Source organism: Muricoccus harenae, assembly GCF_009848505.1.
GTDB classification, from domain to species: Bacteria; Pseudomonadota; Alphaproteobacteria; order Acetobacterales; family Acetobacteraceae; genus Roseomonas; species Roseomonas harenae.
Genome location: NZ_WWDL01000018.1, coordinates 1 through 55390, shown reverse-complemented (window position 1 = coordinate 55390; position 55390 = coordinate 1). Strand labels below are relative to the sequence as shown.

Here is a 55390-nt window from a genome sequence, read left to right as displayed (position 1 = left end):
CGGTGGAGGGTGAGCGCGACGATATCTGCGCCATCGGCCAGACCATGGCGGCGCTGGACCTCTGCCCCAACATCCCGCTTGCCAACCGCCACCACCATCTGCAGACGGGCGTCGGCCATTACGGCGTCTTCAGCGGCCGCCGCTGGGCCAGCGAGGTCTATCCGAAAGTTCGCGCGATGATTGAGGCGAACAGCTAGGCGGGTTCGCCATTCACCAGGACGGGTGTGCCGACCACATCCTGACTTCCTTCTGACACGCCCTCGGCGGGAAGGGCGGCCGCTGGGGCATCCTTCCCATGCCGGCCATCCACGGCGGCGATGCAGCGCGCGAGGAGCTCGAGCGTCTCCTCCCGGTATTTACCCTTCGCGCCTACTGCGGCACCGAAGATCACCGGCTTTCGCTCAGCCATCATGATCTTCGCCAGCAGCTTCAAGGCGACTTCTTCGCGCGTTTCGGGATAACGGATGCGGCCTGCCATGCTGTCGTCCCCTTTCATGAGCCTTGAATGGACGCCGCCCGGACCAGCCGGCGGCGTCAGGTCAGCCGGTTGTGCAACCTGTTGTGGCGGTTGCCGCTGACCGCGTCGATGCAGAGCGCGTAGAGATCCAGCACTTCGTCGCGCGTGATCGTCGTCGCACCGGACTCGGTCGGGCTGGGAAGGAAGCTCTTTCGCTCAGCCGTCATGATCTTCTCCATGAGCCTGAAGGCAACGGCTTCTGGCGTCACGGCATTCTTTACGGTTTCCGACATCAGTCTGCTGCGTTCCTCAAGCCTGCAATGGGGACGGGACCTCAGCGACGCATTCCCTGTGCATAGGAGCACGGAGAAGGTGCAGCGGAATTCCGTCAGCGTTGACACTGATCCGGAGATTACATTCTTCCTCCCGTGAGCGTCGACTACCCCGAGCGTCGGATACGGTGCCTGCCGACTGAACTCTCGTAAAGCCACGCAGCTGTGAACGACAGAATTTCGGTTTCGAAATGATGCGTTAATCGTGGCGGAATTCGGGCATTTACACCCTTTCGGCGAGTGCCCCTCCAGCACTTTCGCGTTGGCTGACCCGGCTCTTGTCGCCCATTTCCGAATCCACCTCGAAACTTGGCCCGCTTCCTGCAAACTCCGCGGTCCGAACAAGCCACCAGGCCCTACATGCCCTTCGCCCATCGTGACGAATGCGACCTCTACTACGAAGTTCACGGCTCTGGCCCGCCACTCGTGCTCGCCTCCGGCCTCGGCGGCACGAGCAGCTGGTGGGCGCCGCAGGTCGCGCGCTACGCGCAGGAATTTACCACCCTCATCTTTGACCAGCGCGGCACCGGCCAATCCTCCCGCGTGCCGGTCGCCTCCGTCGAACAGATGTCGGCAGACCTGGTCGCAATCCTCGATGCCGCCGGCCTCGACCGTGTGCATCTACTCGGGCACTCCACGGGCGGCGCCATCGGCACGGCCACCGCACTGGACCACCCCTCCCGCATCGCCTCGCTGATGATTTATGCCAGCACCACCTGCGGCGACGCCTATCGCCACCGCGTGCTCGGCCTGCGTCGCATGCTCATGGAGCGCGTGGGGATGGACGCCTATGCGCGCTACACCACCCTGCTGCTCTACCCGCCCTACTGGATCAACGCGAACGACGCCCGCATTGCCGCGGAGGAGGCAGCGGCCGCCGCCTCGCTCGGCAGCGCCGCGGTGCAGGGCAGCCGGCTCGACGCCATCCTCGCCTTCGACCGCCGTGCCGAATACGGCCGCCTGGACATCCCCGTCCGCATCCTCTGCACGGAGGACGACATCCTCACCCCCCGCTACTTCTCCGAGGAAATGGCCCAGCTGATTCCTGGCGCGACGGCCATCTACCCGCCGCGCGGCGGCCACGCCTTCTCCCGCACCGAACCGGCCCTCTTCGACGAGATCGCCCTCCCCTTCTTCCGCGAGGTCAGCCGCGCATGACCGCCTCCATCCGACGCAGCCTCCTCCTCGGCGGCGCCCTGGTGTCCCTCGGCTTTCCGCGCCTTGCCCGTGCCCAGCCGAGCACCCGACCCGGCGCCGGCGAAGCCGGCTGGGCCCCAAGCCGCCCGGTCCGCATCGTGGTCCCCTTCCCGCCCGGCGGCAGCGCCGATGTCCAGGCGCGGATGATCGCCCAACACCTCTCCCCCGCCCTCGGCCAGCCCGTGGTGATCGAGAACCGCCCTGGCGCTGGCGGCAGCATCGGCGCGGTCGAGGTCGCCCGCTCCGCACCCGACGGCCACACCCTCTTCATGGCCACGACCGGAACCCAGTCGGCTAACCAGTTCCTCTATTCGAACCTAGCCTATGACCCGGAGAAGGACCTCGCCCCCATCTCCCTGGTCACCTACTACCCGCAGGCGGTGGTTGCCGGCGCCTGGCTGCAGGACCGCAGCCTGCCCGGCCTCGTCGCCGCCCTGAAGGCCATGCCGCAGCCCGCCACTTACGGCTCCTCCGGCAGCGGCTCCCCCACCCATCTGGCCGGCGCGCTCTTCGCCCGCAGCACGGGCGTGACGCTCACCCATGTTCCCTATCGTGGCCAGGGCCCGGCGCTGAACGACCTGACGGCAGGGCTGATCCAGCTCATGTTCCCCTCGGTCGCCGATGTCCTCGGCCAGCTCCGCGGCGGTCCCCTCTCCGCCGTCGCCGTGATGAATCCCACCCGCATGTCCGTGGTGCCCGAGGTCCCCACCACCGCCGAGGGCGGCTATCCGGGCCTCGATAGTGCCATCTGGACCGGCCTCTACACCCGGGCAGGCACGCCCCGCCCCGCCGTGGCCCGCCTCAACACGGAGGTCGTCCGCATCCTCGCCATGCCGGAGGTGCGCGACCGCCTCGTCGCGGCGGGCTTCGAGGTTCGGCCCGGCACGCCCGAGGCGCTGGGCAACTTCCAGGCGGAGGAAAGCCGGCGCTGGGGCGCGCTGATCCGCGAGACGGGCGCAAGGGCGGACTGAATCCGCCGCCGCTCCCTTCAGCCGGGCTGAAGCCAAGCCTTCGGGACGTGGCGGAAGGGAAGCGCGGCGAGGTCCAGTGAGGCGGGACCGGGGCAGTCGCATTCCAAGATCATCGAGCACCGCTCGGCGAAGGCGGCGCGGAAATGGTTTTTCCCCTTATTCGCCATCAGCCGCGTGGCGCCCAAGTCGATCCCATGCAGCGAGAAGAAGGCCGGATCCACCGCCGCCTCCTTCTTCGTCGTCACGATTACCCGCAGCGCGTCCGACCGCAGCACCGCCGTCGGCCCGAGATCGACCGGCGCCCCCCGCTCCATCGGCCCCTCATTCACGAAGCGCCCATCCGTCAGCCGCTCCACCACCCCCGAGAAGGGCACCGGCGGACCGAAGGCCTCCGTCACCTGCGCGGCCAGGGCCCGCTCGAGGCGCCCGCCCACCCCGGCAGAAGCCGCGGCCTGCACGGCCGCCGGATCGTTCAGGAAGGCGAACACCGTCGGCACCGGCGGCGGGTTCTGCACAAGAACCCGCAGCAGCCCGGGCGTATCCGCGATCCCGCCGGAGAACGGATTATCCGCCGGGTCCAGCAGCGCCACGAGGCCGGGCGGCCCTTTCAGGGCCAGCGCCAGGCCTTCCTCCGGCGAGGGCGAGAAAACGGCGAACCGCCCCCGCCGCGCCTCGATCGCCGCCGCGATCCGCTCCGCCGCAGCCCGCACAGCCCCGGCATCCGAGGCCCAGGCCATGCCCGAGGGCCCTGCATGCGGGCTGTCCCCCCAGGCGAAGCCGCCGAAGGGAAAGGCTTCGCAAACCGCCCCTTCCTCCAGCTCCGCCGCCAGCGCCCAGACCTCGGCCATCGGCCCCTCGGCCGAACGCATGTTCAGCGACTGCAGGACAAAGGGCCGCTTCGCCACCGCCCCATGCAGCACGGCACCACCGCCGATCCGCCGCTCCAGCATGTCCAGCGCCCGGGCTCCGGCCACGTCCATGTCCACATGTGGATAGGTGCGATAGGCGCTCGCGCCATCGAGCAGCGTGGCCGCCTCCTCCGCCATGTTCGCATGGAAATCGAAGGAGGCCGTCACCGGCACGTCCCGCCCCACCGCTGACCGCACCGCCCGCAGGATGGTCAAATCTGCCTCAGGATCGGATTCCGTGACGCAGGCCCCGTGCAGCGACAGATACACCCCGTCGAAGCCGCCCGCCCGCAGCGCCGGCATCACCTCCCCCATCCAGGCCTCGAACACCTCATCCGTCATCGGCCCGCCGGGCTGGGCGCTCGCGCAGCGCAACACCGTCGCGGACCAGCCCGGATGCTTTGCCAGGAAGGACGCGACCGCCCCCATCTCCATGGCGGTCCCGGCATAGCGACCGAGAACCTCCTCACCCGCGATCCACTCACGGGAGAGGAAGGCATCCATCCCGGTTGGGATGGGCGTGAAGGAATTCCCCTCGAACCAGAGACGGGCGACGGCGATCTTCGGCATGCCGCCAGTAGACCCTGCCTAACCGACGCCTGACCAGACCCCGCTCGGCCATGCCTGACTCAGCAAGGCTATCCCTCGAAAGTGTCGCACTGGCGAATGTCGCCGCTCTCCAGCCCGCGCCGGAACCAGCGCGTGCGCTGCTGCGCGCTGCCATGGGTGAAGCTTTCTGGCCGAATGCGCCCGCCGGTCACCCGGTCGTCGCCCACCGCGGCGGCGGCGTTCAGCCCCTCCTCGATATCGCCCTGCTCCAGGATGTTCCGCGCCCGCTGCGCCTGGTTCGCCCACATCCCGGCCAGGCAATCCGCCTGCAACTCCACCCGCACCTGCAACTGGTTGCGCTCCGCCGCCGAGGCCCGCGCCTGTAGTTGCTGCACCCGCGGCAGCACGCCAAGCAGGTTCTGCACGTGATGCCCGACCTCATGCGCGACGATATAGGCCGCGGCGAAATCCCCCGTGGCCCCCAGCTGCTGCTGCAGCCGCGCCATGAATTCTAGGTCGATGTAAACACGTTGGTCGTTCGGGCAGTAGAAGGGCCCCGTCTGCGCCTGGGCCGCGCCGCAGCCCGATTGCGTGGCGCCTGAGAACAGCACCAGCACCGGTTCTTCATACTGCCGTCCCAGCTGGCGGAACTGCTGGTTCCAAACCTGCTCCGTCTCGCCCAGCACCTGTGCGATGAAGCGCCGCCCGGCATCCTCGCTGCGATCCGCCTGCTGCGGCGCCCGCGCCTGGCCTTGGCCCTGATCGAATCGCCGCTCCTGCGGCGCCGGCCGGGGCTCCATCTCGCCTCCGCCCAGCAGCACCGAAGGATCGACCCCGAAGAGCAGCGCCACCACCAGCAGCACCACCCCGCCTATCCCACCTACGGCGATCCCGCCGCCGCGCCGGCCGCCGCCACCGAAACCGCCGAAGCCACCTCCGCCACGGCGATCCTCGACATTCTGGCTTTCCGGACCGTCGAGGCGCATGGCGTGGTTCTTCCTGACAGAGGCGGACGGCCAACGCCGGCCCGGCACCGGGGGTTTCTGCCCGGCCGGGCGGCAGGGTGAGTGCGGCTCAGCCGCCCTCCGCCAGGATTGCGGCCAGCCCGTCGCGCCAGCTTGGATAGCGCCAGGCGATTCCAAGCGCGGCCTTGGTCCGGGCATTGGCGATCCGCCGGTCCTCCGCCCAGAAGGAAAGCGCCATTGGGGACATCCCCGCCCGCGCCTCCTCGAAGGGGATCGCGGGCGGCGGCTCCATCCCCAGCATCCGCGCCGCCCCTTCCGTCACCACGGCGCTTTCCGCCGGCTCGTCATCGGCCAGATGCAGCACCCGCACCCCCGATGCCGGCGCCTCAGCCGCTGTCAGAACGGCCCGGGCGATATCGTCCCGATGGATCCGCCCGAACACATGCCCCGGCCGGATCACCCGCCGCGCCCGCCCGGCCCGCAGCTCGTCCAGCACGCTGCGCCCTGGTCCGTAGATCCCCGCGCAACGGAACAGGTCCACGGAAACACCGCCGGCCAGCTCCTCCCATTGCCGCTCCGCCGCCCTCCGCCGGATGGAGCGCGGCTGGGCCGGCGCCGGCTCCGTCGCCTCATCCACCCAGCCGCCGCCGTGATCGCCGTAAACCCCGGTCGTCGAAAGATAGCCGGCCCAGCGCAGCGCTCCGTCGCGCAGCGCCGCACCATGCGCCGCGAAGACCGGATCCCCCGCCTCGCCCGGCGGCGCCGTGGCGACAAGATGCGTCGCCTCCCGCACGGACTGCCCTGCCTCCGCGAAAGGCAGCACCCGCACCCCCATGGGCGCCGCCACCCGCCTCGGTTCGCGCGCCGTGGCCGTAACGCGCCACCCCCGCGCCAGCGCCTCCCGCGCGATGGCGACGCCGCTGAAGCCAAGCCCGATGAGGAGGAGATGCCGGTCCATCCCGCATCCATGGCGGCTCTGCCCTTGCGTCGCTAGATTGCCTCCGATGCGAATCGCTCCCCGCACAGTCCTGCCCGGCGTCATCGTCGTCGTGCTGGCCATTACGCTGGGCGGCGCCTGGTGGTGGACGCAGCCCGAAACCGCCGCCCCCATCCCGGTGCCCGAGGCGGCCGAGGAGGTCCTCCCCCTTCCGCCCGAACCCCCTCGCGTGGCGGACAGCCCCGAATACGAGGAATGCCTCGGCAAGCTGCGCGACGACGCGCAGGGCGCGCTGAGCTATGCCGAGGCCTGGGAGGCGCGGGATGGCGGCGACGGCGCCCGCCATTGCTCCGCCCTGGCGCTGCTGGCCCTGGGCGAGCCGGAACGCGCCGCCTCGCGGCTGGAGAGCCTGGCCGCCCGTGCCGCCGCCAGCCCCGGCGCCCGCGCCGCCGTCTTCGGCCAAGCGGGCCAAGCCTGGATGGTCGCGGGGCGGGCCATCAACGCCCATGGCGCCTTCACCCTCGCTTTGGCGCTGACACCGAACGACCCGGAGCTGCTGGTGGACCGTGCCATCGCCGCCGGCATGCTCGGCCGCTTCGCCGATGCCCTGGCCGACACCGACCTCGCGCTGGCCCAGGACGCGCAGCGCGCCGAGGCCTGGGTCTTCCGCGCCGCCGCCCTCCGCCATCTGGAACGCCCGCAGGAAGCCCTGCGCGACATCGAGCACGCCCTTGGGATCGAGCCCGGCAGCCCTGAGGCGCTGCTGGAACGCGGCATCCTCCGCCAGCTCCAAGGCGATGCGGCCGGGGCGCGCGCGGATTGGGAAAGCGTAATCGCCAGCAGCCCCGACAGCCCGGCCGCCGACCTGGCCGAGCAGAACCTGGCCTTGAACGCAGCCGGCCCCGCGCGGCGCTGAAGCCCGCTCCTAAAAATCCAGGTCGGCGTAATGTGCCGGCGGCGTTTGCCCGCTGACCCGGTCCGCCAGAATCGAGCGAAAGGCCGGGCGCGACTTCACCCGCGCATACCAGTCCTTCACCGCATCATTCAGCGACCAATCGACATCGCCGATATAATCCAGGCAGGAGAGATGCGCCGCCGCGGCAAGGTCGGCCAGCGAGATCTGCCCGCCCGCCAGCCAGGCCCGCGTCTCGGCCAGCCAGCCGATATATTCCAGATGCGGCTTGATATTGGCATAGCCGGCGCGCAGTGCCCCCGCATCTGGGTTGCCGCGGCCAAGAACGCGCTTCAGCTGCTTCTCGTAATACAGGTTGCGCGTCACCTCGCGCTCGAACTTGTCATCGAACCAGGCGACCAGCCGCCGCACCTCGGCCCGCTCCGCATGGGTGCGGCCGAGCAGCGGCATATCGGGATAGGCCTCGTCGAGATACTCGCAGATCGCGTAGCTGTCCGCGACGACCAGCCCGTTCTCCTCCTCCAGCACCGGCACGGTGCAGGCGGGATTCATCGCCAGGAACTCTTCCCGGCGCTCCCAGATCCGCTCCGCATGCAGCTCGAAGGGGATACGCTTCTCATGAAGCGCCAGGCGCACCTTTCGGCAGGCGGGGGAGAGCGGGAGGTGATGGAGGATACGCACGGCGGCGGCTTATGCCAGCCCTGTCGGCCCGCGCAAGCGTTGGCGCCCGCATTGCGCAAGGCTAATATGGTCTGAAGGAGAAACGATCATGACCCTCAAAGTCTCCATCGCCGAAGCCGCCGTCTTCGCGAGGTTGCGCGATGCCGGCCGTGCCGGGGTGGGCGACGATGACCTGCGCTTCGCCAAGCGGAGCGACCTGGCTCCCGAGGACGTGGCAGCCTTCCGTCTGGTGACCCGGAGGCAGGGGCTGCTAGTGGTGATGCGCTGCCCCAAGCGCGGCGCCGTCGCCTTCCAGGGCGAATTGCCGCCCAAGCGCTGGGCCGATGGCCATGACAGCGCCGGCCGCACCGTCAAGTCCGGCGAAAGCGGCATCGGCGTCCATCCGGAGACCGGCCGCATGTTCGTCTCCGACTATGACCTGATGAGCCTGTGGCGGAAGGGCCCGGGCGGCTATGAAAAACTCTTCGCCTCGGCCCTCACCCCCGGCGCCGAACGCGGCGCCTGGAGCAAGGCCGCGCGGGATGCCGTGCGCCTGCTCAACACCGTGCTGCGCAGCAAGCTGCAGCACGGCGCGCAGGACGACTTCACGCCGCCCATCGGCAAGAAGCACCCCGGCGTGACAGCCGAAACCCGCTTCGCCGCCTTCCGCGAAGGTGAGGCCACCTATCTCGACGGCATGGCGGCCTGCCAGGCCTATTACGGCCGCTACGTCCTGCACTGGCCCTATGACGGCAGCGGCAACTTCACCTATGCCGCCAAGCCCGGAGGCAATCCGGCCGCCGCGTAACCAGGGCGGCGGCCAGGAAGCCCTATTCGGCCGCCATCAACCGGTCCGTCATCGGCTGCGGCAGCAACTTGGCATAGTCCTTCGGCACAATATGCCAGAAGGCATCCCTCTCCACACGCCAGTCGTTCAGGATGCGCGCCGCGAGCCGCGAGCCCGTCTCCCGCGCATGGCGGGCGATCAGGTCGCGCAGCACGCCTTCCCAATGCGCCGAGCCCAGTCGCGACCAGAGCAGGGTGTCCGGATTGATCCGGCGCTCGAAAGTGCCGTCCGCATCCCAGACGAAGGCATGGCCGCCGGTGAAGCCGGCGCCGAAATTGTCGCCCACCGCACCCAGGATCACGACGGTGCCGCCGGTCATGTATTCGCAGCCATTGGCACCGATGCCCTCCACCACCGTGGTGGCGCCGGAATTGCGCACCGCGAAGCGCTCGCCGCCCTGCCCCGCCGCGAAAAGCTCACCCGCCGTCGCGCCGTAGAGCACGGTGTTACCGACGATGGTGTTCTCCTCCCAGACCAGGCTGGCGCTCGGCCCCGGCCGCACGACGATGGTCGCGCCCGACAGCCCCTTGCCGACATAGTCATTGGCATCACCCAGCACTTCGAGCTTCAGCCCGCGCACGCCGAAGGCGCCCAGGGACTGGCCCGCCGAGCCGCGTAGCCGCACCGTCAGATGCCCCGGCTGAAGCCCGGACATCCCGAACTGCCGCACGATCATCGAGCTAGTCTTGGTGCCGATGGCCCGATGCGTGTTCTGGATGTTGTACTGAAGCTGCATCTTCTCGCCGCGGGAGAAGAGTGCCGCCGCATCGCGGATCATGTCCGCATCCAGCGTTTCGGGCACCTCGTTGCGCCCCTCGAGCGTGCAGTAGGCTGGATGCCCGCCCGCATCCGCCTGCACCAGCAACGGGTTGAGGTCGAGGTCGTCCAGGTCCTCCGCGCCGCGCGACACCTGCTTCAGCAGATCCGTGCGCCCGATCACGTCTTCCAACTTGCGGAAGCCGAGCGAGGCCAGGATCTCACGCACCTCCTCCGCCACGAAGGAAAACAGGGAGATCACCTTCTCCGGGCTGCCCTCGAACTTCTCGCGCAGCTTCTCATCCTGCGTGCAGACGCCGACGGGGCAGGTGTTGGAGTGGCACTGCCGCACCATGATGCAGCCCATGGCGACGAGGCTGGCCGTGCCGATGCCGAATTCCTCGGCGCCCAGCATGGCCGCGACCACCACGTCGCGTCCGGTTTTGATGCCGCCATCCGTGCGCAGCTTCACCCGGTGCCGCAGCCGGTTCAGCAGCAGCACCTGATGCGTCTCAGACAGCCCCATCTCCCAGGGCAGCCCCGCATACTTGATCGACGTCACCGGGGACGCCCCCGTGCCGCCGGAATGACCGGAGACCAGGATCGCATCCGCCTTCGCCTTGGCGACGCCCGCCGCGATCGTCCCGATGCCCGAGCGCGAGACCAGCTTCACGCAGACCGTCGCATCCGGGTTGATCTGCTTCAGGTCATAGATGAGCTGCGCCAGATCCTCGATCGAGTAGATGTCGTGATGCGGCGGCGGCGAGATCAGCGTCACCCCCGGGGTCGAGTGCCGGAGCTTGGCGATCAGCCCCGTCACCTTGAAGCCCGGAAGCTGCCCGCCCTCGCCGGGCTTGGCGCCCTGCGCGACCTTGATCTCGATTTCGCGGCAGTTGTTCAGATACTCCGCCGTCACGCCGAAGCGCCCCGACGCGATCTGCTTGATCGCCGAGTTCGCGTTGTCACCATTGGCGCGCGGCTTCGCCCGCGCCGGATCCTCGCCGCCCTCGCCGCTGTCGCTGCGCGCGCCGATGCGGTTCATGGCGATGGAGAGCGTTTCATGCGCCTCGGGGCTCAGCGCGCCGAGCGAGATGCCGGGCGCCAGAAGGCGCTTGCGGATCTCGGTGATGCTCTCGACCTCCTCCAGTGCGATCGGCTTGGCCGCTCCGCCGCGGAAGTCCAGCAGGTCGCGCAGCGCGACCGCCGGCTGCTGCCGCACCACGGCGCTGTAGCGCTTGAAGGTCTCGTAGCTATCCGTATCCACCGCCTTCTGCAGCAAATGGACCAGCCCGCCATCGAAGGCGTGGGATTCACCCCGGCGGCGCAACTTGTACAGCCCACCCACCGGCAGCACGACCGTGCTCGGCTCCCAGGCCGCCTTGTGCATGCTCAGCACGCGCTGCGCGATACCCGAAAGCCCAATGCCGGAGATGCGAGACTGCGTGCCGGGGAAGAACTCCGCCACGAGCGCGCGGGACAGCCCGATCGCCTCGAAATTCATGCCGCCGCGATAGGAGGAGAGCACGCCGATGCCGATTTTGGACATCGTCTTGAGCAGCCCCTTGTCGATCGCCTTGCGGTACTTGGCGACGCAATCCTCGAGGGACATGCCCGGGAACAGCCCGCGCCGGTGCCGGTCCGCGATGCTCTCCTGCGCCAGATAGGCGTTCACGGTGGTCGCGCCCGCCCCGATCAGCACGGCGAAATAATGCACGTCCATGCACTCGGCCGAGCGGATGTTCAGGCTGGTGAATGTGCGCAGCGAATGCCGCACGAGATGCGTATGCACCGCGCCCACCGCCAGGATCATCGGGATGGAGGCACGCGTCGCGTCCTGCGCCTCGTCGGAGAGGATCACATGCGCGCAGCCCGAGCGTACGCCCTCCTCCGCTTCGCGCCGGATGCGCTCCAGCGCGCGCCGCAGCCCTGGCTCGCCTTCATCGACCGGGAAGGTCGCATCCACCTCGCAGGCGGTGCTGCCCATATACTCGCGCATCGCCGCGAACTCGGCGTTGGAGAGCACAGGGCTGTCCAGCATCAGCATGTCGCACTGGGTCGGGTCCTCGTCGAGGATGTTCCCGAGATTCCCCAGCCGCGTCTTGATCGTCATCACCCGCGTCTCGCGAAGTGAGTCGATCGGCGGGTTCGTCACCTGCGCGAAGGCCTGACGGAAATAATGGTGCAGGCCGCGATACTGCTTCGACAACACGGCAATGGGTGTGTCGTCACCCATGGAGCCGATCGCCTCGGCGCCCTCCTCCACCATCGGGTGCAGGATCGCCTCCAGATCCTCCAGCGTGAAGCCCATGGAAAGCTGCCGCCGCCGCAGCGCCTCGCCCTGCAGCGCGACGGGCTCATGCGCATCGGCCTTGACGATTTCATCGATCCGCGTCGTGCGCTCGGTCCACTGGCCGAAGGGCTTGCGGGCCGCCAGTGCGTCCTTCAGCGCGGCGTCGTCGTAGAAGCGCGCCTCCTCCAGGTCCACGCCGATGCACTGGCCGGGCCCGAGGCGCCCGCGGGCGATGATTGCATCCTCCGGGAACTTCACCATGCCGGTTTCGCTGCCCACCACCAGCATGCGATCGGCGGTGATGGTGTAGCGCATCGGGCGCAGCCCATTGCGGTCCAGCCCCGCCACGACCCAGCGCCCATCGGTCGCCGCAATGGCGGCCGGCCCGTCCCAGGGCTCCATCACCGCGTTGCAGTACAGGAACAGCTCCTGATGCGCCTTCGGCATGGTGGCGTTGCTGCCGATGCTCTCGGGGATCAGCATCGCCTTCGCCATCGGCGCGTCGCGCCCGGCGCGCACCAGCAGCTCGAACACGTTGTCGAGCGAGGCGGTGTCGGAATTCCCCGCCTGGATGACCGGCTTGATGTCCTCCATGAAGGGATCGAGCAGGGCGTGGGAGAGCCGCGTCTCATGGCTCTTCATCCAGTTCACGTTGCCATGAACCGTGTTGATCTCGCCATTATGCGCAAGCACGCGGAAGGGCTGCGCCAGCCGCCAGGTCGGGAAGGTGTTGGTCGAGTAGCGCTGGTGATAGATCGCGAAGCGGCTGATGAAGCGCGGGTCCACCAGGTCCGGGTAGAAGACCGAAAGGCTCTCCGCCAGGAACATGCCCTTGTAGATGATCGAGCGGCAGGAAAGCGTGCACAGGTACAGGTCCGGGATCTGCGCCGCGATGGCCTGCTTCTCGATCCGCCGGCGGATCACATACAGGTCGCGCTCGAACAGGTCCTCGTTCCGCTGCTCGGGATCGTAGATCAGGATCTGCTCGATCTCGGGGCGCGTCGCATTGGCCTTCTCGCCGATGCAGGCCACGTCGATCGGCACCTGGCGCCAGCCATAGATGCCGTAGCCCGCGTTCAGAATTTCGGTCTCGACGATGGAGCGGCAGCGCTCCTGCGCGCCCAGGTCCGTCTTGGGCATGAACACCATGCCGACGCCGATGCGCCCCGGCCGCAGCCGGTCGCCGCCATGCTCCACCACCTCGGCGAAGAAATCCTGCGGAATCTCCACATGGATGCCGGCGCCGTCGCCGGTCTTGCCATCGGCATCCACCGCGCCGCGGTGCCACACGGCCTTCAGCGCATCGATGCCTGCCTGCACCACCTCGCGCCGCGCCTTGCCGTCCAACGCCGCCACCAGCCCGACGCCACAGGCGTCATGCTCGGTCAGGTCGATCTGCCCCGCATCGCGCAGCAGCGCGGTGTTGCGGAGGTGCCCGGAAACGTAGTCGTTCATGCTGCTTCCTCCGCTCACTCAGCCGCCTGCGGCACGGAATCCCGCGCCTGGACATATTCCGCGATGCGGTCCGCGACATCGCGCCCGTCCCGGATCGCCCACACCACCAGAGAGGCGCCGCGCACGATGTCGCCCGCGGCGAAGACGCCCGGCAGGCTCGTCATCATGCTGCGCCGGTCCACACCCAGAGTGCCCCAGCGGGAAACCTTCAGCCCCGGCTCGCCGAACATGGTCGGCAGGTCCTCGGGGTCGAAGCCCAGCGCCTTGATCACCAGATCCGCCGGCTCCACGAAGGAGCTGCCCGGGAGCGGATCCACCTGCTGTCGCCCCGTCGCATCCGGCAGGCCGAGATGCATCTTCGTCACGCGCACGCCCGTGACGGAACCCTCGCCCTCGAAGCCTTCCGGTGCGGAAAGCCAGGCGAAGCGCACGCCCTCCTCTTCCGCATTGGAAACCTCGCGCATCGAGCCCGGCATGTTCGCCTTGTCGCGGCGATAGAGGCAGGTGACGGAGGCCGCGCCCTGGCGAATCGAGGTGCGCAGGCAGTCCATCGCCGTGTCGCCGCCTCCGATCACCACCACGCGCTTTCCGGCCGCGTTCAGTGCCCCGCTCTCGAACTCCGGCACCGCGTCGCCCAGCCCCTTGCGGTTGGAGGCGGTGAGGAAGGACATCGCCGGAACCACACCGTCGAGATGCGAGCCCGGTACCTCGATATCGCGCGCCTTGTACACGCCGGTCGCGATCAGCACCGCATCATGCTTCTCGCGCAGCTCCGCGACGGTCACGTCGCGCCCGATCTCGCAGTTCATGTGGAAATGGATGCCGCCCTCCGCGAACTGCGCGGTGCGGCGCGTGATGACATCCTTCTCCAGCTTGAAGTTGGGGATGCCATAGATCATCAGCCCGCCGGCGCGGTCGTAGCGGTCATAGACATGCACCTGCCAGCCGATGCTGCGCAGCCGCTCCGCCGCCGCCAGCCCCGCGGGGCCCGCGCCGATGATGCCCACCGAATGCTCCAGCTCACGCGGCGGCTTCGGCGGCTTCACCCAGCCCTTATCCCAGGCGGTGTCGTTGATATAGCGCTCCACCGCGCCGATCGTGACGGCCTCGAAGCCCTTCTCGATGACGCAGTTGCCCTCGCAAAGCCGGTCCTGCGGGCAGACGCGGCCGCAGATCTCGGGGAAGGTGTTGGTGGCGGAATTGACCTCATAGGCCTCCTCCAGCCGCCCTTCGGCCGTCAGCTTCAGCCAGTCAGGGATGTTCTGCTGCAACGGGCAATGCACGGAGCAGAAGGGAATGCCGCATTGGCTGCAGCGGCTAGCCTGCTCGGATGCACGCGCCGGATCGAAGCGGGCGTAGATCTCGTCGAAATCCTCGCGACGGATGGTCGCCTCACGCTTCTCCGGCGTCTGCTGGGAAAGACGGACGAATTGCAGCATGCGCTCGGCCATGGCGCGGCGGTCCTTGCAAGTCTGGAACGGTCCCGCAGGGCATCAAAACCCGGCGGGGAGCGCCTTGTGCCATAGCGGACCAGCCCGTGCGAGTTCAAAACGGCCATTAAGTCAGTATAGCTGCCGTAAAAACCAACCCTGACCGAAAACTCTGCCTGCAATCCGCTATCAACACCAAAACATGTGGCCGTTCCGGACCTTTCATGCCGCAGCCATTGTCCGGCGCCCTCCGACCCGGAAGCGGGAGAGATAGGTCGGGACCACCAGCTCCATCGGCGTCGGCTCTGTTCCCAGCTCCCGCAGTCCCGGCGCATCCCCCGCCGGCACATTGTCGGTCTTCAGCAGGATCAGCTGGTCGCGCGTCAGCGGGGGATTTGGCATCCAGGAGGTCAGCCCAGCCTGGAAACGTGCCAGCCCCTCCGGAAGCTCCAAGATCCGCCGGCGGCGGCCGATCACCTCCAGCATGTATTCCATCAGAGAGCGGAAGCTGGCTGCCCGCGGCCCCGCCAGCTCATAGGTCCGTCCCGCCGCCTCCGGCCGGTCCAGCACCGCCACCACCGCATCGGCGACATCACCCACATAGACCGGCTGGAACCGCGTTCCGCCGCCCACCAGCGGCAGCACCGGCAACACACGCGCCATGCCGGCGAAGCGGTTGAAGAAGGAATCCTCCGGCCCGAAGACGATGGAGGGGCGCAGGATGGTCGCCGCCGGAAAGGCTGCACGCACCGCCTCCTCCCCCTGCGCCTTGCTCCGCGCATAAAGGCTCTCGGAACCAGCCCCCGCCCCGAGCGCCGAGACATGCACCAGGTGCCGCACCCCGGCCGCTGCGCTGGCCCGCGCGATCCGCCCAGGAAGCTCACCATGGATTCGCGCGAAATCCCCTGAGCGCCGCTCCGCCAGGATGCCGATCAGGTTCACCACCAGCTCGGCCCCCTCCACGGATCGGGCCAGGGTGGCATCGTCGAGCTTGCCGGCGCCGAGCGGCACGATCTGCCCGACCATCCCCTGGGTCATCAGCAGCCGGGCCGATTCCGTGCCGCGCGACACCACGCGCACCACGAAGTCGCGCTTGGCCAGGCGCTGCACGACATGGCGCCCGATGAACCCGGTTCCGCCGAACACCACCGCCACACGCCGCGCCATCGCCTGTCTCCCGGATTTTCAAGCCTCGCATGCAATCTAGGCCCCGCCCCGCCCAGCGCAAACGACGGGCGCAAATGACGGTGGTCGGCCCGCCTTCGCACCACCCGCCGAATTCTGCCGAAAGGCGCCTTGACGGCTGCCCCGCCCCCCCATAGAAGCCCGCTCCACGCCGCCACGAAGACGGAGGCGGCCGGCCCCCTTGCCCAGGTGGCGGAATTGGTAGACGCGCAGGTTTCAGGTACCTGTGACCGCAAGGTTGTGAAGGTTCGAGTCCTTTCCTGGGCACCATCACCCGGTCCGATGGCCGGCTTCTGAACCCCCTACTTCCACGGGGGCCCTGACAAGGTGGAGCACCCCATTGGGAACCACCGTCTTCATGCCCAGCGCCACCATCCATCTCCACCGGGACGACCTTCCGGCCGGAATCTCGCTCGGTCCGGTCATCGCCGTCGACACCGAGACGATGGGGCTGAACCCGCAGCGGGACCGCCTTTGCCTCGTGCAGCTCTCGGCTGGCGACGGCGCGGCGCATTGCGTCCAGATCCGCCCCCCGCATCTCGGCGGTCCGCCGCGCGTGAACGGACATGTGGACTGTCCGAATCTCAAGGCGCTGCTGGCGGACTCCGCCACGCTGAAGCTGTTCCACTTCGCCCGGTTCGACCTCGCCATTCTGCGCCGTGAGCTCGGCATCGATGCCGCCCCGGTCCGCTGCACCAAGGTCGCGGCCAAGCTCGTCCGCACCTTCACGGAGCGCCACGGATTGAAGGACCTCTGCCGCGATCTGCTCGGTGTCGAGATTTCCAAGCAGCAGCAAACCAGCGACTGGGGCGCGCCGGAGCTGACGCCCGAGCAGCTGGCCTATGCCGCCTCCGACGTCCTCCACCTGCACGCCCTCTGGGCACGGCTTGAGGGCCTGCTGCGCCGCGAGGGCCGATTGGACCTCGCCGAGGAGTGCTTCCGCTTCCTCCCTACCCGCGCCGCGCTGGACCTGCTGGGCTACGAGGACCCGGACGTCTTCGCCCACTGACCAGCGCCCCGGTTTCTGGCACGATTCTTGATAGATAGCATTGCTGCACTGCGTTGACCGCTTCGTCGGCCGGCCCCATACAAAGGGGGTGACCGCCCGAGCCCCATCGCCTGCCGAAGCCGCATCCAGCGGCGGCCCAGAGGGTCGCGGCCGCGGCGCCGTGCAGCAAGCCTCCCCCGGCGCACCCCCGGACCTCGCCACCAGCGTCGTGACGGATTGGGCCGAGCGCCCGGTTCCCTCCCGTGCCCGGCGCAACTACACCCGTGGCTCCATCCTCCGCCGCCGCGTCGCGGTGCAGTTGCTGAAGGTGCTGCTCCCTCTCGGTGCGCTGGGGCTGCTCGCCACCATCGTGCTTTGGCCCGAATTCGAGCAGGCCGGCGAGAACGCCCGCCTCTCCTTCCGCCGCCTCAGCCGTGTGACGCCCGAGGCGATTCGCGTGGTGGAGCCTCGCTATCAGGGCGTGGACGAGACGGGCCGCCCCTTCAACGTGACGGCGTTCATCGCCTCGCAACAAGGCGAGACCAATGTCGTGGACCTCGATGCGCCGCGCGGCGACATGACCCAGAACAATGGCGGCTGGGTTCTGGTGGAAAGCCGCGAGGGCCGCTTCGACCGCGACGCCAACATCCTCGACCTCAAGGATGACGTGACGATCTGGCAGGATGACGGAACCTTGATCGAGACCCAGGAGGCACGCGTGGACGTGAAGGGCGGCAATGCGGAGGGCGACCGTCCCATCGCAGCCCAGGGCACCTTCGGCACCATCACCGGGGAAGGCTTCCGGCTGCGGGACCGCGGTGCGGTGGTCGTCTTCACCGGCCGCGCCCGCGCGGTGCTGGAGGGCGGCAAGTGACCCCGCCCCGGCTGCTTCGCGCCCTCGCCCTCGCGGCCCTCGCCCTCGGCACCCCCGCCCGGGCGCAGCCGATCGACATGTCCGGCGGCGGGCCCGTCGAGGTAACCGCCACCGACGGCATCGAATGGCGCCAGAACGAGCAGGTGGTGGTCGCGCGCGGCAATGCCCGCGCGGTCCGCGACAACGTGACGATCGATGCCGCCCGCCTCATCGCCCGCTACCGCCCCCGCGCCCAGGCGGCTGCGACGGCGGGCAACACGGACGCCCAGCCCGGCCAGAACGGCCCCATGTCCGGCGGCGAAATCTGGCGGCTTGAGGCCGAGGGCGATGTCCGGATCGCCACCCAGACCGACCGCGCGCAGGGCGACCGGGCCGTCTACGACATGGATCAGGCCGTCATGGTCCTGACCGGCGGCAACCTGAAGCTCACTACCCCGACCGACGTCATCACGGCGCGCGACAGTCTGGAATACTGGTCCCAGCGCCGCATGGCCGTGGCGCGCGGCGCCGCGCATGTGACCACCAGCGAGAACCGGGAGCTCCGCGCCGACACGCTGGTCGGCTATTTCCTGGAGAACGCGCCCCCGGTGCAGGCCGCTGCCGCCCGCCCCCCCACGCCAGCTGGTCCGGCTATCCGCACCGCCCCCACCGCACCGGCCGCGGCACCCGGCAGGGGCGGCCGCCAGCCCGTGCCTGGCGAGGGCTCGAAGCTCGACCGCGTCGAGGTCTTCGGCAATGTCGAGATCCGCACCGAGACCGAGGTCGTGCGTGGCGACCGCGCCGTCTACAGCCCTGTCAGCGGCATGGCCCGCGTGCTGGGCAATGTCCGCATTACCCGGGGCCAGAACCAGCTGCAGGGGCAGGAAGCCATCGTGAATCTCCGCAGCGGCATCTCCCGCCTCGTCTCCGCCCCCGGACAGCGCGTGCAGGGTCTCATCCTGCCCAACTCCGGCCAGGAGAACGCCCCGGCCGGTTCGGACCGTTCCAACCAGGGCAGCACTGGGCAAGGCAGCGCCAACAGCGCGGCCCCGGCCCAGGGACGCGCACGATGAGCGAAGCGCTGCGCGTGGTTTCCGGTGATTCCGGCCTCGTCGCCCGCTCCCTCGGCAAGCGCTACAAGAAGCGCTCCGTGGTGCGCGGCGTCTCCCTCAGCCTCCGGCGAGGCGAGGCGGTCGGGCTGCTCGGCCCCAACGGCGCCGGCAAGACCACCACCTTCTACATGATGACCGGCCTGGTCCGTCCCGATGAGGGTCAGGTCTTCCTCGACGGCAACGACGTGACGATGCTGCCCATGTACCGCCGCGCGCGGCTGGGGTTGGGCTACCTGCCGCAGGAGGCCTCGATCTTCCGGGGCCTTTCCGTCGAGGACAATATCCGCGCGGCCCTCGAGGTGGTGGAGCCGGACCGCGAGCGCCGCGACCAGATGCTCGATTCACTGCTTGCGGAATTCGGCATCGCCCATCTCCGCCGCGCCCCCGCCCTTGCCCTTTCGGGCGGCGAGCGCCGCCGCTGCGAGATCGCCCGCGCCCTGGCGACCCATCCCGCCTATATCCTGCTGGACGAGCCGCTGGCGGGCATCGACCCCATCGCGGTGGGCGAGATCCGCGACCTCGTGAAGCATCTGAAGAACCGTGGCATCGGCGTGCTCATCACCGAGCATAATGTCCGCGAAACCCTCGCCATCATCGACCGCGCCTACATCCTGCATGACGGGCAGGTGCTGATGGAGGGCGCCCCGGAGGAGATCGTGGCGCATGAGGGCGTGCGCCGCGTCTATCTCGGCGAGCGCTTCAGCCTGTGATCCGGACCGGGCCTTTCAGGAACGAAGGGCCGCGCCCGCACCTGGCGCGTGCGCATTAAAATGGTCTCGCTCGGCCCAAGGCTGGATTTCCGGCAGACGCAGCAGCTGGTGATGACGCCGCAACTGCGGCAAGCCATCAAGCTGCTCCAGTCCAGCAACCTCGAAGTATCCGCCTTCGTCGAGGAGGAGCTGGAGCGCAACCCGATGCTGGAGCGCGAGGAGAGCACCGCCCCCGCCGCCCCCGTGGCGGTGGAATGCGACTCCTTCGAGGCCGCCTCCTCCCCCTTGATGGGCGAGGACGCCGCCAGCCCTATCGAAGCCGACTGGTCCTCCAGCTACGAAAGCGGCGACGCCCTTTACCCCTCCTCCCGCGGCGCCCGCGCCGATTCCTGGGAGGATGAGGGCCGCAGCCTGGAGGAGATCGCTGGCGAACGCCCGCGCTCGCTGCGCGAACTCCTGGCCGAGCAGGCCCGCCTCGCCTTCGGGCACCCGCGCGACCGGCTGATCGCGAGCCATCTGATCGCCCTGCTCGACCCCGCCGGCCGGCTTCCCATTTCCGATGCCACCATCGCCCAGGCGCTCGGCTGCGAAACCGAAACCGTTTCCGCCATCCGCGCCCGCATGCAGCGCTTCGATCCGCCGGGCCTTTTCTGCGCCGACCTGCGCGAATGCCTGGCCGTGCAGCTCGCCGAGCTGAACCGGCTGGACCCCGCGATGCAGGCCCTGCTGGACAATCTGGAGCTCCTCGCCCGCCGCGACACCCATGCCCTGCTCCACGCCTGCGGCGTGGATGCCGAGGACCTCTCGGGCATGGTGGCCGAGATCCGCCGCCTGAACCCCAAGCCAGGCGCCTCCGCCGAGGGCGAGGTCGCGCAGCTGGTGGTGCCGGATGTGCTCATGCGCCGCCTGCCCGACGGCACCTGGCTGCTGGAGCTGAACCCCGAGACCCTGCCCCGCGTCCTGGTCAACCGCGGCTTCCATGCCACCGCCCAGACCGGCGCCCGCAGCAAGGAGGACCGCGCCTTCCTGGCCGAGAAGCTTCAGGCCGCCAATTGGCTGGTCCGCAGCCTGGAACAGCGCGCCAACACCATCCTGCGCGTGGCCGCCGAGATCGTGCGGCGGCAGGAGGCCTTCTTCCGGCACGGCGTCGGGCACCTCCGCCCGCTGATCCTGCGCGACGTGGCGGATGAGCTGGGCATGCACGAGAGCACCGTCTCCCGCGTCACTGCCAACAAGTACATCGCGACGCCGCGCGGCACGCTGGAGCTGAAATACTTCTTCACCACCGCCATCGCCGGCACGCGCGGTGGCGAAAGCTTCAGCGCCGAGGCCATCCGCCACCGCATCCGCGACTTGGTGGATGCCGAAACGCCGGCGGATGTCCTGTCGGACGACGCCATCGTGGAACGGCTTCGCGCCGAAGGCGTGGATATCGCCCGGCGCACCGTCGCAAAGTACCGGGACGCGCTGCGCATCCCCTCTTCCGTGCAGCGCAAGAGGGAGAAATTGGCGCCTGCTCTCTGAAACGCCCCTTTAAAGCGCCAAGCCTGCCCCACAGGTCACATTTGTTACAATGAGATCAGAGGGAGCCTATCCATGCACATCACGGTCGCCGGCAAGGGCGTTGAGACCGGGGAGGCACTGAAAACGCATGTGACGGATGGGCTGGCCGCAGTCGCGCGAAAATACTTCGACCATGCGCTGGATGCACATGTGACCTTTCGAAGGGATCGCACATTCTTCGCCTGCGACATCAATCTCCGAGCTGGCCGCGGCCTCAGCATGCGGGCCGAGGGGGAGGGAATCGACGCCCACCGCGCCTTCGCCGACGCCGCCGCCCATATCGGCAAGCGCCTGCGCCGCTACCGGCGCCGCGTGAACGAGCATGCGCGGAACATGGCCGAGGAACGCAATCCCCTCGCCGAAATGGCCCGCGACGTGCTGCTGCGGGACGAAGAAGAGGCCGAGGAGGGCGCGGCGTTCGCGACCGAGGTCGCTGACGGCCAGCACAATGGCGCGATCGTTGCCGAAACCCCGACCGAAATCAGCCATCTCACCGTGCCCGAGGCGGTGATGCGTCTCGACTTATCCCAGGCGCCGGTCCTGATGTTCCGCAACCGGGGCTCCGGAATCCTGAATGTCGTCTATCGCCGCACCGACGGCCATGTGGGCTGGATCGACCCCCATCCGGACGGTTTGGCGCGCCCAGCCTGACACGCCGGACCAAGGGACCGGCGGGGAGGCGCGGCGCCTCCCCTCGGTCGCCTTCAGCCGCGCGCCCGCGCGAAGGATGCCCTCGCGTGCCCCGCTCGCGCTCGACCTCGCCTTAGTGGACGAGGACGGGCGCCATTTCGTGTTGCAGGATGGCCGCAATCGCCAGCGCCTCGGTCGGCGCCGCACCGATCGGCGTGCCATCCGCCGCATGGATCGCCACCGCCGAAGCGCCGTTCACGGTCACCGGGCGGATATAGGCCAACTCCTGCGCCCCAAATCGCGCCCAGTCGAGGGCGGACAGGTTGCGGAGGGTGAAGGCAGGGGTCGGGTTCATCATCTTCTCCTCGCCCGCAGCCGGAATGGCCTGCGGACTAATAACGCCCATTCGGCCCCCCGGTTCGGCGGGGCATCACGGGCGGGGATTGTTCAGGCCTCGCCGTCCACCATCGGGCGGGTCTTGCCATTGATCTGGATGGTCCGGACGCGGACCTCTGGCTGGGGACGGCGCAGCTCCACATGGAGCAGGCCGTTGTCGAGCCAGGCGCCCTCGATATCGATGCCTTCGGCGATCACGAAGGCCCGCTGGAACTGCCGCGCGGCAATGCCGCGATGCAGGAAGATGCGTCCTTCGGAATCGTCCCTCTGGCGGCCCCGGATCACCAGCTGGTTGTCTTCCTGCGTGATCTGCAGGTCGTCCATGGCAAAGCCCGCCACGGCAAGGGTGATCCGCAACCTGTCGGCCGCCGTCTGCTCGATATTGTAGGGGGGATAGCCGTCAGCAGACTTCTGCACCCGGTCGAGCATCTGCTCGAGGTGGTCAAAGCCCAGGAAGAGCGGCGATCCGAAGACCGGCGAACGCGACATGAAGCGGCATCCTTGAGGAAGCGAGGCCACGAAGGACCGGCCCATCAAGGCACCGGCCCCGGCAAAGGATATCGGTAATCCCGCCCTCTGTTGCAAGATCACCCCGGCCGCGCTCCCCGGCCATACCCGCTTGGTACAGTGGCAGGCAGAGCAGCCCTGACATGCATTCCGCCGCGTACCTTTCTGCCCTACATGCGGGCGGAGCAAGCCATGACCGACATCCTCCTCCTCCCTGTCCTGCTCCACCCTGCCCCCATCCTGCGCGCCAAGGCGCGCCCGGTGGCCGAAGGCGATGCGGACCGCGTGCGGGAGCTCGCGCCCCGCATGCTGGCCACCATGTACAAGGCGCCGGGCATCGGCCTTGCCGCCCCCCAAGTGGGCGAGGGCCTGCGCCTCATCGTCCTCGACGTCCAGCATGAGGGCAGTCCCCCCAGCCCGATGGTGCTGGTGAACCCCGAGATCGTCGCCGCCAGCGAGGAGCGCGCGATCCGCGAAGAAGGCTGCCTCTCCATCCCCGGCCAATATGCCGATGTCGAGCGCCCCGCCCGGGTGAAGGTCCGCTGGCGCGAGTTGGACGGCACCCGCCGGGAGATGGAGGCCGACGACCTCCTCGCCACCTGCCTCCAGCACGAGATCGACCACCTGGACGGCGTGATGTTCACCGACCGCATCAGCCCGCTGAAGCGCAACATGCTGCTGAAGAGGTTCCTGAAGGAGCAGAAGCTGAAGTCGCGGGAGGCGATGTGACCACCGCCGCGGCGCAGGAGCGCACCACCCGTCCCCTGCGCCTGGCCTTCATGGGCAGCCCCGCCTTCTCCGTCCCCGCCCTGCACGCCCTGCACGCCGCCGGCCACGAGATCGCCGCCGTCTATGCCCAGCCCCCCCGCCCCGCCGGGCGCGGCCAGCACGAGACCCCCTGCCCCGTCCACCAGGCCGCCCTCGACCTCGGCCTGCCCGTCCGCACGCCCGCGAAGGTCCGCCGCGACACCGCCGAGCACGAGGCCTTCGCCGCCCTGGACCTCGATGCCGCGGTGGTCGTCGCCTACGGCCTGATCCTGCCCAAGCCCATGCTGGACGCCCCGCGCCGCGGCTGCCTGAACATTCATGCCAGCCTCCTTCCCCGCTGGCGCGGCGCCGCCCCCATCCACGCTGCCGTCCTGGCCGGGGACGCCGAGACCGGCATCACCATCATGCGGATGGACGAAGGCCTGGACACCGGCCCCATGCTCCTGCGCGAAGCCACTCCCATCGAACCCCGGGACACCACGCCGGATGTCCATGACCGCCTCTCCGCCATGGGCGCCCGCCTGATCCTGCGCGCCTTGGAGGAAGATCCCCCCGCCATCCCGCAGCCCGAGCAAGGCGCCACCTACGCCCCCAAGCTCGGTAAGGAGGATGGCCGGCTGGACTGGACCCAGCCAGCCGAGGCGCTGGACCGCCGCATCCGCGCCATGTCCCCCTGGCCCGGCGCCTTCACCGCACTGAACGGCGAGCCCCTGCGCGTGCTTTCCGCTGAACCCGCCTCAGGCCGGCAGGCGCCCCCGGGCACCGTGCTGGACGATACCCTGCTGGTTGCCTGCGGCGAGGGCACCGCCCTCCAGCTCATCCGTATCCAGAAGCCCGGCCGCGCCGCCATGGACAGCGCCGCCTTCCTGCGCGGCACCCGCGTGGCTCCCGGCACGATCCTCGGCTGAAATGCCCCGCTACGCCCTGCTGATCGAATATGACGGCACGCCCTTCCTGGGCTGGCAGCGCCAGAAGGACGGCCTCACGGTGCAGCAGGTGCTGGAGGAAGCCGCCGCTCCGCTGAATGGCGGCGTGGAGCCGGTAATCGGTGGTGCCGGCCGCACCGACACGGGCGTCCATGCCGAAGGCCAGGTCGCCCAGGTGGACCTCGCCGCCGACCTTCCGGTGGAGCGCATCCGCGAGGCGCTGAACACCCGCACCCGTCCCCATCCCGTCGCGGTGCTCTCCGTCGTCCGCCCCCCGGAGGAATGGAGCGCCCGCTTCTCGGCGGTCCACCGCGCCTATCGCTACTGCATCCTCAACCGCCGCGCTCGGCCGGGGCTGGACCTCGGCCGCGTCTGGCATGTCCCGCAGCGACTGGATGCCGGCGCCATGCACGAAGCCGCGCAGATGCTGCTCGGCCACCACGACTTCTCCGCCTTCCGTGCCGCCGCCTGCCAAGCCAAGGACGCCCTCCGCACGCTGGACCGCCTCGACGTCTCCCGCCATGGCGACGAGATCGTGGTCACGGTGGAGGCCCGCTCCTTCCTGCACCACCAGGTCCGAAACATGGTCGGCACCCTGGCCCAGGTCGGCCGCGGTGCGCGCCCGGTCACCTGGCCCCGCGCCGTGCTCGACGGTCGCGACCGCACCCGCGCCGGTCAGACCGCCCCGCCCGACGGGTTGTGCTTCACCGCCGTCCGCTACGACCCGCCGCTGGACTGGCCGATCTAATACTGCCCCGCATGGGAGCAGACCTACTCCCTATGTCCGAGGCGGTGCAGGCAGGAGGTTCAGCCTCCGAAGACAGGTCAGCTTCCAGGCGAACCGGGATAAATGCTCCCGAAGCTTGCTCGCGCCCGCAGGTATTTCCGGCGGCAGTCATGCGCCCCGAGCCCCATGCTCCGATGGAAGCCGCGCCTGAGGTCCATGACCTCAGGCACCAGCCCCGCGGTGCCGCGCATCAAACCATCCCCGCAGAAAGCCATCGCGGGTCCGGGGTGGCCGCTGCCACCCCGGCGGAGATCCGGAGGCAGAGCCTCCGGCTTTCCTACAGCCCCGCCTGCGTGACGAACTTCGTCACCAGATAGGGCTCGATCGCCTCGGACCCGCCCTCGGAGCCGTAGCCGCTGTCCTTCACGCCGCCGAAGGGCACTTCCGGCAGGGCCAGGCCAAGATGGTTGATCGTCATCATCCCCGTCTCGACCTTCGCCGCGATGGCCTGCGCCGTCGTCGCGGATCCGGTGAAGGCATAGGCCGCCAGCCCGAAGGGGAGACGGTTGGATTCCGCCACCACCTCGTCGAAGTCGGAGAAGCGGTTCACCAGCGCCAGCGGTCCGAAGGGCTCCTCGTTCATCGCGCGGGAGTCGCGCGGCAGGTCGGAGATCACCGTCGGCTCGTAGAAGTAGCCCTTGTTGCCGATTCGCTTGCCACCCGTCTGCAGCTTCGCGCCACGGCCCACCGCGTCCTGCACCAGCGCTTCGATGGAGGGGATGCGGCGCTCATTCGCCAGCGGCCCCATCGCCACGCCCTCTTCCGTCCCGGCACCGACCTTGATGGCCTTGGCCGCGTTGGTGAAGGTCTCGAGGAACTCGTCGAAGCTCCGCTCCTGCACCAGGAAGCGAGTCGGCGAAACGCATACCTGGCCGGCGTTGCGGAATTTGGAAGCGGCCAGCGTCTTCGCTGCCTTCTGGATGTCGGCGTCGTCGAACACGATGGCCGGGGCATGGCCGCCCAGCTCCATCGTCGCACGCTTCATGTGCTGCCCAGCCATGGCCGCCAGCATCTTCCCGACCGGGGTGGAACCCGTGAAGGTGATCTTACGGATGACCGGATGCGGGATGAGGTAGGAGGAAATCTCCGACGGCACGCCATAGACGAGCCCGATCACGCCCTTCGGCACGCCCGCATCCACGAAGCAGCGGATCAGCTCGGCCGGCGAGGCAGGCGTCTCCTCCGGCGCCTTCACGATGATCGAGCAGCCCGTCGCCAGCGCCGCGGAAAGCTTCCGCACCACCTGATTGATCGGGAAGTTCCACGGCGTGAAGGCCGCGACCGGACCCACCGGCTCACGCACCACCAGCTGATAGATCCCCTCGGCCCGCGCCGGGATCACGCGGCCATAGGCGCGCCGCCCTTCCTCCGCGAACCAGTCGATCACATCCGCGCCGGCCAGCACCTCGCCCTTCGCCTCGACGAGGGGCTTGCCCTGTTCGGCCGTCATCATCGCGGCGATGGAATCGGCGCGGGAGCGCAGCAGGTCCGCGGCCTTGCGCATCAGCTTGCTGCGCTCGAACACCGAAACCTTGCGCCACACCGCGAAGCCGCGCTCGGTCGCGGCGAGCGCCTCGTCGAGATCCACCTTCTCGGCATGGGCGACGGTGCCGATCGCCTCTTCCGTCGCCGGGTTGATGATCTCCAGCACCTTGCCGGAGCGCGCATCGCGCCACTCGCCGTCAATGTGCAGCTGCACCTTAGGATAGCTGGCCATGGTCATGGTCTCCGTCAGATGACGAGTTCGATGAGGAAGGGGCCGTTCCGGCTCACGCTCTGGGAGAGCAAGTCGCCGCAGGCCTCGAGGGTGGTCGCCTGCGCGGCCTCCACGCCCATGCCGTTCGCGATCTTCACCCAGTCGAGGTCGGGATTGCCGAGGTCGAGCATGTTCATCGCCGTCGGCCCCGGATTGGCGCCCACGCCGGCATACTCGCCGATCAGGATCTGGTACTTGCGGTTCGACAGGATGATCGTCGTCACCGGCAGCTTTTCGCGCGCCTGCGTCCAGAGCGACTGCACGGAATACATCGCCGAGCCATCCGCCTGCAGGCTGATCACCCGCCGCTGCCCGCCCGCGCCGATCGCGGCACCGGTCGCCACCGGCATGCCGTCGCCGATCGCGCCGCCGGTCAGTTGCAGCCAGTCATGGGCCGGCGCCGTATGGGTCAGCGGATAGAAGCCGCGGCCGAAGGAGACGCTCTCGTCGGAAACGATCGCGTTTTCCGGCATCAGCGCCGCGACGGTCAGCGCCAGCCCCTCCGGCGTCGGCGCCCCACGCCCCGGTTGCGGCCGCGGGCCCGGATCGGGAATCGCCGCCTGCGGCGCGCCCAGCTCGTCCGCCAGCGCCGCGAGCGCGGCTTCCGCGTTCTGCTCGAAGCGCGTCAGCACATGCACCTGCGCATCCGGCGAGTAATGGCGCGAAGGCTTGTCCGGATAGGCGAAGAAGCCGACCGGCGCCTTCGCGTTCACCAGGATGATGTGCTCGAACTCCGCCAGGGCCTTGATCGCCACATCCGCCACATAGGGCACGCGCTCCAGCTGAGGCCGCCCCCGCCCGCGCGAGACGCGCGCATTGGAGCCCTCGGCCAGCAGCTTCGCGCCTGTCGCCTGCGCAATCCGCCAGGCCAGCGCCTGCCCGTTCTCGCGCAGCGCCATCCCGCCCAGCAGGATCAGCACGTTCTTCTTCTCGCGCAGCACCCGCGCCGCGTTGCGGATGACGGAAGGGTCCGCCGCCTGGGCCGCCGGCACCGCCAGCGGCTCCGCCACCACCCCGCCCTCGTCCCAGGAGGCGTCGGAGGGCAGCACCAGCGTCGCGACCTGTCCAGGCGCCGTGCGCGCCGCCTGCACCGCCACCGCCGCGTCGGCTCCCACCTCGGCCGAGGCCGTGCTGGTCCGCACCCAGCCCGAAACCGGCCGCGCCCAGCCCTCGGTATCCGCCGTCAGCGGCGCGTCGAAGGGTCGGTGATAGGTCGCCTGGTCGCCGACGATGTTGACGATCCCGCTGCGCGCCCGGCGCGCATTGTGCAGGTTGGCCAAGCCATTCGCGAGGCCCGGGCCGCAATGCAGCAGCGTGCAGGCGGGCTTCCCGGCCAGGCGGAAATACCCGTCCGCCATGCCGGTCACGACATTCTCCTGCAGCCCCAGCACGCAGCGCATGCCGGGGATCTGGTCCAGCGCCGCGACGAAATGCATCTCGCTGGTGCCCGGGTTGGCGAAGCAGGTGTCCACACCCGATTTGAGCAGCGTGTGGACAAGACTTTGGGCACCGTTCACGGACTGTCGACTCCCGTTTCGTAAAGGGGGCGCAAGTTGCGCGCCCTGGACAGGCGCCGCAAGGTACCCCAGCCGGCACCGGCCGCTCACGGTCCCGTGATATCCCCTGCGGGCCCGCGGCGCGCCCGCATCTGTCCTCACCCAGACGACAAACCGCCCCGTAGGCGCCCTCCGCACTATTCCATCACCGGACCGTGTGTTTGAGCCTTGCCCCCGCACGCGGCGCGGAGCAACTTCCGGCCTTCGCGCGTACAGGGACATTGTATCCATGGGCACCACCATCACCGGCGAAACCACGGCTCCCCTCGAGGAGGGCCCGCGCAACGCCAACCTGCAGGCGCGCAAGGAAGCCGCCGTGCCGCGCGGCCTCGCCACCTCCCTCCCCGTCTTCGCCGCAAAGGCCGAGGGCTCGGAGATCATCGATGTCGAGGGCAAGCGCTACATCGACTTCGCGGGCGGCATCGCCGTGCTGAACACCGGCCACCTCCACCCGAAGGTGAAGGCCGCCGTGCAGGCGCAGCTGGAGAACTTCTCCCACACCTGCATCCAGGTGACGCCCTATGAGAGCTATGTCCGCCTCGCCGAGCGGCTGAACGCCATCGCGCCCGTGCGCGGCCCGGCCAAGACCGTGTTCCTGACCACCGGCGCCGAGGCGGTGGAGAATGCGGTGAAGATCGCCCGCGCCCATACCGGCCGCCCGGGCGTCATCGCCTTCTCCGGCGCCTTCCACGGCCGCACGCTGCTCGGCATGGCGCTGACCGGCAAGGTCGTGCCCTACAAGGTCGGCTTCGGCCCGATGCCGGCCGACATCTACCACCTGCCCTTCCCCATCGCCTATCACGGCAAGGAAGTCGCGCAGACGCTCGACGCCATCGAGACGCTGTTCAAGGCGGACATCGACCCGAACCGGATCGCCGCCTTCATCATCGAGCCCGTGCAGGGCGAGGGCGGCTTCTACCAGGCCCAGCCCGAGCTGATGCAGGGCCTGCGCGCCATCGCCGACAAATACGGCATCCTGCTGATCGCGGACGAGGTGCAGACCGGCTTCGCCCGCACCGGCAAGATGTTCGCCATGGAGCACACCGGCGTGAAGGCCGACCTCGTGACCATGGCGAAGTCGCTGGCCGGCGGCTTCCCCCTCTCCGCCGTCTCCGGCACCGCCTCCATCATGGACAGCCCGCATCCGGGCGGCCTGGGCGGCACCTATGGCGGCTCCCCGCTCGGCTGCGCCGCCGCAAATGCGGTGCTCGACGTGATCGAGGAGGAGGATCTCTGCACCCGCGCCAATGAGCTGGGGGATCTCCTGGTCCGCCGCATCAAGGAGATGCAGGCAACCAACTCCCTCACCGGCATCATCGGCGACATCCGTCAGGTCGGCGGCATGGTGGCGATGGAGCTCGTCTCCGGCGGCGACGCCGACAAGCCCGACCCCGACCTCACCCGCGCCCTCGTCGCGCGCGCGGCCGATAAGGGCCTCGTGCTCCTCTCCTGCGGCGTGCGCGGCAACGTCATCCGCTTCCTCGCCCCCCTGACCACCTCGCACGAGCTGGTCAATGAAGGCATGGACATGCTGGCCGAAGCCCTGCGCGAATGCGCGGCGGAACGCGCCTCGGCATGAAGGAGGATTTCCGCAGGGCACTCTTCTACGGCGTGCCCTGCGGCGCCCTCGCGGTCATCGTCTTCCGCGATTCCACGCTCTTCCTGCTGCACCACATCGGCAAGCTGATGCCGCTTGCCGCCTATATCCAGACGACCGGCCCGCACGGCCTGCCCTGGCTCGCCTGGTTCTGCATCCTGGGCGCTGCCGGCGGCTTCATCATCGCCCTCGCCCTGCGCCTCCTGCCCACGCCGGACCTCATCACCGGCGCGGTCATGGGGCTGGTCGCCGTCTACATCGTCCCGCAGCACCTGCCGCGGGCGACGCCGCCTTGGGTGCTGCCACTCATCGGCGCCGGCTGGGGCTGGGGCACCGCCTTCCTGCTCCGCCCCCTTGCCCTGCGTGGACGGTCCTGAACCCATCCTCGGCGCCGTGCTGGCCGGTGGCCTGGCACGGCGCATGGGCGGTGGCGACAAAACCCTCCTGCCGCTGCACGGCCGCCCCCTGCTGGCGCATATCCTCGCACGCCTCGCCCCCCAGGTTTCCGCCCTCGCCCTGAACGCCAATGGCGACCCGTCGCGCTTCGCCGCCTACGGCCTTCCCGTTGTCCCCGACAGCATCCCGGGCCATCCCGGCCCCCTTGCCGGCATCCTCGCTGCCATGGACCACGCGGCCAGCCTCGGCCTTTCGCAAGTCCTCACCATCCCGGGCGACACACCCCTGATCCCTCTGGATCTCGCCGCGCGACTCCAGGCGGCTGCCGCGCCGATCGCCTGCGCCGCCTCGGGCGGCCGGACCCACCCGCCGATCGCCCTCTGGTCCACCGCCCTGCGCGACGACCTCCGCACAGCCATCCTCGCGGGCGAAGGCAAGGTCAGCCGCTGGGCCGCAAAGCACGGGTGCAGGGTGGTGGAATGGGAAGGCGACCCCTTCCTCAACGCCAACACGCCCGAGGATCTGCTGGCGCTGGAATGCGCCGCGCTCCCCGGTCAGAACAAGCCCAGGTAAGGGATCACGGTCACGGGCTCGCCGGGCGCGACGGCGGTCACTTCCTCGGGCAGTTCGACGAAAGCCTCCGTCCGCGCCAGCGACCCAATCAGCCCCGAGCCATCGCGCGGATAGCGCTCCGCCACCCCGCGTCGCAGCGAAACCCGCAGATACTCCCGCCGCCCGGCGCGCTTCCGGTGCGCGAAGCCGGACACGGCCGGGAACCGCGGCAAGGCCTCCGCCGCCGACCCGGCCAGGCGCAGCACCAGGGGCCGCGCCAGATGCAGGAAGGCCACCACCGCCGCCACCGGATTCCCCGGCAGCCCCAGCACCGGCACGCCGCCGATCACCCCCAGCGCCGCCGGCTTGCCCGGCTTCACCGCCAGCTTCCAGAAATGCAGCCGCCCCTGCGCCTCAATGGCGACCCGCACATGATCCTCCTCCCCCTCCGACACCCCACCTGAGGTCAGAAGCAGGTCATGCGCCGCGGCCGCCACACGCAATGCATCAGCAGTGGCCGCCGCCCGATCCGGCAGGATGCCCAGGTCACGCGCTTCGACCGGCAGTCCATCCAGCAGGGCCAGCAGCGTGTGCCGGTTGCTGTCATGCCGGCTCGCCGGGCCCAGCGCGCCTCCGGGCTCCACCAGCTCATCCCCGGTGCTGAACACCCCGACCACCGGCCGCCGCGTCACGCCGAGCCGGGCCGCGCCCAGTGCCGCCGCCAGCCCGATCGCCGCCGCATCCAGCCGCCGACCGGCGGGAAGCGCCACCTCGCCACGCGCCACATCCTCCCCGGCCTCGCGGATATTGGCGCCCCGCTCCAGCCCCCGCGCCAAGCCGGGCGGCAGCAGCACGGCGCCATCCGCCAGCCGCACATCCTCCTGCATGGCGATGGCATCGGCGCCCTCCGGCACCGGCGCGCCCGTCAGCACCCGGACCGCGGCGCCGGCCGGCAGAACGCCCGCCGCCTCGCCGGCGGCCACCCGCCCGGCAAGCGCCAGCCGCGTCTCCCCCGCGGGCGAAAGCGTCGCGTGCCGCAGCGCATAACCATCGACCGCGCTGTTCCGGAACGGCGGCAGGTCCCGTTGGGCCACCAGCGGTGCGGCCAGCACCCGCCCCCGCGCCGACCGCAGCGCTACCTGCTCCACACCGCCGACCGGCGTCACCCGCGCCACCACCAGCGCCGCCGCCTCCTCCACCGGAAGGAGGTCGCCCCCATGCGCGAAGCAGTCGCCGCTCAGCCCGGCCATGATGCGGCATGCTCCAGCGCCAGCGCGCCGATCGCCGGAATGTCGTCCAGCGCCACATGCGGCAACCCACCCGGCGGCGGCACGTCGGAGGCCACCGCCCGGATCGCCGGATCTTCCGGATGCATCCACGGCTTCCCATTCGCCACCCGGTGCACCTCAATCTTCGGATGGGGATCCCGCTTGAACCCCTCCACGATCACCAGCTCCACCGGATCCAGATGCGCCATCAGCGCCGCCAGCCCCGGCTCCGGGGCCCCGCGCAGCTCCGTCATCAGCGCCCAGCGCATGGAGGAGGACACCAGCACCTGCCCGGCCCCCGCCAATCGGTGCGTGTGGCTGTCCTTCCCGGGCTTATCGACATCGAAGGCATGATGCGCGTGCTTGATCGTGGAGACCGACACCCCACGCCCCTTCAGCCAGGGAATCAACGCCGAAAGCAGCGTCGTCTTCCCCGCCCCGCTCCAGCCCGCCAGCCCGATCACCCGCATCCGGCGCCTTCTCCCTTGCAGGGCGGCGCGGCGCGGCATCCACCCATCGCCATGCCCCCGCAGTAACCCCGCCAGCATCGGGGCGCCAGCCGCGGGCCCCGCCCCAGCACCTCCCGCCGGACGCGCCTGCTGAAATCCTGCCCCGTTGCCACGCTTGCTCCGGGCGGCGCGGGACGTACCTACTGGCGGGGCAGCAGGGAACCCGCCGCATGACCGAGACGAACCTCCAGATCCTCCTCCGCGCCCGCCCCACCGGCCGCGTCGGACCGGAACACTTCGATGTGGTGGAGGGCCCGCCCCCCACCCCGCGCCCCGGTGAGGTCCTGCTCCGCAACCGCTTCCTCTCCCTCGACCCGTATATGCGCGGCCGCATGAACGACCGCGCCTCCTACGCGGTCCCCGTCCAGATCGGCGCGGTGATGGTCGGCCAGACTGTCGCCCAGGTCGCCGAGGATCCCACCGGCACCTTCCGGCCCGGCGATTGGGTGCTGGGCGGTTATGGCTGGCAGCGATTCTCCGCGATGCCCGCCGCCGGCTTGCGCAAGCTGAACCCGGACGAGGCCCCCCTCACCACCGCCCTCGGCCTGCTCGGCATGCCCGGCACCACCGCCTGGGTCGGTGTCACCGAGATGTCCCCGCCCCGGCCCGGTGAGACCTATGTCGTCACCGCCGCCTCCGGCGCCGTCGGCGGCGTTGCCGGCCAGATCGCGAAGCGCATGGGTGCGCGGGTGGTCGGCATCGCCGGCGGCCCCGAGAAATGCGCCTTCGTCACCGGCGAGCTCGGCTTCGACGCTTGCGTCGACCACCGCGCCCCGGATTTGCCCGCCCAGCTCGCCGCCGCCTGCCCGAACGGCATCGACGGCTATTTCGAGAATGTGGGCGGCGCCGTGCAGAAGGCCGCCTGGCCGCTGATGAATGACTTCGCCCGCCTCGCCTTCTGCGGCGCCATCGCCGAATACCAGGATGGCGAGCCCGCCCCCGGCCCCAATCTCGGCCAGATCAACCGCAAGCGCCTCTCCCTCCGCGGCTTCATCGTCAGCGACCATCCCCGCGCCTTCACCGAATGGCGCCGCATCGGCGGCGCCTGGCTGAAGGAGGGCGGGCTGAAATACCGCGAGGACATCGTAAAGGGCCTGGAGAATGCCCCCGAGGCCTTCATGGGCCTGCTCGCCGGAAAGAACTTCGGCAAGCTCATCATCGAGGTGACCTGACACACAAGGGGGGAGTAGAGAGCGCCCGCATGAAGAATGACCCCATCGCGCTCGATCGCCTCTCCGACACGGTCGAGGCGAAATCCCCCGCCTATACCGAGCTTTCCGACCGCATCTGGGCCATGCCCGAGCTGCGCTTCGCCGAGCACCGCTCGGCCGAGGCGCAGATCGCCCAGCTGGAGGCCGAGGGCTTCCGAGTCACCCGCAATGTCGCCGGCATCCCCACCGCCTTCCTGGCGGAATCCGGCGAAGGCGGTCCGCTGATCGGCTTCCTCGGCGAGTTCGACGCCCTGGCCGGCCTCTCTCAGCAGGCCGGCATCGCCGAGCAGCGCCCGGTGGAAACCGGCGGCAACGGCCATGGCTGCGGGCACAACCTTCTAGGCGCCGGCGCCATGCTCGCCGCGGTCTCCGCGCGGGACGCGCTGCGTGGGGCCGGCATGAAGGGCCGCGTCCGCTACTATGGCTGCCCCGGCGAGGAAGGTGGCTCAGGCAAGACCTTCATGGCCCGCGAAGGCGCCTTCGACGATCTGGACGCCGCCATCACCTGGCATCCCGGCGCCTTCAACGGCGTCATGGCCATCCGCAACCTCGCGAATTACCAGATCTATTTCCGCTTCAAGGGCAAGGCGGCCCATGCCGCCGGCTCGCCGCATCTCGGCCGCTCGGCGCTGGATGCCGTGGAGCTGATGAATGTCGGCGTGAATTACCTGCGCGAGCACATGCCGCAGGAGGCCCGCGTCCATTACGCTATCACCAATTCCGGCGGCGTCTCGCCGAACGTGGTCCAGGCGAATGCCGAAGTCCTCTACCTCATCCGCGCTCCGAAGGTCGCAGAGGCCCGCGCCTTGTTTGAGCGCGTGAAGGCCTGCGCCGAGGGCGCCGCCATCATGACCGGCACCAGCTGGTCCTTCGAGATCGACAAGGCCTGCTCAGAGACCCTGCAGAACCAGACCCTCGACATGGCCCTGCACGGCAACTTCCAGTCCATCGGCGCCCCGGAGCATGACGAGGCTGACCAACGCTTCGCCGCCGAGATCCGCCGCTCCCTGAGCGAGGAGGACATCACCTCGGAGGTCGCGGCCTTCGGCGCCGCGCCCGAGATGGCGCACGCCGCCCTGCACGAGGACGTGCTGCCCTTCGACGGCAACCCCATAACCCAGGCCGGCTCCACCGATGTCGGCGACGTCTCGCAGATCGTCCCCACGGTCCAGGCCTGGGGCGCCTGCTGGGCCATCGGCACCCCCTTCCACACCTGGCAGGCTGTGGCCCAGGGCCAGTCTCCCCACGCCCATAAGGGCATGGTCCAGGCGGCCAAGGTCATGGCCGCCACGGCGCTCGATGGCTTCCGCGACCCGGAACTCCTCGCCCGCGCCAAGGCCGAGCTGGCGAAGCGCCGTGCGGGGAAGCCTTACGAATGCCCGATCCCGGCGGATGTCCTGGCCCCGCCGATTCGCAACAAGGCGGGCTGATAGCGCCGCGCCCGCGGCCCGGGTGAGGCTTCGCCTCCCCGGACATTGCGGCGGTTTTTGGGGACAGTCGTAAGCGAGGTCCCAAGGCGGCCCCCATACCGTCAGGGATTAGGCGGCCCCGCCCCCGGCAACGCCGCCGCCGGCCCCTCGGCGGCGCGCGCGCTCAGATCCGTTTCGCGCAGCATCTTCTGCAGCATCTCGTCGCCAATGTGGTTCTCCTCGCGCAGTTGCAGCAGCGCACGGCGCACGGCGTCATGCCCGTCCTGCACATCCTCCTGCCCCTCCGCCGCCTGCGACGCCACCTCGCCTGCAAGCTCCTGCTCCCGCTTCTCCTCCTCCTCGTTGCCGAGCGACGCCGCCTGCACCGCGCTGCGCAGCGTCAGCCCCTGCACCACCACCGCGGCAAGGATCAGGAAGGCCGCCACCACCAGCGTCAGCCCACGATCCTCCATCTCCTGCGGCGCCGAAAGTGCGATGACGATCCCCAGGATCGAGGGCGTGCAGGCCCAGGCCATCACCGCCGCCGCGGTCAGCCTCGTGATCTCCCGCCCCGACTCTCCCTCCTTGTCACGCAGCGCCTCCGCGGGCGCCGACATACAGGCGGCCAGGTAGGAAAAGGCGAATTGCAGCCCGAGGATCAGCACCACCAGCGCCAGCGCCGTGCCCGCCGTCCGCCAGAGCGGCCAGGATTCCAGCGCCTGCAGCGTATGCGGCAGCGCCCGCCCGGCGAGCACGAACAGCACTGCCGAAAGCAGCAGGCTCACCTCTTCCCAAAAACTCGTCGCGGAAATCCTTGCTTCCGAGGAGGTTCGGGTCGCCCCCGTGTCGCGATCCACGTCGCTGGATGAGACGGTGAGCGCCGCTGCGATGATCGTGGCCGAAAGCGAAAGCCCCAGCCATTGTGCGGCCAGCGCGCAAAGAAAGGGCAGCGCGATGGATACGGCGATCTCGACCGGCGCTGGCCCCACGCGCCCGCGCAGCCAGAGCGAGCCCCGCCCGAGCGCCCATCCCGCCGCCGCCCCGGCCAGGAGCGCCCAGGTGAAGCGCCCGGCCGCGCCGAGCGGAGTCGGCGCGCCTTCCTCCACCGCATGAAGCAGCAGTCCCAGCACGCCGAGCGCGAGGATTCGCGCCACCATCTCCCGCACCTTCAGCGCATCTGCAATGGCTCGCGGCACCTGCGGCCGGCCCTCGGCCTCATGGAAGATGCGCGTGTCGAACAGCGCCCCCACGATGCCCAGCAGCAGCGCCGGCGCCCAGCCAAGCCCCGGCAGCAGCCAACGCGCGGCCAGGGCGATGAGCGGAATCGTCACCACCGTCAGCCCGATGCCGATCGCCACCCCTGGCCCCAGGGCGAAGCGCCACAGATGCACCGAAACCCGGATCGACGCCGCGAAGATGACCGGCGGCAGGAACAGGGTGATCAGCAACTGCGGATCCACCGGCGCATCCGGCAGCCCCGGCAGGAAGGCCGTGCCGGCCCCCACGGCCACCAGCACCAGGGAGTTCGGCAGCCGCACCATCCCGGCCAGCGCCAGCAGGGGCCCGATCGACGCCAGCAGCAGCGCCACGAATTGCAGCGTGCTCACGAATCGCAGGCTCGCGGCTGGAATGCCGCCGCGCGTCCGACTCCTCGCATGGACCGATGCTCCAGCCGCGGCAGGGCCGCATGGAAGGGAGCCGGTATAACGCGCGGGGCGACGCGGGATGCGTCGCCCCACTCATCCGGTGGCCGGACTACGATCTCCACCAGCACCACCTCGGTCACTGCATCCCTGGCGGTCACGCGCGCCTCGCCTCCGTCGCGGAAGGCCACGCCGCCGCACTCCCCGACCGCCACGCCGTCCACCCTGATACGCCGCGCCGGCATCGGATAGGCCGCGCGTCCTTCGCCCAGCGGTAGCACCGTCTCCTGTCCCTGCGCCGGCGCCGGCGCCGGCGCCGGCGCCAGCACGCGAGCATCGGCGTGAATGGCACAACACCGTGGATTTCGCCGCAGCCGCGCCCCGCACCCTGGCCAAGCCGGACAGCGTGATAGATGGTCCGCTCCCGACATGACGCGCCGACGCTCTCTCCTCCTTGCCCTCCCCGCGCTCGCCGCCGCCACCGCCCTTCCGGGCTGCGGCACCAGTCCGGACACCTTCGAGGGCAAGGGCCCGCCCTTCCACCCGGAGGAGTTCTTCGCCGGCAAGCTGCGCAGCCACGGCGTCTTCGCCACCCGCCTCGGCGCGATCGAGACTTGGTTCACCGCCCATCTCCTGGGCGCCTGGAATGGCACGAAGCTCACCTTCGACGAGCATATCCGCTACGGCGACAGCTTCGAGGAACGTCGCTTCTGGACCCTCCGCCGCGACGCCGCCGACCCCACCGGCCGCAGCTGGGTCGGCGAGGCCTCCGATGCCACCGGGCCGGTGCGCGGGGAGGTCGTCGGGAATGCCTTCCGCCTCCAGCACGAGCTGAACATGCTCACCGTCTCCGGCAGCCGCCGCACCCTTGGCTTCGACCAGTGGTTCCTGCGCACCGCCGGGGACATGGCCCTCTCCCGCTCGGCCGTCTCCTGGTATGGTATCCAGGTCGGTACGGCGCAGCTCGCCTTTCAGTGCGTCAGCGTTGGCGTCACCCAGGGCACGGTCTATCCCGGCCAGGCCGCACGCGAGGAGCAGCCCGCCGCGCCTCTCACCCGCAGCCCCGGCGCCTCTCCGGTCCCCATGCCGGGTGCACCCCCGCCCAGCCGCATCATGAACGCCCCGCCGCGCCGCTGATCCGCCACCGAATCTTCCGAACGCGGAAACGCCCCCCCCTCGCGACAGTTAGCGCCCGATGTGCGAGGATCGCGCCATGCGACAGTTGCTGCTGCTGCGTCATGCCAAATCTGCCTGGGACGACCCGGCCCTGTCGGACCACGCCCGTCCATTGAACGCCCGCGGCCGCCGCGCTGCCGCCGCGATGTCCAGCGCCATGCGCGGCCTGGGCATGCGCCCCGAGCTGGTCCTCGTCTCCTCCTCCCGCCGGACACTTCAGACGCTGGAGGGACTCGGCACGCTGGACGGTCCGCCGCGCATCGAGCCGATGGACGACCTCTACCTCGCCCCCTGGGAGCGCCTGCTACAGGCGGTGCGAGAGGTGCCGGACAACGTGCGGAGCGTCCTGTTGATCGCGCACAACCCGGGCTTGCACGACCTGGCCCTCAACCTTGCCAGCCCGGAGGCCGGCCCCGCAGGTGTGGAGGCCCGTTCATCGGTTCAGGCCCTTGCCGAGTCCTATCCCACGGCGTCCCTCGCCGAATTCGCCCTCGAAGGTCCCTGGGCGTCCCTGGGCGTGGGCAAGGCACAGCTTCTGCGGTTCCTGCAGCCAGGCGACCTGCCCGAAATGGCCGCCTGATCCGCCCACCGCAGAATTCCCGGAAAACCGCGCCGCATCCCCGCTTGTGTGGGGGCGCCGCTGCTTGCTACGCAGGGTTGCAGTGCTTCCCCGTCGCCGCATCTTTCGTCCCGCCCCCTCCCCCCGTGCCTGGCGCGGGCCCTTGCTGCTGCTCGGCTTGGCGGCCGGCGCCGCGACATGGATCGGACTCGGCGGCCCGACCCAGCTCTTAGGCAATTCCCCGCTTGAACAAGGCTGGGCCGCCACCCCAGCCGAGGTGCTGGTGGTGGATGGCGATACGCTGCGCCTGTCGGACCGGATCGTGCGCCTGCGCGGACTTGAGGCCCCGGCCCGCGGTGAGACCTGCCGCGATCCGGCCGGGCGCGAGTTCGACTGCGGCGCCGGCTCGGCCGAGGTGCTCTCGCGCATCGTTGCCGGACGCGCCGTGCAATGCCGCGTCCAGGGCCGCGACCGCTTCGGCCGCGGCCTCGGCCGCTGCGAGGCCGGGGCGGTGGAGCTGAACGGCGCCCTCGTCTCCGCCGGCTGGGCCCTGGGCGAGGACTCCGCCTTCGCTCCGCTCGAGCAGGCGGCCCGTTCCGCCGGCCTCGGCCTCTGGGCCGCCGGTGCCCGCCCGCCGAAATCCTGGCGCGAGCGCTGAAATCCGCACCCCGGATCCACTTCCGGGGCATCCTGCGACAGGCGCGGCGCCGTCCCTCCGGCCATGTGGATGGACAAGCCCGCCGTCTGGCCTATCTTGCGCCGCACCATTCCCCGGGGAACGGAAGCGGGTGCGACCCGAGTGCCGCCTACCGCCCATCGCCCCTTCGGAATAATGTGTCCACCAATACGGCCGGTCTCATACCGGCTGCGAGGATCAACGCATGAGCGACGCCTCCAAGGGCTCTGTCACCCTCACGCTCGACGGCACCAACCGCTCGAGCAGCGCGCCGCTGGTGCAGGCGAGCGTCGGACCGGCGGTGGCGGACATCCGAAAGCTCTATGCCGATCTCGGCATCTTCACCTTCGATCCGGGCTTCGGCATGACCGCGGCCTGCGAGAGCAAGATCACCTATATCGACGGCGACCAGGGCATCCTGCTCTATCGCGGCTACCCGATCGAGCAACTCGCCGAGAACTCCGACTTCACCGAGGTCTCCTACCTGCTGCTGAATGGGGAGCTGCCGAACAAGAAGCAGCTCGCCCAGTTCACCCAAGACGTCACCATGCACACCATGGTGCATGAGCAGATCCGCCGCTTCTTCGACGGCTTCCGCCGCGACGCGCACCCGATGGCGATCCTCTGCGGCGTGGTTGGCGCCCTCTCGGCCTTCTACCACGACGCGCTCGACATCAATGATCCGCGCCAGCGCGAGATCTCGGCCTTCCGCCTGATCGCCAAGGTCCCGACCATCGCGGCCATGGCCTACAAGTACTCGGTCGGCCAGCCCTTCGTGTATCCGCGCAACGACCTGAACTACGCGGAAAACTTCCTCTACATGCTGAACGCCGTCCCGGCGGAGGACTACAAGGTCAACCCGATTCTCGCCCGCGCGATGGACCGCATCCTGGTCCTGCATGCGGATCACGAGCAGAACGCCTCCACCTCCACCGTGCGCCTCGCCGGCTCCACCGGCGCCAACCCCTATGCCTGCATCGCGGCCGGCATCGCGGCGCTCTGGGGCCCCGCCCATGGCGGCGCCAACGAGGCGGTGCTGAAGATGCTGGAGGAGATCGGCTCCCCGGAGAACATCCCCGCCTTCATCGAGAAGGTGAAGGACAAGAACTCCCATGTGAAGCTCATGGGCTTCGGCCACCGGGTCTACAAGAACTTCGACCCGCGCGCGAAGATCATGAAGGAGACCTGCCACGAGGTCCTCGCCGAGCTCGGCATCAAGGACGAGCCGTTGCTCGACATGGCGATGGAGATGGAGCGGATCGCCCTGGAAGACGAGTATTTCGTCTCCCGCAAGCTCTACCCGAATGTCGACTTCTATTCGGGCATCATCCTGAAGGCGATGGGCATCCCGACCAGCATGTTCACCGTGCTCTTCGCGGTCGCCCGCACCGTCGGCTGGGTCAGCCAGTGGAAGGAGATGATCGAGGATCCTGCGCAGCGCATCGGCCGCCCGCGTCAGGTCTATACCGGCGCGACCAACCGCGACTACACGCCGGTCGAGAAGCGCTGAACCGGCATGGGGCGCGGTGCCTGATCCGCCCGCCCCGCAAGCCGCGCCTGGCAAGGCCCGCCCCTCCGGGGCGGGCTTTTTCATACCCCACGCGTGAATTCACATCACGCTCAAAGAACATCTTCTAGTATGATGGAGTAAATAGAAAACGCATAGAAATATTCATTGCCATCGGCGCGTGGCATCTGACGGAAATCCAAGAAAGCACAAGATTTCGCCGCGGAATATTCGCATGTTTGTGCAATGTTTTCTTGATAACGATCTGGTGAATGGGTTCTGCTACATGGAGTTGCAGACCAAAGGTCTTGTACCCGTGAACATTGAATCTTCCTGCCCCATGTCCCTGCCGCCCCCAATGGATGAACAGGTCCGCCGCCGCCTCAGGCATTGGCCGCAGCGCCCGCCCGGCGCTCCGGTCAACGCGAAGCAGCCCGGCACCTGGCGCCGTGCCCGCCCCGGCGATCTGCAGACGGCGAACCACCCCTTCCTCAAGCTGCCCGGCACCAACCGGCTCCGCACCCTGCCGGAGGGGCTCTGGCTCCACTTCTCGCCGGACCCGGCCGACCCCTATGCGGACATCCTCTGCATCGAGGCCTGCTCCAGCCTGCAGAACCTTCTCGACAAGCGCTCGCGCTTCGCCCCGTCCACCACCTCGCTCCTGGCTGTCTGCCCACTGCCCTGGCTGCTTGCACCCTGCCAACCAGAGGACCCCACGCCCCGCTGGAAGCTCATCCGCCTGCTGCGCCGGGAACCCACGGAGCCGCTGGTTCTGCCGGTGCGAGACATGCGCGTGCTCTTCGGTCTGAAGTCCCGCCAGTATGATGGCTTCGCCCGCAGCCAGATGCCGCAGGCCCATGAGTATTTCTGCCCGATGGAGGCCCTCACCGCCGAGCATGGCGACGAGAACCCCGCCATGCGCGCCCTCCTCGCCCGCGCCAGCGCCAGCGCCACGGCGAACTTCATGCATCTCCCCGGCTGACGGCCAGGGCATTCCCGCCGGCTGCCTTCCCAAATCCCGGGCCCGCGCTACCCTGCCCACCCCAACCATGGCGGAGAGCCGATGTCCGTCCTGATCGTGGGCGCCGGTCCCGCCGGACTCGTCCTGGCGCTCGCCCTGAAGCGCCGCGGTATTCCTTATCGGCTGATCGAGCGCGCCGAATCGCGCCTGCCCTGGTCCCGCGCCCTCGGCATCCAGGCCCGCACGCTCGAGGTGCTGGACCGGCTCGGCCTGGCCTCCACCATCCTCGCCGAGGCCATCCCGGTGCGCGGCGCCTGCCTGCATCTCGGCACCCGCACGGTCCATGCGCCCTTCCCCGGCGCGCATCCCCGCTTCCCCAGCATGGTCATCCTTCCGCAGGCCCGCACCGAGGCGATCCTGGAAGCGGCCGGCGACCCGCCCGAGCGCGGCGTGGCTTTCGAGGCCCTGCGCGACGGTCGTGCCGTCCTCCGCCATGCCGATGGCAGGGAGGAACTGGCCGAGACCGACTGGGTCGCGGGTTGTGACGGTGCCCATAGCGCCGTCCGCCACGCCCTCGGCGATCCCTTCCCCGGCAAGCGCTACGACGCGCGCCTGATCCTGACCGATGCGCAGGTGGACGGGCTGGCCGAAGGCTATCTCAATGTCGTTCCTTACCCACTCCTGCTTGGCTTCGGCCTGCCCGGTGGCACCTGGCGCCTGGTGACCGCGCTGTCCGAGGACGGCCCTGCCCCTGCCGAGGGCGACATGGCTCCGTTCCGCCGCCCCGGCATCGAGCCGCACGACCCATCCTGGTGGAGCGCCTTCAGCATCAGCCAGCGCCAGGTCACCAAGATGCGCCACGGCCGCGTGGTGCTCGCCGGCGATGCCGCGCATATCCACTCCCCGGCAGGCGGCCAGGGCATGAACATCGGCATCCAAGACGCCTGGTCCCTCGCCCGCGCCATTGCCGGCGGCGAGGCTGTGGTCGATGCCTGGGCCGCCGAGCGCAGGGCCGTGGCACACACCGTCCTGCGCAACACGGACCGCATCACTCGCGCCATGCTGGCGCCCGGCTTGCTCGCCCCGTTGCGCGGCACGCTGCTGCGCCTCGCCTTCCATATCCCCGCCCTGGTCCGCCGCTTCGAGGCGCAGATCGCGGGCCTGAACTACCCGCCAATCCGGGACTGAGGCCCACTTCCCAATGGCACGGCGCGATGGCATTGCAGCGCCGCAACAATTCGGGAATCGCGGCCATGGCCGGTCACGGACATGTCGAGCATGGCGGGAACAAGCGCGTCGCGCTTCTGATTGCGGTGCTTGCCCTCCTCCTCGCCATCGCCGAAACCGGCGCCAAGAGCGCCCAGACGGAGGCGCTCTCGCGCAACGTGGAGGCCTCCAACCTCTGGGCCTTCTTCCAGGCGCGCAGCATCCGCCAAACCACCCTGCGCACCGCCGCCGAGGCCGCGGCAATCCAGCCCGAAAGCACCGATGAAGCACGCCGCGCCGCCGTGGCACGGCAGGTCGAGAACTGGCAGGGCACCATCCAGCGCTGGGAAAGCGAGCCCGCCACCGGCGAGGGCCGCCGCGAGCTGTCCAGCCGCGCGCAGGCCGCCGAGCGCATCCGCGACCGCTCCATGGCCGCCTACCACATGCATGAATTCGGCTCCGCCGCCTTCCAGGTGGCGATCGTCGTCGCCTCCGCCTCGATCGTCACCGGCGTGCCGCTGCTGGCCCTGGGCGGTGCCGCCCTTGGCCTGCTCGGCATTGCCCTCACCGGCCTCGGCTTCTTCGCGCCGGAGTTGATCCACATCTGATCGCGGCTGGAGCGGCTTCACGCTCCCGACCGGTCGCGGTCGTCAGCTATCCGCCCTACTGCGTATTTCCCAGCGCGGCGGGTGGCGGCGAGCGCGTGTCGGCACCACCATCCGCCACCGCCGGCTCGTGCGCCAGCTCCCGCCGCGGCTCATCCCGAAGCCCGGCTTTGCCCCCGCCCCGCCCCGGGCGTGACAGCACCACCGCCTGCGCCGGCAGCGCGATGGCAATTCCCAACTCCTCGAAGCGCTGCTTGATGCGCCGGTTGAACTCGCGCTGCACGCCCCAGCGCCCGGTGTCCTTGCAGCGCATTTGCCCCAGCACGGTGAAGGTGGCGCCATCCACCTTGTCCACGCCCCAGAGCGCGAAGTCGTCCAGGATCTGATCCTTGAAGGCGGGATCCTCGCGCATCCCGGCACCGATCTCCTTCAGCACGCTCCCCACCCGGTCCGGATCCTCCGCGAAATTCACCGTCACGGAAACGGCCGCATTGCCGATACCCTTGTTCGTGTTCGTTACCGTCGTCACCGAGCTGAACGGGATGACATGCACCGAGCCATCGCCCGCGCGCAACCGGATCGTGCGGATCGACAGATTCTCCACCGATCCCGACAACCCGGAGACCGTCACCCAATCCCCCACCTGCATGGTGTTCTCCAGCAACAGGAAGATGCCGGTGATCACGTCCTGCACCAGCTTCTGCGAGCCGAAGCCGACGGCCACGCCCAGGATCCCCGCCCCCGCCAGAAGCGGCGCGATGTTCACCCCCAGCTGCGACAGCGCGGTGAAGCCGACGATCAGAACGATCACCACCAGCAGCGTCGAATGCATCAGCGGCAGCAGCGTACGTAGCCGCGCCGCCCGCGCATATTCGCCGCGCGCCGACATGCCGGCGATTTCGCGATCGATCCAGCTGTTCACGCCCTCCCAGATCAGCACCGCGAGCAGGCCCGCCACCAGCAGCACGATCGCGGCGCTCGCCAGGCGCTGCCCAAGCCCGCCCTCATAGAAGGAGCCGGCCACGTCGCCCCCCCAGATCTCCAGCAGCGCAAGCAGCGTGACGGTGCCGACCAGCACGGTGACTGTCCGCCGCAGCAGTGGCACGTAGCGGTTCGCCCGCCCCTCCAGGAATGGCAGCCGCTGCGTCTTCTCGGCGCTGATCTTCAGCATCCGGTCCAGTAGCCGCAGCAGCGCCACCGCAACCAGCCGCGCGACCACCAGCACCGCAATGCTCGCGCCCACATAACGCAGCAGCAGCCCGTAGCCATTCTCGATCCGCAGCGCCCAGACGAACCACAGCGCGACGAGCATGACAATGGCCACGATGTGCCACACCCGCGCCAGCCAGTGCCGCGCCACCGCCAACGTACCGCTCGCGCCCTCCGGCGGGTCGATCATCGCCGCCACGCTGCGGCGGCACTGCAGCACCACGATGATCAGCAGCACATGGTTCAGCAGCACGACCAGCTTCGCCGCGGAGGCATAGGCCGCCGGATACAGCCCCAGGATCCGCGCGATCTCCAGCACCGCCATGCCATAGATCGGGACGCCCGAAATCCGCCCGAGCCAGATCTCCGCATAGGCCGCGCTTTCATCGGAGAGCCGGAATAGCCGCAGCGCGCGCGAGTCCGGGGAGACGATCGCCCGCCCCAGCGCCATCACCAAATGCTGGATGACGAAGGCGTTCACCGCCGCCAGGATGATCAGCGACACGACGGCGCCATGCCCGATCTGCGTCGCCAGCAGCAGGTTGCCCACGAGGGCAAAGACTGCGATCGGCACCAGCTCCAGCACCAGCCGCAGCAGCGCCCAGGGCGCGCGCTGGATCAGTCGCAGCTCCGCCCGGCTAGCGATGGCCTCGGCCACCGTCGTCCCGCCCGTCGCCCGCTCCGCACGCCGCTCGGCCAGCTTCGCCTCCGCATGGCGCTCCACCGCGCGCATCGGCCGGTGGAAGGCGCGCACCACCAGCCAGCGCGCGGCCCAGGCACAGGCCAGCACCACCGCCAGCCGCCAGGCCAGGTCCAGCAGAGCCGATTGCGCGAAGGGATTGCTCGCCGTCCGCACCAGCCAGTTCCACACCAGCGGCAGGCTGGAGATCGTGCCCCCCGCCGTCGCCAGATGCGCCGACAGCGAAGACAGCCAGCCCGACAGGGCCGCAATGATAGCCGCCAGCAGACTGTCCGAGGTGAGCGTCACCGTATCGGCCGGCGTCTCGGGTGCCGGTGCGGCCGCCGGTGCCGCCGCCGGAGCAGTCACAGGAGCCTCCACGGGAGCGGCCGGTGCGGCGGCATTGCCCGCAGAGGGTGCCGCCCCGGCCACGGCCCGCAGGAGGTTGATCACCTCCTGGCGCCGCGCCCCATCCTGGAGGATGTCGAGCGCCTGCCGCGCCTGCTCCGGGGAAAGGTCAAGCGGCCGCACCGCCCCAGCCTCCTGCGACCACGCCGGAGCCAGCGCGAGCGGCAACAGCGCGACCAGGGCCAGCACAAGCACCCGCACCCGCGCCGCGGAGGAACCCGGACGCCGGACGCGAAGGCCCGGCGGCCGCTCGAACAGGACTCTGGCGCGGATGAATGCCTGCATGCGTTCGGAAACTCCCCTGCTCGCTCTCTGGCCCGCCGCGCGGCGGATCGGTTGGCCGCGCGGACAGGCCGACGGGCCGGGCACAGGCGAAAACCATGGGAGGCAACCCGGAAGGGTCCGGCCCATGGCCGATCGGCCGCCCTCCCGGCGCGGCACGGCCCCTCGCCACGCCATACGGGCGTGCGGAGGCACCTGTTCGGGTCCATAGCGGCCGGAGCCGGGATCGGTTGCATCGGCAGAAACGCCGATCCGCCGGCGCAACGCCGCGCCCCTTTAGCCCGGCCAGGAAAGGGGCCGTTCGGCGCCCCCCCGCAAATGCCCAGCGCCTAGCTCAGAACTCCGGCATCACCTGCGAAAGCCGCCCGCCGACCCGCAGGGCGCCAATGCGCCGCGCCAGCCCGGTCGCATCATCGGTCTCCACCAGCACGCCGCAGAGCGTCGCATCCCCCTCGGCCGGCGCCAGCCGCTCCGCCGGCACCTTCCGCCAGAAGCGGATCGAGGCCCCGGCCTTCTGCATGCCGATCACGCTGTCATAGTCGCCGCACATCCCGGCATCCGTAATGTAGCCGGTGCCACCCTCCAGCACCTGGTGATCGGCGGTGGGCACATGGGTATGCGTGCCCGCGACCAGGCTCACCCGACCGTCGAAGGAATGCGCGAAGCCCAGCTTCTCGCTTGTCGCCTCGGCATGGATATCCACCACCACGGCCTGCACGCTGCCATTGGCGCCCATCGTATGCCGCGCCAGCTCCCCCTGGGCGGCGCGGAAGGGATCGTCCAGCGGCTCCATGAACAGCCGCCCCATCACCTGGATCACCAGTGCCCGGCGCCCGCCGCGCACCTCCACCACCGTCGCCCCGCGCCCAGGCGTTCCGGGCGGGTAGTTCATCGGCCGGATCAGCCGCGGCTCGCCCTCGATGAAGGGGATGATCTCCTTGCGGTCCCAGGCATGGTTGCCCAGCGTCAGCACATCCGCCCCGGCCTCGAGGAAGGCGCGCGCCATGTCGGGCGCCAGACCGAAGCCATGCGAGGCATTCTCCGCATTCAGCACCACCAGATCGGCGGACAGTTCCGCCCGCAGGTTCGGCAGGAGCGAGGTCACCGCGTCGCGCCCCGCGCGCCCGACCACATCGCCCAGAAACAGGATTCTCAACCGCTCAAACCTTCCCCGCGGAACCGCACCACGCCCTGCTCCGTCGCCACCGCATCCAGCGGCGCGTCGAAGCGGCCGGCGGGCACCTTCTCCATCTCCTGGCAGGCAAAGGCCACGCCAAGCGTCCGCACGCCAGGCAGAGCCGCCAGCGTCCGGTCGTAATATCCGCCGCCATAGCCCAGCCGGCGCCCCGCGCGATCGAACGCCAGCAACGGCACGATCACCCAGCCCGGCACCACGGGTGGCGCCTCGGGCGGCGGCTGCAGCGTGCCGAAAGGCCCCTTGGCCATGGCATTCCCGAAGGCGAAGGCGCGGAAATCCAGCGGCAGCCCACGCTTGGGCGTGCGCGGCAGGCACAATTGATGCCCACGCGCCTCCAGCGCCCGCATCAGCGGCCGCACGTCGATTTCATGTCCCATGGGCCAGAAGCCGGCCACCACCGCGCCCGGCGGCGGCGGCGCATCGCGCAGCACATGCGCGCAAAGCGCCACGCCCGTGCCCGCAGCCTGCGCCGAGGCACGCCGCGCCTGCGCCTCTTCGCGCGCCACGATCTTGGCCGCGCGAAGACGGGCGTCGTCCCCCGCTGGGGACCCGTCCGGAAAGGGGGGTAAGTGCGGAGCCGCCATGACCGCTGGCGATTCGTCCTCCCAAGGCCTGCTAGCGCAGGTGGGCACCAGTTACCCGGACCAGGGTCCGGACAGAGCCAGCTCCCGGAGGATGCTTATTGGCCCTGGGGATGATTTGCCTGGCGCGAAAGGCAGCCCCGCCCACCCAATCTAGGGACGAGGCCGCCCCGGCGCCAGCCCGGGACCGCACCGGGCTCAGGATTTCCCGAGATCGGCAGCGATGCCCTCGATCCGCTCCGCCACCCGCGCCAGCCGCTCGGCCAGCTTCGGATCGGCAGGCGGCAGCGCCGGCAGCATCCCGGCCCGCGCCTGGGCCACCTCCACCTTCAGGTCATGCACCTCATCCGCGAGCAGCAGCGCCGCCAGCAGCAGCAGCCGGGATTCCCCATAGGACCCGCCCATGGTCTTCACAGAGGAAACGCGCCGGTCCACCTCCCCCGCCAGAGCGATGAGATGCGCCTCCTGCCCATCCTCGCAGGATACCGGATGGCTGTAGCCGCCGATGCGAACCGTAACCTGTCCCAATGCTCAGCCCTCCACGGGGCGCCGCGAGCCACTGCCCGCCTCGCCCTCATCCGGCAGTTCCTCTTCGTCTCCCTCGGGATCGCCCTCGTGCTCGCCCTCGGCAAGCTCGCCCCCCTCGGGCAGCGCGGCGCGCAGCCGCGCGATGGTTGCTTCCAGCCGCGCCGAAAGTGCTGCCACTTCCTCCGCCGGAACCCCCGCGGGCGGAGCCGCCAGCCGCGTGGAAACACGGCCCGCCGCCTCGGCCAGCCGCTCCACCGCCGCTTCCAGCCGTGCGGCCGCCTCTGCCAGGCTGTAAGACATGCCGCCCCCATTCCCTGCGCCCGCATGACGCGGCGCGCGCAATCTCATTCAACGCTCGCATTCCTGCGATATCGTCGCCCTCAAGCCTGCGGGCTTTAGGCATCCGCCCGCAAGAGGGTCAACCATGACCAGAGCCCCAGCCGCACCCGACAGCCCACCCGCCATCCGCTTCCACTCCGCGGCGGAGGCCACCGCCGCCCTTTCCCTGGCCGGTCCCGCGGGCGTCCTCCTCCTCTCCGCCCCGGCCGCTGCCGCCTGGCCCGGTGCCGCGACCGTCGCCGCCATGGTCGCCCGCGCCGCCGCTGCCCATCCGGACGTCCCGCATCGTGCTGCGCTGGATTGCGGCACCGCCCCCGGTCTGGCGCTGGATGCCCTCCGCCAGGGCTGGCGCCTGCTGGTGCTCGATGGTGCCCATCCCTCCTTCGCCCAGGTCGCCGCCGCGGCCGCAGAGGTCGGCGCCACGCTCCTGCCCGCCGCGCCCGAAGCGCTGGACCTGACCAGCCTGGACCTCCGCAAGCCCGGCGGCCGCGCTATGCTCGCCCGCCACCTCACCCGGGACCTCACCCGGGACCTCACCGGCGCCACGCCAGGCGAAACCGGCCGGACCGCACCAAACACGCACCGAATCGGCGCTGAATGAGCAGGTCGGCGCCCGTGACAGAATCAGCGCCCTCCGCTAACTCCAGCCCACCATTCCACGCCACGAAGGGGGATTTCGCCCATGCAGCTGACGCCGAAGGTCAAGGAGATCCTCTCCTGGTACGAAAGCGACAATCCCGGCACCAAGGGCAACCTCGCCCGCATGCTGATGCAGGGGAAGCTCGGCGGCACCGGCCGCATGGTCATCCTGCCGGTCGACCAGGGCTTCGAGCACGGCCCCGCCCGCTCCTTCGCCCCGAACCCCGCCGCCTATGATCCCCGCTACCACTTCGAGCTGGCGATCGAGGCCGGGCTCAACGCCTATGCCGCCCCGCTGGGCATGATCGAGGCCGGCGCCTCTACCTTTGCCGGCGCCATCCCGACGATCCTGAAGGTGAACAGCTCCAACTCGCTGTCCACCACCAAGGACCAAGCCGTGACCGGCTCCGTGTCCGATGCGCTCCGCCTCGGCTGCTCCGCCATCGGCTTCACCATCTACCCGGGCTCCGAATACCAGTTCGAGATGATGGAGGAGCTGCGCGAGATGGCCGAGGAGGCCAAGGCCGCCGGCCTCGCCGTGGTGGTGTGGTCCTATCCGCGCGGCCCGATGCTCGACAAGGTCGGCGAGACCGCGCTCGACATCTGTGCCTATGCCGCGCACATGGCCGCGCTGATGGGCGCGCACATCATCAAGGTGAAGCCGCCGACCGAAGCGATCTTCCTTGATGCCGCGAAGAAGACCTATGAGAAGGCCCCGGTCCCCGACATCAACACCCTGGCCGGCCGCATCAAGCATGTCGTGCAGGCCTGCTTCGGCGGCCGCCGCCTCGTCGTCTTCTCCGGCGGCGAGGCCGGCACGAACGAGGCGATGATGGACATGGCAAAGGGCATCCATCTCGGCGGCGGAAACGGCTCGATCATCGGCCGCAACACCTTCCAGCGTCCGAAGGCCGACGCGCTGAAGCTGCTGTCCGACATCATCGAGACCTACAAGGCCGAGAACGCGCAGAACCCGGCCTGATCCGGGAAACCTGATCCAGGAAGCGGGGGGCGGGCCATGGCCCGCCCCTTTTCTGTTCGCCTGCTTTCTAAACGCCGACTTCTACTCGCTCGGCCGGTAGCTCCCGAAGTACCAGACGTGCCCCTCCGGATCGCGCACCGCATAGCCGCGACCGCCATGCGCCTCATCCCGCGGCTCCTGGATGATCGCGGCCCCCGCCGCCCGTGCCCGCGCGCAATGCGCGTCCACATCCTCCACGATCACGTAGTTCGCCTGGGTGAAGCCGCCCGCCTCGGCCACAGTCAGCCATCCCCGCCCGTCCTCCCGCGTGGAGCCGAGCGTCACCATCCCATTGCCGAACCGCATCTCGGCATGCTCGATACGCCCGCCCTCCCCCGGATAGGCTGCATGCTCGACAAAGCCGAACGCCTCCCGCAGGAAGGCCATGGCCGCCACCGCGTCGCGATAGCGAAGGCAGGGTATCACCGCGCTTGTCCCGCTCACCGGATCACTCCTCCATGACCGATTGCCGTGTCTATCTCATCACCCCGCCGCGGATCGACCTCGCCGTCTTCCCCGATGCCCTTGCCCGCACCCTCGATGCCGGCGACGTCGCCTGCCTCCAGCTCCGCCTGAAGGACGCCCCGCGCGACGAGATCCGCCGCGCCATCGACACGCTGCGCCCCGTCGCCCAGTCGCGTGACGTCGCCTTCCTGCTGAACGATGATGCCGAGTTGGCGGTGCAGACGGGCTGCGACGGCGCCCATCTCGGCCAGGAGGACGGCGACCACGAGAAGGCGCGTGCGCTGCTGAAGGACGCCACCCTCGGCATCACCTGCCATGACAGCCGCCACCTCGCGATGCGCGCCGGCGAGCTGGGCGCCGACTACGTCGCCTTCGGCGCCTTCTTCCCCACCACCACGAAGGACACGCAGCACCAGCCGGATCTCGAGATCCTCGAATGGTGGTCCTCGATCTTCGAGATCCCCTGCGTCGCCATCGGCGGCATCACCGCGGAGAACTGCGCCCCGCTCGTCCGCGCGGGCGCCGACTTCCTCGCCGTCATCGGCGCGGTCTGGAACCATCCCGAAGGGCCGGAGGCCGGGCTGCGCGCCATGAACGCCGCCATCGCCGCGGCAAGCCCGGACGAAACGGAAGGCTGAAACAAAAAAGGGCCGCGCCCTCCGAAGGAGCGCGGCCCCGATCCACCAGGGAAGCCCGCCTCAGCGCTTCGCCTCGCCGGGCTCCATACCGCGCCGCATCCGCTCGACCGAGCGCTCGGCCGATTCCGGAACCGCCATCGGCGGCGGCGCCGGGGCGCCGGGCGCACCCTCCAGCACCATCCCGCCGCTCATGAAGGCGCGGTCCGCCTCGGCGGTCGCCGGGCCACGATCCAGCGGCGGGCCAGGCGAGCGCCCGGTGCGGCTCATCGGCTCGCCGGGCTTCATCTCGCCGATCACGCCGCCAGCCTGGCCATCGGTGCTGGCCATGGCAGGCATGGCCGAAACCATGAACGCGGCGGCGGCGAGGGCCAGAACCCGCATGTTGCACCTCTTCGTCGTTGTAGATGTCGAACGCCCTGCGGGAAAACGGGTTGCGCCCTGCCCCGCCCGGCGATTTCAGCCCGAACGCCGGAGACGCCGCGAGATGACACCCCGAATGGACGAGCTGACCTTCCTCACCGCCTTGCACCGCCCCGGCACCCTGCTCGACATCGGCGCGCATGAAGGCTTGCTGGCCCTGCCTCTTGCCGGGCTTCCCGGCGCCCGGGTGATCGCCTTCGAACCCCTCGCCCCTGCCCGCTCCGCACTTCTCCGCGCTGCCGCCGGCCACGCGAACATCACCATCCGCCCCGAGGCCCTGTCCGATGCGCCGGGCGAGGCCACCCTCTCCATCCCGCTGCTCGAGGGCGATCCGCAATGGCAATGGGCCAGCACCGCCAAGAGCTACGCGGCCCATGAATCCGCCCGCGTCGCCATCCGCCGCGAAACCGTCCTGGCCGTCACCCTGGACAGCCTGGACCTCGCGGATTGCACCGCCATCAAGATCGATGCGGAGGGCGCCGAATACGCCATCCTGCGCGGCGCCCGCGCCACCCTCTCCCGCTGCCGCCCCATGCTCACTCTCGAGCTCGAGGAACGCCATGCAGAGGGCTGCACCTGGGCCGTCCCCGCCTTCCTGGACGCGCTCGGCTACGAAACCGCCTTCGCCCTTGACGGCCGCTGGCATCCCATGGCCGCGCTCCACCGCCCGACCATGCAGCGTGCCAGCTCCGATCCCTCCGTCTTCGGGGCGTCGGATCCCTATGTCTTCAACTTCTACGCCTGGCCCCGCGAGCGCGATGCCGAGGCACGCGCGCTTCTGCCCGCCTGACATTCCCTGCCGCGGCACCCAGGAGAGCGGCGCCCAGAAGCGCCGCCCCCAGCAGGATCGTCGCCGCCACCACCCCGCTCACGACGCCCCCCCCGGCAACGCGTCGGAGGCCGCGATGCGGCTCGCCTCCACGGCTTGCGCATCCAGCGACTGCCGCAGCCCCGCCGCCAGCCCCAACCGGTGCGCCAGCGCGTCCAGATAGGCCCGCTCAGAGGCCGTATCCGGCTCCGCCACCAGGCGAGAGACCATGTAGATCTCGGCCTTCTGCGCATCCGTCCGCGCCATCGCGGCCACCGCAGAAGGATCGGCCGGCGCGTCCAGCGCCTGGAAGACGAAGCCCTTCTCCTCCGCGTCCAGCTCCAGCCGCTCCACCTCATCGAAGACGCGCCCACGCTCGGCCTCGTCCATATGCCCGTCTGCCTTGGCCGCCGAGATCATCGCCTTGACCAGCGAGAGGCCGAAGGGCTGGCCATCCGCCGCCGGCACATCTTCCCGGGCGAATTCCTCTTCGGGAGGAACCGATGCCGCGCCGCCCGATCCACCGGCTGGAGCTCCCTGGCCCGCGGCCGAGCCGGACCAGGGCCCTGGGGCCTGTGCCGGCGGGGGTGCCTGCCCCGGCAGCGATCCCTGCATCGAGCCGGGCATCGGGCCGGGCATCGGGCCGGATCCGGCTCCCGGGCCCGCTGCCTGACCCTGGCTTTGGCCCTGGCCCTGCGACTGCTGCCACTGCTGATAGGCCCGGTAGGCCAGCGTCCCGAGCACCGCGAGCCCGCCCATCCGGAGAAGCCCGCCGCCACCTCCGCGGCGCCGTCCACCGAGCACCGAACCCAGCAACCCACCTGCAGCCGCCGTCCCGATCGCGCCGCCGAAGGGTGAGCTTCCGCCACCGAGCATTCCGCCCAGGCTGCCGATTCCACCGCCCCGATGGCCGTCTTCCCGGCCCAGGCTGCCGATCCCGCCGCCGGAGCCCCCTAGCAGCCCACCCAGCACATCGCGCAGCGACCCGCCGCCTCCACCGCCCAGGCTCCCGATCCCGCCCGGCCGCGAGTCGGTCCAACCGCCCTGTCCGCCCCTCGATCCTCCGAGGAAGCCTTCCAGCAGCCGTTTCGTGTCGAACATGCGTGCGTCTCCCGATCAGACCCGGACAACGCGGCAGAGGCCGCTTCGCTGCGCCAAGCCCGCATCGGCCCTCAGGCAATCCTGGCGCCGGGCACCGGATTGGCGTCGCCGGCCTCGGTCACCCGGCTCCGCAGCCCCGCCTCCGCCCGACGGAGCAGCGTCGCGAAGTCGTGCATCCCCCCAGGCCCGGTCGCCGCGCCGGTGTGGAGGCCAAGCCCCGACGCCGCGATCAGCTCCGGCACCAGCCGCGGCAGCCGCTCCGCCATCAGGGCGAGCGCCTCCGGCGGTATTCCCTCCAGCAGCAGCACGAAGCGCGAGGGTCCATAGCGGAACACCAGGTCATCAGTGCGGAGAGACCGCCCCAGCGCCTTTGCCGCCCGCCGCAGCGCCTCCGCCCCCACCGCCGGCTCCTCCGGGGCGCCCTTCACCTCCACCACCATCACCCCAAGCGGCCGCCCGGAACTCTGGGCGCGGCGGAACCGCGCCTCCCCCAGCGCCGGCAGGTGGCGCGGCGCCAGGGCCCCCGTGGACGGGTCCGGCCGCGCATCCCGCAGCAGGTTGTAATGCCGGCGGCGATAGGTCAGCAGGTCGAAGAGATCCGCCAGCCGCCGCGGGTTACCCTCCCCGCCCCGCGCCTCGAAGTAGCGGAGATAAGCCCCCAGCATGGCGCTGTAGAGGAGCGCCGCGCCCATCTTCGCCGCCCAGCCGCCGAAGAGCGCCGCCATCGGCACCCCGGTCACCAGCTTCAGCACCGCAAAGAAGGACAGTTGGTCGAAGCTGAGCACGAGCACGGTGCAGGCCAGGATCCGCAACGTCCGGTGCCGCCCGAACACCCCGCCCAGCCGCTCGTAGAGAAGCACCAGCATGATGCTGTCGATGAAGAGCAGCAGCGTGCCCCAGACCATCAGCACGCCCATTTGGTCGACGAAGTTGATGTCTGGCCGCACCGTCCCCAGCGCCACCGGCTCATGGAAGCGCAGCAGCAGGCACAACGCCACGATAAGCGAATTGCCGATCAACAGCCCATAGACCGGCTGCCGCACCGCCTCCGCATCCTCCTTGATGTAGAGGAGCAGCACCATTGCGAGCTTGCCCGAGAACAGCACCGTCGAGCCCGGCGAGATCAGCCCGAAGGGCAACTCGATGAAGAAGACGGCCGCCAGATATGTCTCCAGGAAGTGCATCACCCCTAGGGTCTGTGACTGGACTGCCTGACAAGCCCTTTCGGCGCTGATCTGGTCTGCGGACGCGCCAGCTTGGACGTTCTCATACCAACCGCCTCAGAGTTTGACCTGTGCCCAGGAGCGACGCGTGATAGAGGCGATCTGCTTTGGCGTGCTCATCAGGGCGGACCAGGCGTGGCAGCATGCATCGACGATGTCGTCGTAGCTTTCC

The 55390-nt window shown here is 69.7% G+C and carries 56 protein-coding genes, 1 tRNA gene and 1 other RNA gene (1 of these 58 cut by a window edge); 31 read left to right on the top strand and 27 right to left on the bottom strand.

What is annotated here, in order from left to right:
* On the top strand, positions 1–197 hold the 3' portion of the coding sequence (locus GSE44_RS14115) for a polyhydroxyalkanoate depolymerase (protein ID WP_159349471.1). Its footprint begins 1033 nt before the window's first position; the window shows 197 of its 1230 coding nt (coding positions 1034–1230); its start codon lies off the left edge, out of view; the stop codon is at positions 195–197.
* Here GSE44_RS14115 and GSE44_RS14110 read toward each other — a convergent pair.
* On the bottom strand, positions 194–478 hold the full coding sequence (locus tag GSE44_RS14110; RefSeq protein WP_159349470.1) for a hypothetical protein: 285 nt from the start codon (positions 476–478) through the stop codon (positions 194–196). The two genes, GSE44_RS14115 and GSE44_RS14110, sit on opposite strands and share 4 nt — an antisense overlap.
* Before the next feature lie 56 nt (positions 479–534).
* A complete protein-coding gene (locus tag GSE44_RS14105) occupies positions 535–750 on the bottom strand; it encodes a hypothetical protein (protein ID WP_159349469.1) in 216 nt (71 codons plus the stop codon).
* 399 nt (positions 751–1149) lie between these two features.
* On the opposite strand from GSE44_RS14105, the gene GSE44_RS14100 reads away from it, so the two are divergent.
* Positions 1150–1947: an alpha/beta fold hydrolase gene (locus tag GSE44_RS14100; RefSeq protein WP_159349468.1), complete on the top strand. Its 798-nt coding sequence runs from the start codon at positions 1150–1152 to the stop codon at positions 1945–1947.
* A complete protein-coding gene (locus GSE44_RS14095; protein ID WP_159349467.1) occupies positions 1944–2957 on the top strand; it encodes a Bug family tripartite tricarboxylate transporter substrate binding protein in 1014 nt (337 codons plus the stop codon). Before GSE44_RS14100 ends, GSE44_RS14095 begins: the two co-directional genes overlap by 4 nt.
* A gap of 17 nt (positions 2958–2974) precedes the next feature.
* Here GSE44_RS14095 and GSE44_RS14090 read toward each other — a convergent pair whose 3' ends face one another.
* The 3 genes from GSE44_RS14090 to GSE44_RS14080 form a co-directional block, all read right to left on the bottom strand.
* A complete protein-coding gene (locus GSE44_RS14090) occupies positions 2975–4435 on the bottom strand; it encodes a M81 family metallopeptidase (protein WP_159349466.1) in 1461 nt (486 codons plus the stop codon).
* Between the two features lie 68 nt (positions 4436–4503).
* Complete coding sequence (gene ypfJ, locus GSE44_RS14085; RefSeq protein ID WP_159349465.1) at positions 4504–5400, bottom strand: KPN_02809 family neutral zinc metallopeptidase; 897 nt, start codon at positions 5398–5400, stop codon at positions 4504–4506.
* Positions 5401–5488: 88 nt separating this feature from the next.
* Positions 5489–6337 carry a Rossmann-fold NAD(P)-binding domain-containing protein gene (locus GSE44_RS14080; RefSeq protein WP_159349464.1) on the bottom strand — a complete coding sequence of 283 codons (849 nt, stop codon included), beginning with the start codon at positions 6335–6337 and terminating at the stop codon, positions 5489–5491.
* Between the two features lie 46 nt (positions 6338–6383).
* On the opposite strand from GSE44_RS14080, the gene GSE44_RS14075 reads away from it, so the two are divergent.
* Positions 6384–7232 carry a tetratricopeptide repeat protein gene (locus tag GSE44_RS14075; protein WP_159349463.1) on the top strand — a complete coding sequence of 283 codons (849 nt, stop codon included), beginning with the start codon at positions 6384–6386 and terminating at the stop codon, positions 7230–7232.
* Between the two features lie 9 nt (positions 7233–7241).
* Here the strand turns inward: GSE44_RS14075 and fzlA are convergent, their stop codons facing one another.
* Positions 7242–7910 carry an FtsZ-binding protein FzlA gene (gene fzlA / locus GSE44_RS14070; RefSeq protein WP_159349462.1) on the bottom strand — a complete coding sequence of 223 codons (669 nt, stop codon included), beginning with the start codon at positions 7908–7910 and terminating at the stop codon, positions 7242–7244.
* Between the two features lie 88 nt (positions 7911–7998).
* On the opposite strand from fzlA, the gene GSE44_RS14065 reads away from it, so the two are divergent.
* Positions 7999–8697 carry a hypothetical protein gene (locus tag GSE44_RS14065; RefSeq protein ID WP_159349461.1) on the top strand — a complete coding sequence of 233 codons (699 nt, stop codon included), beginning with the start codon at positions 7999–8001 and terminating at the stop codon, positions 8695–8697.
* 22 nt (positions 8698–8719) lie between these two features.
* Here GSE44_RS14065 and gltB read toward each other — a convergent pair whose 3' ends face one another.
* The 3 genes from gltB to GSE44_RS14050 all read right to left on the bottom strand — a co-directional run bounded on the left by gltB (position 8720) and on the right by GSE44_RS14050 (position 15834).
* The gene (gltB, locus tag GSE44_RS14060) at positions 8720–13237 is read right to left on the bottom strand and encodes a glutamate synthase large subunit (protein ID WP_159349460.1); all 4518 of its coding nucleotides are present in this window, start codon (positions 13235–13237) and stop codon (positions 8720–8722) included.
* Positions 13238–13251: 14 nt separating this feature from the next.
* Entirely contained in the window at positions 13252–14688 is a 1437-nt protein-coding gene (locus tag GSE44_RS14055; RefSeq protein ID WP_159349459.1) for an NAD(P)-dependent oxidoreductase, read from the bottom strand.
* A gap of 201 nt (positions 14689–14889) precedes the next feature.
* Entirely contained in the window at positions 14890–15834 is a 945-nt protein-coding gene (locus GSE44_RS14050; RefSeq protein WP_159349458.1) for a complex I NDUFA9 subunit family protein, read from the bottom strand.
* A gap of 201 nt (positions 15835–16035) precedes the next feature.
* Between GSE44_RS14050 and GSE44_RS14045 the strand changes: the two genes are divergently transcribed.
* The 7 genes from GSE44_RS14045 to hpf all read left to right on the top strand — a co-directional run bounded on the left by GSE44_RS14045 (position 16036) and on the right by hpf (position 21729).
* Positions 16036–16122: transfer RNA gene (locus GSE44_RS14045), tRNA-Leu, on the top strand.
* An 88-nt stretch (positions 16123–16210) separates the two neighbouring features.
* A complete protein-coding gene (locus GSE44_RS14040; protein ID WP_159349457.1) occupies positions 16211–16861 on the top strand; it encodes a ribonuclease D in 651 nt (216 codons plus the stop codon).
* Positions 16862–17021: 160 nt separating this feature from the next.
* Positions 17022–17714 carry an LPS export ABC transporter periplasmic protein LptC gene (gene lptC / locus GSE44_RS14035; RefSeq protein WP_235924805.1) on the top strand — a complete coding sequence of 231 codons (693 nt, stop codon included), beginning with the start codon at positions 17022–17024 and terminating at the stop codon, positions 17712–17714.
* Entirely contained in the window at positions 17711–18766 is a 1056-nt protein-coding gene (locus GSE44_RS14030) for an LptA/OstA family protein (protein WP_235924803.1), read from the top strand. Before lptC ends, GSE44_RS14030 begins: the two co-directional genes overlap by 4 nt.
* Positions 18763–19515, top strand: a complete 753-nt coding sequence (gene lptB / locus GSE44_RS14025) for an LPS export ABC transporter ATP-binding protein (RefSeq protein WP_159349456.1) — start codon at positions 18763–18765, stop codon at positions 19513–19515. Before GSE44_RS14030 ends, lptB begins: the two co-directional genes overlap by 4 nt.
* A 60-nt stretch (positions 19516–19575) precedes the next feature.
* Positions 19576–21039: an RNA polymerase factor sigma-54 gene (gene rpoN / locus GSE44_RS14020; RefSeq protein WP_159349525.1), complete on the top strand. Its 1464-nt coding sequence runs from the start codon at positions 19576–19578 to the stop codon at positions 21037–21039.
* Between the two features lie 72 nt (positions 21040–21111).
* The gene (gene hpf / locus GSE44_RS14015) at positions 21112–21729 is read left to right on the top strand and encodes a ribosome hibernation-promoting factor, HPF/YfiA family (RefSeq protein WP_159349455.1); all 618 of its coding nucleotides are present in this window, start codon (positions 21112–21114) and stop codon (positions 21727–21729) included.
* A 112-nt stretch (positions 21730–21841) separates the two neighbouring features.
* Here hpf and GSE44_RS14010 read toward each other — a convergent pair whose 3' ends face one another.
* Together GSE44_RS14010 and GSE44_RS14005 are read right to left on the bottom strand one after the other, a co-directional pair.
* Positions 21842–22063, bottom strand: a complete 222-nt coding sequence (locus tag GSE44_RS14010) for a DUF1150 family protein (RefSeq protein WP_328799080.1) — start codon at positions 22061–22063, stop codon at positions 21842–21844.
* A gap of 92 nt (positions 22064–22155) precedes the next feature.
* A complete protein-coding gene (locus GSE44_RS14005; RefSeq protein ID WP_159349453.1) occupies positions 22156–22593 on the bottom strand; it encodes an Hsp20 family protein in 438 nt (145 codons plus the stop codon).
* A 210-nt stretch (positions 22594–22803) separates the two neighbouring features.
* On the opposite strand from GSE44_RS14005, the gene def reads away from it, so the two are divergent.
* From def to truA, 3 genes are read left to right on the top strand one after another with little or no spacing between them, the layout of a single operon-like run.
* Positions 22804–23340, top strand: a complete 537-nt coding sequence (gene def / locus GSE44_RS14000; RefSeq protein WP_159349452.1) for a peptide deformylase — start codon at positions 22804–22806, stop codon at positions 23338–23340.
* A gap of 35 nt (positions 23341–23375) precedes the next feature.
* Complete coding sequence (gene fmt, locus GSE44_RS13995; RefSeq protein ID WP_159349524.1) at positions 23376–24287, top strand: methionyl-tRNA formyltransferase; 912 nt, start codon at positions 23376–23378, stop codon at positions 24285–24287.
* Position 24288: 1 nt separating this feature from the next.
* Positions 24289–25053: a tRNA pseudouridine(38-40) synthase TruA gene (truA, locus tag GSE44_RS13990; protein WP_159349451.1), complete on the top strand. Its 765-nt coding sequence runs from the start codon at positions 24289–24291 to the stop codon at positions 25051–25053.
* Positions 25054–25369: 316 nt separating this feature from the next.
* On the opposite strand, the gene GSE44_RS13985 is transcribed toward truA, so the two are convergent.
* Positions 25370–26809 (bottom strand): NAD-dependent succinate-semialdehyde dehydrogenase, encoded by a 1440-nt coding sequence (locus GSE44_RS13985; RefSeq protein ID WP_159349450.1) that lies wholly within the window; start codon positions 26807–26809, stop codon positions 25370–25372.
* Positions 26810–26823: 14 nt separating this feature from the next.
* Positions 26824–28365: an acetolactate synthase large subunit gene (locus GSE44_RS13980; RefSeq protein ID WP_159349449.1), complete on the bottom strand. Its 1542-nt coding sequence runs from the start codon at positions 28363–28365 to the stop codon at positions 26824–26826.
* A 268-nt stretch (positions 28366–28633) separates the two neighbouring features.
* On the opposite strand from GSE44_RS13980, the gene gabT reads away from it, so the two are divergent.
* The 3 genes from gabT to mobA are packed head-to-tail and all read left to right on the top strand — an operon-like array spanning position 28634 to position 30970.
* Positions 28634–29983, top strand: a complete 1350-nt coding sequence (gene gabT / locus GSE44_RS13975; RefSeq protein ID WP_159349448.1) for a 4-aminobutyrate--2-oxoglutarate transaminase — start codon at positions 28634–28636, stop codon at positions 29981–29983.
* Positions 29980–30378 carry a hypothetical protein gene (locus tag GSE44_RS13970; protein WP_159349447.1) on the top strand — a complete coding sequence of 133 codons (399 nt, stop codon included), beginning with the start codon at positions 29980–29982 and terminating at the stop codon, positions 30376–30378. The genes gabT and GSE44_RS13970 overlap by 4 nt, the downstream gene beginning before the upstream one ends.
* Positions 30365–30970 carry a molybdenum cofactor guanylyltransferase MobA gene (gene mobA / locus GSE44_RS13965; RefSeq protein WP_268893656.1) on the top strand — a complete coding sequence of 202 codons (606 nt, stop codon included), beginning with the start codon at positions 30365–30367 and terminating at the stop codon, positions 30968–30970. The genes GSE44_RS13970 and mobA overlap by 14 nt, the downstream gene beginning before the upstream one ends.
* Here the strand turns inward: mobA and GSE44_RS13960 are convergent.
* Positions 30952–32199, bottom strand: a complete 1248-nt coding sequence (locus GSE44_RS13960) for a molybdopterin molybdotransferase MoeA (RefSeq protein ID WP_159349446.1) — start codon at positions 32197–32199, stop codon at positions 30952–30954. The genes mobA and GSE44_RS13960 overlap by 19 nt on opposite strands.
* The gene (gene mobB, locus GSE44_RS13955; RefSeq protein ID WP_159349445.1) at positions 32187–32687 is read right to left on the bottom strand and encodes a molybdopterin-guanine dinucleotide biosynthesis protein B; all 501 of its coding nucleotides are present in this window, start codon (positions 32685–32687) and stop codon (positions 32187–32189) included. The genes GSE44_RS13960 and mobB overlap by 13 nt, the downstream gene beginning before the upstream one ends.
* A gap of 209 nt (positions 32688–32896) precedes the next feature.
* Here mobB and GSE44_RS13950 point away from each other — a divergent pair, with 209 nt between their 5' ends.
* Positions 32897–33898, top strand: coding sequence for an NADP-dependent oxidoreductase (locus GSE44_RS13950; protein WP_159349444.1), 1002 nt, complete (start codon positions 32897–32899; stop codon positions 33896–33898).
* Between the two features lie 29 nt (positions 33899–33927).
* Positions 33928–35367 (top strand): M20 family metallopeptidase, encoded by a 1440-nt coding sequence (locus GSE44_RS13945; protein WP_159349443.1) that lies wholly within the window; start codon positions 33928–33930, stop codon positions 35365–35367.
* Between the two features lie 101 nt (positions 35368–35468).
* Here the strand turns inward: GSE44_RS13945 and GSE44_RS13940 are convergent, their stop codons facing one another.
* Both GSE44_RS13940 and GSE44_RS13935 read right to left on the bottom strand, forming a co-directional pair.
* Positions 35469–36953, bottom strand: a complete 1485-nt coding sequence (locus GSE44_RS13940; RefSeq protein WP_201306067.1) for a cation:proton antiporter domain-containing protein — start codon at positions 36951–36953, stop codon at positions 35469–35471.
* The gene (locus GSE44_RS13935; RefSeq protein ID WP_159349442.1) at positions 36950–37318 is read right to left on the bottom strand and encodes a hypothetical protein; all 369 of its coding nucleotides are present in this window, start codon (positions 37316–37318) and stop codon (positions 36950–36952) included. Before GSE44_RS13935 ends, GSE44_RS13940 begins: the two co-directional genes overlap by 4 nt.
* A 100-nt stretch (positions 37319–37418) precedes the next feature.
* Here GSE44_RS13935 and GSE44_RS13930 point away from each other — a divergent pair, with 100 nt between their 5' ends.
* The 7 genes from GSE44_RS13930 (at position 37419) to GSE44_RS13900 (ending at position 43682) form a co-directional block, all read left to right on the top strand.
* Positions 37419–38126 (top strand): DUF3833 family protein, encoded by a 708-nt coding sequence (locus GSE44_RS13930; RefSeq protein ID WP_159349441.1) that lies wholly within the window; start codon positions 37419–37421, stop codon positions 38124–38126.
* 76 nt (positions 38127–38202) lie between these two features.
* On the top strand, positions 38203–38745 hold the full coding sequence (locus GSE44_RS13925) for a SixA phosphatase family protein (RefSeq protein ID WP_159349440.1): 543 nt from the start codon (positions 38203–38205) through the stop codon (positions 38743–38745).
* 82 nt (positions 38746–38827) lie between these two features.
* Positions 38828–39382 carry a thermonuclease family protein gene (locus GSE44_RS13920; protein WP_159349439.1) on the top strand — a complete coding sequence of 185 codons (555 nt, stop codon included), beginning with the start codon at positions 38828–38830 and terminating at the stop codon, positions 39380–39382.
* 223 nt (positions 39383–39605) lie between these two features.
* Positions 39606–40910 (top strand): citrate synthase, encoded by a 1305-nt coding sequence (gene gltA, locus GSE44_RS13915; protein ID WP_159349438.1) that lies wholly within the window; start codon positions 39606–39608, stop codon positions 40908–40910.
* 337 nt (positions 40911–41247) lie between these two features.
* Complete coding sequence (locus GSE44_RS13910; protein WP_159349437.1) at positions 41248–41889, top strand: hypothetical protein; 642 nt, start codon at positions 41248–41250, stop codon at positions 41887–41889.
* 81 nt (positions 41890–41970) lie between these two features.
* Entirely contained in the window at positions 41971–43056 is a 1086-nt protein-coding gene (locus GSE44_RS13905; protein WP_159349436.1) for an FAD-dependent oxidoreductase, read from the top strand.
* A gap of 65 nt (positions 43057–43121) precedes the next feature.
* On the top strand, positions 43122–43682 hold the full coding sequence (locus GSE44_RS13900) for a DUF4337 family protein (protein ID WP_159349435.1): 561 nt from the start codon (positions 43122–43124) through the stop codon (positions 43680–43682).
* A gap of 55 nt (positions 43683–43737) precedes the next feature.
* Here the strand turns inward: GSE44_RS13900 and GSE44_RS13895 are convergent, their stop codons facing one another.
* The 6 genes from GSE44_RS13895 to GSE44_RS13870 all read right to left on the bottom strand — a co-directional run bounded on the left by GSE44_RS13895 (position 43738) and on the right by GSE44_RS13870 (position 48864).
* Positions 43738–46260 (bottom strand): mechanosensitive ion channel domain-containing protein, encoded by a 2523-nt coding sequence (locus GSE44_RS13895; protein ID WP_159349434.1) that lies wholly within the window; start codon positions 46258–46260, stop codon positions 43738–43740.
* 331 nt (positions 46261–46591) lie between these two features.
* The gene (locus GSE44_RS13890) at positions 46592–47413 is read right to left on the bottom strand and encodes a TIGR00282 family metallophosphoesterase (protein ID WP_159349433.1); all 822 of its coding nucleotides are present in this window, start codon (positions 47411–47413) and stop codon (positions 46592–46594) included.
* Complete coding sequence (locus GSE44_RS13885; protein ID WP_235924802.1) at positions 47410–47961, bottom strand: 5-formyltetrahydrofolate cyclo-ligase; 552 nt, start codon at positions 47959–47961, stop codon at positions 47410–47412. The genes GSE44_RS13890 and GSE44_RS13885 overlap by 4 nt, the downstream gene beginning before the upstream one ends.
* 64 nt (positions 47962–48025) lie before the next feature.
* Positions 48026–48180, bottom strand: a non-coding RNA gene (gene ssrS / locus GSE44_RS13880) — 6S RNA.
* 54 nt (positions 48181–48234) lie between these two features.
* Positions 48235–48564: a cell division protein ZapA gene (locus tag GSE44_RS13875; RefSeq protein ID WP_159349431.1), complete on the bottom strand. Its 330-nt coding sequence runs from the start codon at positions 48562–48564 to the stop codon at positions 48235–48237.
* Between the two features lie 3 nt (positions 48565–48567).
* Entirely contained in the window at positions 48568–48864 is a 297-nt protein-coding gene (locus GSE44_RS13870) for a hypothetical protein (protein WP_159349430.1), read from the bottom strand.
* A gap of 124 nt (positions 48865–48988) precedes the next feature.
* Here GSE44_RS13870 and GSE44_RS13865 point away from each other — a divergent pair, with 124 nt between their 5' ends.
* Together GSE44_RS13865 and GSE44_RS13860 are read left to right on the top strand one after the other, a co-directional pair.
* Positions 48989–49504, top strand: a complete 516-nt coding sequence (locus GSE44_RS13865) for a hypothetical protein (protein WP_159349429.1) — start codon at positions 48989–48991, stop codon at positions 49502–49504.
* An 81-nt stretch (positions 49505–49585) separates the two neighbouring features.
* The gene (locus tag GSE44_RS13860; RefSeq protein ID WP_159349428.1) at positions 49586–50524 is read left to right on the top strand and encodes a class I fructose-bisphosphate aldolase; all 939 of its coding nucleotides are present in this window, start codon (positions 49586–49588) and stop codon (positions 50522–50524) included.
* Positions 50525–50605: 81 nt separating this feature from the next.
* Here the strand turns inward: GSE44_RS13860 and GSE44_RS13855 are convergent, their stop codons facing one another.
* Positions 50606–51007 (bottom strand): VOC family protein, encoded by a 402-nt coding sequence (locus GSE44_RS13855; protein WP_159349427.1) that lies wholly within the window; start codon positions 51005–51007, stop codon positions 50606–50608.
* Between the two features lie 14 nt (positions 51008–51021).
* Here GSE44_RS13855 and thiE point away from each other — a divergent pair, with 14 nt between their 5' ends.
* Complete coding sequence (gene thiE / locus GSE44_RS13850) at positions 51022–51666, top strand: thiamine phosphate synthase (RefSeq protein ID WP_159349426.1); 645 nt, start codon at positions 51022–51024, stop codon at positions 51664–51666.
* Between the two features lie 60 nt (positions 51667–51726).
* Here the strand turns inward: thiE and GSE44_RS13845 are convergent, their stop codons facing one another.
* Positions 51727–52047, bottom strand: a complete 321-nt coding sequence (locus GSE44_RS13845) for a hypothetical protein (RefSeq protein ID WP_159349425.1) — start codon at positions 52045–52047, stop codon at positions 51727–51729.
* Positions 52048–52150: 103 nt separating this feature from the next.
* Here GSE44_RS13845 and GSE44_RS13840 point away from each other — a divergent pair, with 103 nt between their 5' ends.
* Complete coding sequence (locus GSE44_RS13840; protein ID WP_159349424.1) at positions 52151–52876, top strand: FkbM family methyltransferase; 726 nt, start codon at positions 52151–52153, stop codon at positions 52874–52876.
* Between the two features lie 78 nt (positions 52877–52954).
* Here the strand turns inward: GSE44_RS13840 and GSE44_RS13835 are convergent, their stop codons facing one another.
* On the bottom strand, positions 52955–53995 hold the full coding sequence (locus GSE44_RS13835; protein ID WP_159349423.1) for a tellurite resistance TerB family protein: 1041 nt from the start codon (positions 53993–53995) through the stop codon (positions 52955–52957).
* Between the two features lie 71 nt (positions 53996–54066).
* Entirely contained in the window at positions 54067–55182 is a 1116-nt protein-coding gene (locus tag GSE44_RS13830) for a GGDEF domain-containing protein (protein ID WP_328799079.1), read from the bottom strand.
* Positions 55183–55390 lie beyond the last annotated feature (208 nt).

Excerpts from the sequence above, each read along its gene's own strand:
- GSE44_RS14110 (WP_159349470.1), bottom strand. The coding sequence starts at position 478 with ATGGCAGGCCGCATCCGTTATCCCGAAACGCGCGAAGAAGTCGCCTTG.
- GSE44_RS14105 (WP_159349469.1), bottom strand. The coding sequence starts at position 750 with ATGTCGGAAACCGTAAAGAATGCCGTGACGCCAGAAGCCGTTGCCTTC.
- GSE44_RS14100 (WP_159349468.1), top strand. The coding sequence starts at position 1,150 with ATGCCCTTCGCCCATCGTGACGAATGCGACCTCTACTACGAAGTTCAC.
- GSE44_RS14095 (WP_159349467.1), top strand. The coding sequence starts at position 1,944 with ATGACCGCCTCCATCCGACGCAGCCTCCTCCTCGGCGGCGCCCTGGTG.
- GSE44_RS14090 (WP_159349466.1), bottom strand. The coding sequence starts at position 4,435 with ATGCCGAAGATCGCCGTCGCCCGTCTCTGGTTCGAGGGGAATTCCTTC.
- ypfJ (WP_159349465.1), bottom strand. The coding sequence starts at position 5,400 with ATGCGCCTCGACGGTCCGGAAAGCCAGAATGTCGAGGATCGCCGTGGC.
- GSE44_RS14080 (WP_159349464.1), bottom strand. The coding sequence starts at position 6,337 with ATGGACCGGCATCTCCTCCTCATCGGGCTTGGCTTCAGCGGCGTCGCC.
- GSE44_RS14075 (WP_159349463.1), top strand. The coding sequence starts at position 6,384 with ATGCGAATCGCTCCCCGCACAGTCCTGCCCGGCGTCATCGTCGTCGTG.
- GSE44_RS14065 (WP_159349461.1), top strand. The coding sequence starts at position 7,999 with ATGACCCTCAAAGTCTCCATCGCCGAAGCCGCCGTCTTCGCGAGGTTG.
- gltB (WP_159349460.1), bottom strand. The coding sequence starts at position 13,237 with ATGAACGACTACGTTTCCGGGCACCTCCGCAACACCGCGCTGCTGCGC.
- GSE44_RS14055 (WP_159349459.1), bottom strand. The coding sequence starts at position 14,688 with ATGGCCGAGCGCATGCTGCAATTCGTCCGTCTTTCCCAGCAGACGCCG.
- GSE44_RS14050 (WP_159349458.1), bottom strand. The coding sequence starts at position 15,834 with ATGGCGCGGCGTGTGGCGGTGGTGTTCGGCGGAACCGGGTTCATCGGG.
- GSE44_RS14040 (WP_159349457.1), top strand. The coding sequence starts at position 16,211 with ATGCCCAGCGCCACCATCCATCTCCACCGGGACGACCTTCCGGCCGGA.
- lptB (WP_159349456.1), top strand. The coding sequence starts at position 18,763 with ATGAGCGAAGCGCTGCGCGTGGTTTCCGGTGATTCCGGCCTCGTCGCC.
- rpoN (WP_159349525.1), top strand. The coding sequence starts at position 19,576 with ATGGTCTCGCTCGGCCCAAGGCTGGATTTCCGGCAGACGCAGCAGCTG.
- hpf (WP_159349455.1), top strand. The coding sequence starts at position 21,112 with ATGCACATCACGGTCGCCGGCAAGGGCGTTGAGACCGGGGAGGCACTG.
- GSE44_RS14010 (WP_328799080.1), bottom strand. The coding sequence starts at position 22,063 with ATGAACCCGACCCCTGCCTTCACCCTCCGCAACCTGTCCGCCCTCGAC.
- GSE44_RS14005 (WP_159349453.1), bottom strand. The coding sequence starts at position 22,593 with ATGTCGCGTTCGCCGGTCTTCGGATCGCCGCTCTTCCTGGGCTTTGAC.
- def (WP_159349452.1), top strand. The coding sequence starts at position 22,804 with ATGACCGACATCCTCCTCCTCCCTGTCCTGCTCCACCCTGCCCCCATC.
- truA (WP_159349451.1), top strand. The coding sequence starts at position 24,289 with ATGCCCCGCTACGCCCTGCTGATCGAATATGACGGCACGCCCTTCCTG.
- GSE44_RS13985 (WP_159349450.1), bottom strand. The coding sequence starts at position 26,809 with ATGGCCAGCTATCCTAAGGTGCAGCTGCACATTGACGGCGAGTGGCGC.
- gabT (WP_159349448.1), top strand. The coding sequence starts at position 28,634 with ATGGGCACCACCATCACCGGCGAAACCACGGCTCCCCTCGAGGAGGGC.
- GSE44_RS13970 (WP_159349447.1), top strand. The coding sequence starts at position 29,980 with ATGAAGGAGGATTTCCGCAGGGCACTCTTCTACGGCGTGCCCTGCGGC.
- GSE44_RS13960 (WP_159349446.1), bottom strand. The coding sequence starts at position 32,199 with ATGGCCGGGCTGAGCGGCGACTGCTTCGCGCATGGGGGCGACCTCCTT.
- mobB (WP_159349445.1), bottom strand. The coding sequence starts at position 32,687 with ATGCGGGTGATCGGGCTGGCGGGCTGGAGCGGGGCGGGGAAGACGACG.
- GSE44_RS13950 (WP_159349444.1), top strand. The coding sequence starts at position 32,897 with ATGACCGAGACGAACCTCCAGATCCTCCTCCGCGCCCGCCCCACCGGC.
- GSE44_RS13945 (WP_159349443.1), top strand. The coding sequence starts at position 33,928 with ATGAAGAATGACCCCATCGCGCTCGATCGCCTCTCCGACACGGTCGAG.
- GSE44_RS13930 (WP_159349441.1), top strand. The coding sequence starts at position 37,419 with ATGACGCGCCGACGCTCTCTCCTCCTTGCCCTCCCCGCGCTCGCCGCC.
- GSE44_RS13925 (WP_159349440.1), top strand. The coding sequence starts at position 38,203 with ATGCGACAGTTGCTGCTGCTGCGTCATGCCAAATCTGCCTGGGACGAC.
- gltA (WP_159349438.1), top strand. The coding sequence starts at position 39,606 with ATGAGCGACGCCTCCAAGGGCTCTGTCACCCTCACGCTCGACGGCACC.
- GSE44_RS13910 (WP_159349437.1), top strand. The coding sequence starts at position 41,248 with ATGTCCCTGCCGCCCCCAATGGATGAACAGGTCCGCCGCCGCCTCAGG.
- GSE44_RS13905 (WP_159349436.1), top strand. The coding sequence starts at position 41,971 with ATGTCCGTCCTGATCGTGGGCGCCGGTCCCGCCGGACTCGTCCTGGCG.
- GSE44_RS13900 (WP_159349435.1), top strand. The coding sequence starts at position 43,122 with ATGGCCGGTCACGGACATGTCGAGCATGGCGGGAACAAGCGCGTCGCG.
- GSE44_RS13895 (WP_159349434.1), bottom strand. The coding sequence starts at position 46,260 with ATGCAGGCATTCATCCGCGCCAGAGTCCTGTTCGAGCGGCCGCCGGGC.
- GSE44_RS13870 (WP_159349430.1), bottom strand. The coding sequence starts at position 48,864 with ATGTCTTACAGCCTGGCAGAGGCGGCCGCACGGCTGGAAGCGGCGGTG.
- GSE44_RS13865 (WP_159349429.1), top strand. The coding sequence starts at position 48,989 with ATGACCAGAGCCCCAGCCGCACCCGACAGCCCACCCGCCATCCGCTTC.
- GSE44_RS13860 (WP_159349428.1), top strand. The coding sequence starts at position 49,586 with ATGCAGCTGACGCCGAAGGTCAAGGAGATCCTCTCCTGGTACGAAAGC.
- thiE (WP_159349426.1), top strand. The coding sequence starts at position 51,022 with ATGACCGATTGCCGTGTCTATCTCATCACCCCGCCGCGGATCGACCTC.
- GSE44_RS13845 (WP_159349425.1), bottom strand. The coding sequence starts at position 52,047 with ATGCGGGTTCTGGCCCTCGCCGCCGCCGCGTTCATGGTTTCGGCCATG.
- GSE44_RS13840 (WP_159349424.1), top strand. The coding sequence starts at position 52,151 with ATGACACCCCGAATGGACGAGCTGACCTTCCTCACCGCCTTGCACCGC.
- GSE44_RS13835 (WP_159349423.1), bottom strand. The coding sequence starts at position 53,995 with ATGTTCGACACGAAACGGCTGCTGGAAGGCTTCCTCGGAGGATCGAGG.